Raw genomic sequence first — 57,671 nt, forward strand, 5'->3', positions numbered from 1 at the left:
TTTGTAAGATACCACCTTCGTAGTAGAAGAATCCATTATCATGGTTTTTAAAACCGGTATATAATTGACCATTTTCAATCCAACGCCAACCGACACCTTCAATGTTTAAATAGCCATTAGGGACTTCTTTACGAAGATAGAACGTATTGTCTGAACCAAAATCATAGGCTTGACCGTTAATCCATTGGTAACCTTGAACGGCACGTCCGTTGTTATCAACGTAGTAAGTTAAGCCATAAGCATGTTCCCATTGATTGTTTTGACGAACCCCGTTGACAAACCAATAATAGGAACCAGCATAGTAACGTAAACCAGTATAAGGTCGACCGTTTTCTAACCAGTTGTAGCCACCGTTAGCTGTAGAAACTTCAGGTGAGTAAACGTACCCAGTTCGAGTATCCTGTTGCATCCTTGTTGTTTGTACAGTGCTTTCGCTAGTGTCTGCAAAAACAGGTGTTGTTGTGATAGCTAATCCACTAAGAACAGCACCACCTACTAAGGCTGATACTAATGAAGCTTTGCTAAATCGTTGCATTTTCATTATGTGTACCTCCTTTGTATAATAATAAGTTTACCGCAAATTCGAATATTATGTTACTAATGTGTATCGAAAATGTTTCTAAAAAGTTACTGTTTTTTATTTAAAACAGGGACAAATAAGTCTGAAAACAAGGTTTATTAGAATTTTTATGACGGCAATAGTAGCTTAAATTACAAAATACAACTTGCATCTTAAAATTGATGGTGTTAAACTCTTTTTAAATTAAAAAATAATTAGAAATATGAAAAGAAGAGTAGTGATGATGATGTCTTTAACAGAGAGCCTCGTTGGTGAAATCAGGCAAGATATGTCATTGCGAAGATGAACTTGGATGATTTTCAAGGAGTTAACGCAACTTGAACGGGTGGCATCGTTATAACTGCCAATGAGGCACTGTGATAATCATAGTGTAAATAGGGATGGTAACGCGAATATTCGGCCCAAAGGCAAAAATGTCTTTGGGCCGAATATTTTTTATTATAAAGAAAATTTCGGGGGATAAATAATATGACAAGTGCAACAACAAACCAAGTTAAGTTTCCAAATCGTTATGATATTGTGGGCAGTTTTTTAAGAACAGATGCATTGAAAGCAGCACGACAACAATTTGAAGCTGGTGAAATTACTGAGGACCAATTAACTAAAGTACAACATGATGAAACTAAAAAAATTGTTGATAAGCAAGTCTCACTTGGATTAAAAGATATTACTGATGGTGAGTTTAATCGTTCTTGGTGGCATTTGGATTTTTTGTGGGGCCTAGAGGGAGTCGCAACATATGATTACCATGAAAGTTATAAGTTTAAGGATGGTCAAACACGAACTGATAATGTTGAACTGGTAGGTAAAGTTGCCTATAATCCTAATCACCCATTTTTTGATAGTTATGAATTTTTAGCATCAATTACACCAGCAGAAATTACCCCAAAGCAAACAATTCCATCACCAACGATGCTATTCCGGGACAATCGTAGTGATAACTGGTCAAAATATTATGATACTTATGATGAATATTTGACTGATTTGGCGACAGCTTATCATCAAACGATTCAACATTTTTATGATTTAGGTGCACGTTATGTGCAATTAGATGATACAACCTGGGCCTTTTTGATTAGTAAGTTACATGATAGCCAAGCAGATGCAGCGGAACATGAAAAATATGTCAAGATTGCACAAGATAGTGTGAAAGTCATTAATGATGCTTTGGCTGATTTACCTGATGATTTGACGGTTACAACGCATATTTGTCGGGGGAATTTCCAATCAACTTATTTGTTTGCAGGTGGTTATGATGATGTTGCTTCATATTTGGGCCAACTAAATTATGATGGCGTCTTTCTAGAATTCGATGATGATCGTTCAGGTTCATTTGATTCATTAGGTGAAATTTGGGCGGGCGATACGAACAAGCGGATTGTTTTGGGACTTATCACATCAAAAAAGCCTGAAATTGAAGATCAAGATGCTATCATTGCTCGTGTAAACGAAGCTGCGAAAATTGTGCCGTTAGAAAACCTGGCACTGTCAACACAATGTGGTTTTGCCTCAACTGAAGAAGGTAACAAATTAACGCAAGCCCAACAGTGGGATAAGTTAGATTTTGTCATTCAAACTGCTAATAAAATTTGGGGTTAACGTTACAATGTAAGCGCTTAAATAATTCTAGAAAAACTGTTATAATAAGTGTAACGATAAAATATTGGACAGACTAGTTTGGGGAAAGGATGAGTATGATGACGTTAACACCGCGAATATCAATTGCAACCATGATGACGGTTTTACCATTGAAAGGGGAAATTTTCTTTAAAAAAGATAAAGAAGGTTTTTTTACAACATCTGATCTAGGCCCCAAGCTACTTATAACGCTTAAAAGTCCTGCTGAAATTGCTCAAATGCTCAAAGAATTTAATTTTATGATTGATGAACATACAGTTGATGCAGATGATAATGAATTAATCCGTTATACTGATTTATCATTAGTAAACGCATAATTAAAATGCTAATTGATAGTTTTTTAACTATCAGTTAGCATTTTTATTTGAAAATAAGGAGGATATATTTTCATATCATGTTGTTCGGGTTATATTTATAATTAAGAGAAAATAATAGGAGTAATCAAATATGACGGGGATTCAACGACAAGAAGCAATTAAAGCAGCTTTAAGTAACCCAGATACAGTAATTAGTGCAAATCGATTTGCAAAGCAGCTCATGGTATCACGACAAACAATTGTGGGCGATATTGCACTATTACGTGCTAGGGGTGAACAAATTGTAGCCACACCGCAAGGGTATCGATATCAAACTAAGCAACGGCATAGTACTATAATTGTTGTACAACATAACGCACAACAAATTGAAGCGGAATTAACAGCCCTTGTTAATGCAGGCGTAACAATTGCCGATGTACAAGTTGATCATCCAGTTTATGGCCTATTGAAAGGTGAACTGGCAATTCAATCAATAACTGATGTGAAACAATTTGTTTATCATTTGAGTAAAACAAGTGGTGAACCCTTGTCTGCACTAACTGATGGGTTGCATATGCACCGCATTGAATACGAAGATGTTGCTAATTTGGAAAAAGCTAAGATTGCTTTAAAAGAACTTCATATCTTATACGAAGACTAGTTTAGGTTGACAAGACACCCCAATAGCCTTATGATATTAGACATTACAGGGGTGTCTTTACACCTGGTTAGGAGTAACTGACGATAAATTAGTCAGTAATGTGAAGTGTTGTGAGTCAAATACATAAATTGTTGACGGTGACAGGATTAGCCTGGTTGTTTGATGCTATGGATGTGGGATTATTATCGTTTATATTGGTGGCAATTCAGCAAGAATGGCATCTGTCTTCAGTTCAAGTTGGTTGGTTGGGATCTGTAAATTCGATTGGATTGGCTGTCGGCGCTGTGACTTTTGGTATTTTAGCTGATCAAAAGGGTCGAAAATTGATGCTGATGGCAACGTTATTGATTTTCTCAGTCGCTACTGGGTTATCAGCTTTTACAATGGGCTTTATTGGGTTTATTATTTTACGATTTTTTGTTGGTGTTGGACTAGGCGGTGAACTGCCTGTTGCCACGACGTTAGTTTCTGAACATGTTAGTAAGGAAAAGCGTGGTCGCATAATTGTTTTATTGGAAAGTTTTTGGGCGGTTGGCTGGTTAATTGCTAGTTTGTTAGCATACTTTGTGATGCCACAATTTGGTTGGCGAATAACCTTGATTATTTCGGCATTAACTGGATTTTACGTGTTGGTTTTACGTCGTCATTTACCAGAGGATATTAATAAAGGAACAACCAAAGGTAATCGGGAATCCGTTAGTGTTAAACTAAAAAAGTTATTCCATAAAGAATATCGTCATCAAACGATTATGCTATGGATTGTTTGGTTTATGATTATGTTTTCTTATTATGGCATCTTTTTGTGGCTACCAAGTGTGTTGATTGGTAAAGGATTTAGTACCGTTAATAGTTTTGGCTATGTTGTCATCATGACATTAGCACAATTACCAGGATACTTTACATCAGCATGGCTTGTCGAAAAATGGGGACGCAAACCAGTTATTGCCGTATTCTTATTGGGAACAGCTATTTTTGCAGCACTATTTGGATTTTCTACTAGTTTAACGATGATTATGATTTCAGGTATGTTATTATCATTCTTTAATCTAGGTGCTTGGGGTGCGATGTATGCTTATACGCCAGAATCTTATCCAGCAGCTATCCGTGCAACAGGGAATGGCTTTGCAGGAGGATTTGGTCGCTTGGGAGGTGTGTTAGGTCCGCTCTCAATTGGTTTCTTTATTGGTCATGGTTTGTCGTTTGCAAATATCTTTAGTATTTTCAGTTTGGCCTTAGTTATTGCAATTGTTGTCATCTTACTTTTAGGTAAAGAAACGCGTGGTCAAGAAATTGATTAATTAAATAAAATAAAGGTCTATCCTTGTTATATGACTAGGGATAGGCCTTTTTGGTCGTATCATGCATCTTTTTTTCTATATTTAAAATATTTAGTTGACCTTAACGTTACGTTACCCCTTATGATTGTTTTATCGTGAAAGGAATATTTTTTTAGTTATGACATATACAATTAAAACTGTTGCTAAATTATCAGGCGTTAGTACAAGGACATTAAGGTACTATGATGAAATTTCATTATTAAAACCAGCAATGATTAATTCATCGGGTTATCGCCTTTATGGGGATGAAGAGATTAATCGATTACAGCAAATTTTATATTATCGTGAATTGGATTTTAGTTTGGAAGAAATTAAACTCATTTTAGACGATCCAAAATTTGATGTTAAAAAAGCGCTACACATACAGTATCAACAGCTTTTGTCTCGTAGGGAACGCATTGAAAATTTATTGTTAAATATTAAGAAAACCATGCAGTATTATCAAGGAGAAATTGACATGACAGCTAGTGACAAATTTTCAGCATTTAAAGTACAACAAATTACACAGAATGAACAACAGTATGGGGATGAGATTCGTTCAAAATATGGTACTGATCAGGTAGATCAAGCTAATAAAAAATATTTACGATTAACACAAGCTGATATGGATGAAATGAAATTAGTTGAAAAACAGCTTTTTGAGCAATTAGCATTGTATGTTGTAACACCTGATTTGCAAGGGAAAATTGCACACGAAATATTTGAATTACACAAATTATGGCTGAGTTTTACGCTACCAGAATATTCTGCAGAGATGCATAAAGGTATCGTAACAATGTATGTTGAAGATGAACGCTTTAAAATGTATTACGATGAAAAAGAACCAGGTAGTGCAGAGGCTTTGTACCATATTATTCAACATTATGCATCGTGATAATGTTGGCATTGTTTCACGTGGAACAAGTATTATTAAGTAAAAAACCGTAAGTTGCCAAAAATGTTCTGGCAACTTACGGTTTTTATTTGATGCAAAATCTGACTTATTCAGTAGGATAAATCTTTCTAAGATTATTAATATCTTGTTCTGATAGCGCTGTAATACCCTGATCAACAGGATACATAACGGAATTTTTATTTTCTGTATGATTTAATCCAAGCGCGTGACCAACTTCATGAATAGCGGCTGATAATCGTGGGGGATATGCATTATTTAATGTTGCTTTACCATGATTATAATCAATATTTACAAAACCAGTTTGAGAATAAATTTCGGGTCCACCGACACCTAGTTCTTGGAAATTACTTTCATTTTGAGAAGGTTTATTGTAGACCCCCAATGTGAGCGTGTTTTTTGAATCACTTTGTTCTTGCGCCGTAATCTTTACAATACCAGTTTCATTATAGATATCCATGGCTTGTAAAAATATGTGTTGGGTTTGTTGTGGCACGTTATTATCAAACTTATAAGTGTAAACGTTAGATAGTTTTTTACCCCGAACAATTGATTCAATATCGTCATCAGTCTGGCTACCTTTGTCAGGCTGTGTTTCGCCTTGTTTTTTAGTAGCAATAGGTAGCTCATTTGACCATGATTTTAAATTGGTAATTAAACCACTTAATTCACTATTAATTTGTTGGCTAACCGTTGGCGTTGTTACCCAATTGTAGCCAACGAGGGCAACAATGATAAGTATGATGCCTTTAAAAAATTTCATTGTGGTTACCTTTCTGTACACCTAGACCATGGTGTAAACAACTTAAATTATAGTATATCAAATTAAGAGAAACCTTATAGATACTTTGGTGAGCTGATTGATAGAAAGATTTGACTAAGATATTTCAGTAAATTAATAAATAAAACAATAATGTTGACACGGTGTCACTTTTTGATATACTAGCACCATAGATAAGTGACACGGCGTCACCTTTTTTTAGAAAGCGGGGATAAATTATGGTTTCAAATACTTTTGAACATTTAGCAGATGATAAACAATTGCGAATTAGACAGGCATTGTTGCATGAATTTTCAACATATCCGCTAGCACAAGCCCAGGTAGCACGAATTGTTGCGGATGCTGGGATTGCACGAGGCGCTTTTTATAAGTATTTTAGTGATTTAACGGATGCGTATCACTATGTATTGAATATTGCATTATACGAAATTCATAAATCAATGCCGACTGTTCCAACTACTGATAATGTTGAAACCTATATTGAATCGATCAAACGTTTTGTTCAAGAAACTGATAAGACGGGATATCGTGATTTAATTGAATTACATTATCGCTATAATGAAGGATTTTTGGGTAATGAACCATCTAAGATGTTTTCTGGAGATAAGAGCGCTAACCAGTGGGCAATTACGCTTTTATACCACCAAACAATTAAAGATATTATCCTAGATCCAGGTACAATTTCAGAACGATTAGCACAATTACGATTTGTACTAACGAGAAATTAACAAGTAAAGGAAAAATTATGTTTCTAGCACTTAAAGAAATTAGAAAAGAAAAATTACGGTCAAGTTTAATCGTAGCTATGATTGTGTTGATTGGTTATCTTATCTTTATTTTGACAAGTTTAGCATTAGGATTAGCCAGACAAAATACAGATGCGATTAACTCATGGCATGTCAACCAGATTACCTTGAATGCTAATGCCAATGTAGATATGCGCCAGTCATTTTTAAGCGCTGATAATGTTGGTAAGCTAAGTAATCAAGAAGCTGTTATTGGTCAAACATCGGTTGTTGCAAAATCTAATCAACATAAACAATTATCCGCTGTATTTATTGGCTTAAAGGATACACAATTTGTTTATAAAAATATAAAACTTGAAAGTGGGCATAATGTGAACGGTGCTCATGAAATTGTTGTTGATACAGCATTTAAAACATCAGGTTATAAATTAGGTAGTCAATTAACCTTGAATGATGATAAACAAAAATATACGATTGTTGGCTTTACTGAAGGTGCAAAATTGAATATTGCACCAATTGTGTATGGTCAATTAAACACGTGGCAGCATTTACGTGGCATGACCTCAGGGCCAGTTGCATCGGCAGTTGTTTCTAAAAATGCGCATTATCAAAATAATAATACGGGTGTTAAAACTTACACCAAACAACAAGTTATTGATAAACTACCAGGTTATCAAGCCCAAACGGCAACATTTGTATTAATGATTGGCTTTTTAATGGTCATTTCATTGATTATTATTGCTGTATTTCTTTATATTTTGACGATGCAAAAAATACCAAATTACGCTGTTTTACGAGCACAAGGTGTCCCTAGCAAGGTTTTAGTTAAGGCAACCATTTCACAATCAATTTTACTAGTCATTTGTGGGCTAATGATAGCAACCGGGTTAACAGCCTTAACAGCAGTGATAATGCCAGCATCTGTACCGGTTGCCTTTGATATCCCTGTTCTCGGCGGTGTTGGTTTGGGATTATTGTTGATGGCCTTAATTGGTAGCTTAATACCAGTTAGGTCAGTCTTGAAAATTGACCCCGTTTCGGCGATTGGAGGTTAAATATGGATTCATTATCTGTTCAAAATGTTAATCAAATTTATGGTAACGGTACAGCAAAAGTGCATGTCTTGCATGATGTGAATTTTACTGCAGAACCGGGTACGCTCAACTTAATAATGGGGCCATCTGGCTCTGGTAAAAGTACCTTCTTGACAATTATTGGTGGGTTATTGACCCCAACAAGTGGTACTGTCTCAGTGAATGGTACGAATTATACAGATCTTTCTAAAAAAGAACGGGATCAAGTTAGGTTAGAATCAATTGGTTTTGTGTTACAAGCTTATCATTTATTACCTTATCTAACAGTTGCAGATCAGTTCAAATTAGTTGATAAAGTAAAGCCTGAAGCTAATCTTACTGAAGATGAATTAAATAACGTGTTAGAAATGTTAGATATAAAGGAATTGCTGGATAAATTTCCTGGTGAATTGTCAGGAGGACAGCAGCAACGAGTAGCTATTGCACGTGCGTTGTATCCAAATCCATCGATTATTTTAGCAGATGAACCGACAGCAGCACTGGATAGCTCACGTGTTGTTGTTGTTGCTAAACTTCTAAAGGATTTAGCAGTAAAACATCACAAGTCAGTCGTAGTTGTGACTCATGATTCACGATTGATGGCGGCTGCAAATCATTTATATGAAATGACGGATGGTTATTTGACACAGAAAAATTAAATACAGTATTTTTCCATTAAAAGCCTCAGAAAAAATTTTTGAGGCTTTTTAATTGGAATTGGATAACGATAATAATGTAATTTAAATAATAACATCAATAAAATGAGGAATTTATTAAGATTATTAAAAAATGGTTTACAAAACGCTAAATTAAAAATATTATAATAAAATAATATTTCAATGAGAAAGAGGGCGTTTATGGAATTTTTAGGGGCATTTTTAATTGTTATGGTTTTTATGTTTGTGGGTGAATGGGTGTCATCTTTAACTAAAGCTTATGTACCATCAATTTTTATTTCGGCAGTTTTATTTACTATTGGGTTTTGGACAATCCTACCTAAGGATATAGTTGCTAAGGCATCATTTGGTGGTGAATTTGTTGGGGTTTGTATTCCGATTTTATTAGTTCATTTAGGAACTATGATGAATATACGTCAGTTGTTAAACCAGTGGCGCGCAGTAACGATTGCTTTGTCCGGAACACTGGGAACGATTATTTTAACGTTGACAATTGGAACCGTCTTGTTTGATTGGCATACAGTGATTGCAGCAATCCCACCATTAACGGGTGGTTTAGTATCAGCATTACTTATGACGGATGGTCTGAAGGCAGCTGGGTTATCGTCCTTAGTTGCGTTACCGGTCTCAATGTTTATTATGCATAGTATGATTGGTTATCCACTAACATCAGTGATGTTGAAAAAAGAAGGTCGTCGCTTATTACGTGAATATCGTGGTAATCCACAAGTTACAGTTGCTGAGAAGGAAGCTGTTGATACGGAGCCAAAAGCATTATTTAAATTACCAGCAAAGTATAATACTAGTGCTTTTATGTTAGCTAAAGTTGGCGTAGTTGGGTTGCTATCAATTTGGTTAGCTGGTTTGATGAATGGTGCAATTAATGCAAACGTGATTGCACTTGTTCTGGGTGTTGTTGGACATCAAATTGGTTTTCTAGAAAAAGAAATTTTGAATAAGACTAAAGTATTTAATTGGTTGATGTATGGTTTGATGGCATATGTGTTGTCACAATTAAGTGTGACAACACCAGACATGTTGGGCACAATTCTAATTCAAATCGTGGTACTAATTATACTTGGTATTTTTGGAATGTTTGTTGCTTCATGGGTTTTGTCAAAGCCTATGAAAATGAGTAAAGAAATGGCATTTGCTTCTTCATTAACTGCATTATTTGGTTTTCCGGCTGATTATGTGTTAACAAATGAGGTTATTGGTCATTTAACGACTGATGAAAATGAGAGATCTTACTTAACAAGCTATATGATGCCGAAGATGTTGGTTGGTGGTTTTGCAACAGTATCAGTAGCATCAGTAATTATTGCGTCAGTATTTTTGAAGTTATTGTAATTTTTTTGGGGGAAAAATATGAAAGTCTTATATAAGAATGCAAATGTTTTTACAGGTAATAATACGGATTTTGAGGAAGGTATTAACTTTATTGTTGATACAGATTCTGGGGAGTTTATAACAGCTACGGATGTTGATCAAGAAGTTGATTTGGTAGGTAAGTATGTAATGCCTGGGATGATTAATGCGCACACACATATAGTGGCAGATCCATATGAAAAGATTTCAACACTGGGGGATAAAGATGTGACTGCTGCAACGTCAACATTTTTAGCATTAAAGAATTTGAATGCGTTGCTAACAGATGGTGTGACTTATATTCGTGATGTTGGTTCAGTATTTGATGTGGACATTGAATTGTCGGCACTAGAAGAATGCGGTGAGTTAGTTGCACCTGGTATTATTGCTTCTGGTTATCCGCTAACGATGACAGGTGGCCATTTTAGTAATGGTAGTTATGAAGTTGATGGTGTCGATGAAGTTAAGAAGTTTGCACGTTTGGTAATGAAAAAAGGTGCACGTAATGTGAAGATGATGGCGACTGGTGGTGTATCATTTAATGGGGAAACACCTTGGGATGTTCAGATGACAGAAGAAGAACTGCGCGCAGGTGTTATTGAGGCACATCATAAGGGGAGAACAGCTTGTGCACATGCGCAGGGAACGGAAGGCATTCAAAATGCATTACGAGCAGGTGTTGATTCAGTTGAACATGCTATTTTCTTAGACGATGAAACAATTCAAATGTTTTTGGATAAAGATATTTACATTGTGCCAACTTTGACAGCGCCATGGGCAATTAATCAAAATGCTGATGAATTACCTGATTTTATGGTAAAGAAGTCATTAGCTGTTGAAAAAGCACATCGTCAAAGTATTGGACAGGCCGCTAAAGCTGGTGTTAAATTAGCAATGGGTACGGATTCAGGAACTGCTTATAATAATTTCAATAAGAATTCATCAATTGAATTAGCAATGATGGTCGATACTGGTGCAACTAATTTGCAAGCTTTGCAAGCAGCAACGATTAATGGTGCTGATCTATTAAAGATTACCGATCATGCTGGATCCATTGAAGCTGGTAAATTAGCTGACTTTATTGTGTTGGATGACAATCCAATGCAAGATATTAAGGCCTTGCAAGCCGATAAGGTTGTATACAAAAAAGGACATGTTGTGGCTTAAAACTTGTGCCATTGATGTTTCAAATTTTATGCAAATAGGTATGTGTGAATCACAGCATTAGCGTTGTAAGTAGCTTATACTTTATGGTTTAATTAATGTATGAAACAATTATTGAGTAAAATAAAACAGATTGCTAAAGATCTTTGGGAAACAACAACAGAATCATTTTTAATTAGTCTGTTGATGGCTGCAATTGTGGATATGTTTAATTATTTAAAGAAAAAATTTTAAAAATGTCTGAGGACCGGTAAAGTACCACTTTAATGTGTGCTTTACCGGTCCTTTTTAGTATATTTCATTAAACGTGAGCTAAAGTATCGGTTAATAGTGCTTTTCCTTTAGCATAATTTGTATTACGTTCGCTTTTGGGCATCATGCTGCCACCAGTTGCCCAAACAATATGTGTAGCGTTTGGGGTATTAAATGCCGGCATATTTTTGATTGTTGGTGTAATACCGGTAAAACCAGCAGCTGCAGAAGGCTCAACGGTAATATGTTGCATGTCTTGTAACTGTGCAACATAGCGATAGATATCATTATCTGGGAATGTGACACTACCAAAGAGAAGCGTGCGCATAACTTTACCAGCTAAACGGGATGGTCGACCAACAGCAAGCCCATCAGCAGCCGTTAGACCATCTAAACCAATGTCATACACTGAAATACGATTATTGAGCTGGGTCATCATGCCAAGTGTGACAGAAGGCACATGGGTGGGTTCACAGAAAATGGCATGAACGTGAGGACCTAAGATGGTTTTTAGCCCGAATGTAACACCGCTGGGACTACCACCAACGCCTGCTGGTAAGTAAACAATAATGGGATGTTCCTGATCAACTTTAATTTGTTGTGCTTTAAGTTGCTTTTGTAGACGGACGGCCGCAACAGCATAACCTAAAAATAAGTCGTTGGAACCCTCATCATCTACAAAATGACAGTTTGGGTCTGATGCAGCAGCAGCCCGTGCTTTTGGCATGACTGCTGAGAAATTGGTGTTAAATTCTTTAACGGTTACATTGTTTGCACGTAATTTATCTTTCTTCCATTGGCGAGCATCATGAGACATGTAGACCGTCGTTTTAAATCCAAATGTGGTTGCAACGATACCGACACTTAATGCAAGATTACCAGTTGAAGCAACAATAACGCTGTAATCAGCGAATAATTTCCGGAATTTAGTAGAGGCGAGAATGCTATAGTCATACATGTAAGCTAAACTCCCATGTGCAATTGCGATTTCTTCGGCAAATTTTAGGACTTCATAGATGCCACCCCGGGATTTAATTGAACCTGAAATGGGTAAAGCGTTGTCAGCTTTTAAATATAGATGGCCAGCAAGTTCATGCGCCGGTTGGTTCCAAATTTTCTGCATATGATTTAATGAAATCAGGGGTGATTCAATGATGCCGTTTGTCGCAGCTGTCTCTGGGAAAACAGTTGCTAAGTATGGTGCAAAGCGATCTAAGCGGGCAACGGCATCAAAAATATCTGTTTTTGAAAAAGGCAATGTAGCTTTTTGAGCGTAGTCTGGATTGCGCCAAAAAGTGGGTTGTTGATTAATTAAATCTTCAATTTGGGGATTTTCTGTTATCAATGTTTCTAAACTCATGTGCTATCAATCCTTTCGCCTTTAAATTTAAAATTAGTATAACGCCAAGCATTAATTTCTAGTGTAATTGTGTAAGCTAACGTCACATACAAGATATTTATTTTTAGCTGTTTTATTTTAAATGATTATTGTAGAATTATGATAAAACTTAATAGAAAATGGAGGCAATTCGCATGACGAGTCGTCACATGGGGAATGTTTCACGTATTGTTGTAAAAATTGGTACAAGTTCTTTAATGCATCCTAACGGCAAAATTGATTTGCAAGCAATCGATCAATTGAGCTATACCTTAACAGGATTAGTTAACGAAGGTAAACAAGTTATTTTAGTGAGTTCAGGTGCTATTGGGGCTGGTATGGGGCAATTAGGACTAATAAACCGACCAGAAGAGATACCCAAACAACAAGCATTAGCTTCGATTGGGCAAAGCGAATTGATGACAGTATACCAACAACGCTTTGCTACTTACGGTCAAAAAATTAGTCAAGTATTGCTGACACATGATGTATTAGATTATCCGCAGAGTCGGGAATATGTTCATAATACAATTGAACAATTACTAGATTGGGGAATTATCCCAGTCGTTAATGAAAATGATACAGTGGCAGTTGATGAGTTGGATCATCGGACAACTTTTGGTGATAATGATCAATTATCTGCAATTGTTGCGGTACGCTCACATGCGGATTTGTTAATCATGTTATCGGATATTGACGGTTTTTATACTGGCAATCCACATCAAGATCCGCATGCTAAATTAATTAAGGAATTGCATCAAGTAACGGATGATTCATTAAAAAGAGCAGGTGGCGCTGGCACTGTATTTGGTACAGGTGGGATGGCCACAAAGTTAAAAGCAGCGGCTCATATTTTACGTCATAATCACATGATGGTTTTGGCAAATGGCGCTAATCCATCAATTATTTTTAATATTATGAATGGTGAAGAAATTGGCACACTATTTATTGCAGAAAACAATAGTGAGGAATTAGATGATGACAGAATTATTAAATGAAATTGGTCAGCAAGGGAAAGCAGCTGCTTTAGCGTTATCGCAATTGTCTACGACAATAAAAAATCAGGTTTTACTTGCAATGGCTGATGCTTTAGTAGAAAAAACACCAGAAATTTTGGCAGCTAATCATGAAGATTTAGCAAGTCAGACAGGTTTAGAGGATAAGTTTATTGATCGATTAACGCTAACTGCAGATCGACTTGCTGGTATTGCTGATGGCGTTAGAAAGGTAGCTGACTTACCAGAGCCAATTGGTAATGTTGAGCGTGGTTGGACAACGGAATCGGGACTACAAATTAGTCAGAAACGGGTACCGCTGGGCGTAGTTGGTATTATTTATGAAGCACGACCCAATGTGACGGCTGATTCAGCAGCTCTTTGCTTTAAGTCGGGGAATGCCGTAATTTTACGTGGTGGTAAGGAAGCATTACAGACTAATATTAAAATGGCAGCGGTTTTGCGTGCTGTTCTAGCTGAATTTGATTTGCCACAAGATGCGATTCAGATGATTACAGAGACGTCACATGAATTAGCACAACAATTTATGCGATTGAATCAATATGTTGACGTCTTAATTCCACGTGGCTCATCACGATTAATTCAGACAGTTGTACAGCATGCAACAGTTCCAGTTATTGAAACAGGTGCAGGCAATTGTCATATTTATGTTGATGAAACAGCTGATTTACAGATGGCTGAAGACATTATCCTTAATGCGAAAACGCAACGCCCATCTGTCTGCAATGCGACCGAAAAATTATTGGTTAATGCAGCAATTGCGGCGGATTTCTTGCCAAAAATTGCGCGAGCTCTCGCTGAAAAGCATGTTGAAATTCGAGGTGACGAGCAAACTTGTCAAATCTTGGGTGACCAAGCGAAGCCGGCTCAGGTTGCTGATTGGGATACTGAGTATAATGATTATATTATTGCAATTAAAGTTGTGAATAATTTAGAAGAAGCAGTTAACCATATTAATAAACATAATACAAAACATTCTGAAGCGATTATCACGACCAATTATGAACACAGTCAACAATTTACCCAACAAATTGATGCAGCGTGTGTTTACGTTAATGCGTCAACACGCTTTACAGATGGATTTGAATTTGGTTTTGGTGCTGAAATTGGTATTTCAACGCAAAAACTACACGCTCGTGGACCAATGGGCTTAAAAGAATTAACAACAACAAAATATGTCATCTTAGGTCAAGGACAAATTAGAGAATAAAAAATGAAGTTGGGATGACATCTATAGTCCCATAATGATGGACGTAGTTAGTGTTCTAAATTTTCTTCCTCTATTAAATGGATATTACTACAAGTGCATTGTCTCATTATGAAAACGGAACAAGATAATATTAATATCTTATAAAAGTATCAATGATTCTTAGAATAGGGTTACAAAATTTACTGGAATTATAAAATGTAATATTTACAAAATGTATACTTTTAAATCTTGAAATACTTTGGAACAAATTTTATTATAAAATTGGCAAATTGATTTTTGAATATTTATTGACATCCTGTTTTTTACTGAGGAGAGTTCAAATGTTTAATGAACTAGAAAAAGACAAGTAATTGACATGCAAGACTTGTCATTGGTAGAAGGGAAAAAGCATAGTAAGAAGCGTCATGTTAAAAAAATTTCATGGCATATTAATATTGGTGGAATAGTTTCATATTAATAGGATTATTTTATTTGTAAAGAGAGTTTTTGGTAAGCATGATGCAGGTAAAAAATAAAACGACATGGCTTGTGTCTTTAGTAATAGTTTATTTAGTAATTAGTGACGGATTAGATTTTTTTTTGAATGATTTGTTACATTTATTAAATAGTCTAACGGTGACAATTTTGATAAATGTTGTGTTTTCAATTTTTATTATACAAATTTATAAAAGACAGGTAACTAATGGGCTTAATATAAAACCTAAAATATTGCTCATAATTATTCCTGTAATTGGTTTGTTATCAATTGAATTGTATGATTTTTTAACAATGAGCATATTGAACGTAAATCCAGGAGTTTCTCAAAGTTCCTTTTTAGGAGAGGTGCCTTCTTGTTTATTGGTACCATTTGTGCTTGTATTTGCACCGATAACGGAGGAACTTATTTTTCAACAAATAATTCAAGGTCAATTGTTGACTAAAATATTTAAAAAGGAAAACCGATTTAGTAAGTGGATTCGCATTTTAATAGTAACTTTTCTGTTTAGTTTAGTTCATGGATTTTCTTGGGGATTAGGTGATTTGAAAACATTTGTAGTCACAGTTATTTATTATTTTGACCTAATTTTTTTAGCAATTATATATGAATATTCGGACAGAAATATAACAATAACAATATTTACTCACGTTTTAGCTAATGCGTTAGCTACTATGACTTTTTAGTAGTATATTAAAATGTGGAATTGGTAAAGCAACGATTGATGAAGGAATAATAAAATTTAAATGAAGCATTATTAATGTTAGCGATAATTAGTAGCTTAATTATTTAGAATAAGTCATTTTATTAACATTGGTATTGCGTTAATCGAACAAAAAAGTTTTAAAGTGTACTAAAATTCGTCAAGTAGATGGTTAAAATATTATAAAATTAAATCAGGCGTACTCGCTTTTATGAATGACTTCATTCCGGTGTTTATACGGAGTGAGGTCATTTTTTCCTAAGTGTCGTTCATAGTTAAAATAATCGTTTCTTGCAACAACTATTTAAACGCATCTTTTCTTGTTAAAACAACTTATTTTGAACATCAAGCAACTGAGCTCGTCATAAATTTGACTGCTTTTTGTATAGAATTTTTAGTTAGGAAAAGTTATCTTTAATAATTTCCTGATCTATTTTTCTTTTTGATTAATTAAAAAAAGTACCAATAACTAATCTGTAAGATTAGTTATTGGTACCAAATATTTTAAAAGTTATTTGTTTTATTCCCACTCAACAGTTGCAGGTGGCTTAGCTGTAATATCATAGACTACACGATTAACGTGGGCAGTCTCATTTACGATACGACGAGAGATCTCTTCTAAGACATCCCATGGTAGCTTAGCAAAGTCAGCTGTCATACCATCAACAGATGTGATGGCACGAATGGCGATGGTGTGATCGTAAGTACGTTCATCTCCCATAACACCAACTGAGCGAACGCCTGGCAAGACTGTGAAGTATTGCCATACCTCGCCGTCTAATCCTTGCTTAGCAATTTCATCACGCAAGATAGCATCAGATTCGCGAACGATTTCTAGCTTGTCAGCAGTGATTTCACCAAGAACACGGATTCCTAGACCAGGACCTGGGAATGGTTGGCGCCAAACAAGTTCGTGTGGCATACCAAGCTTTTCGCCAAGTGAACGAACTTCATCCTTAAACAATTTGTTCAAAGGTTCGATTAATTGGAATTGGATGTCATCAGGCAATCCACCAACGTTGTGGTGTGACTTGATGGTTTGGGCCGTGTCAGTACCTGATTCGATAACGTCAGTGTACAACGTTCCTTGAGCAAGGAAGTCAATACCATCAAGCTTAGCAGCTTCTTCATCAAAGACGCGGATAAATTCATTACCAATGATTTTACGCTTCTTTTCAGGGTCAGTTACACCAGCAAGCTTGTTCAAGAAACGGTCTTGAGCATCAACTTTAATGATGTTTAGACCGAACTTATCACCAAGTGCTGCCATAACTTCGTTTGCTTCGTTCTTACGAAGTAGACCGTGATCCACGAAGATTGATGTTAATTGGTCACCAATAGCTTTGTGCAATAGCACTCCAACAACTGATGAATCAACACCACCAGAAAGTCCAAGCAAAACACGTTTGTCTCCAACAGTTTCACGAATCTTTGCGATTTGCTCGTCAATGAAATCATCCATTGACCAGTCACGGTTAGCGTGAACGGCATTATCAATGAAGTTTTCTAAAATCTTCATACCATGAACGGTATGACGGACTTCAGTGTGGAATTGCACGCCATATAATTGACGTTCTTTATTTTCCATCGCAGCAATAGGGGTGCTATCAGATGTAGCAACTGCAGTAAAGCCTTCAGGAACAGCACCGACATAATCACCATGTGACATCAAAACAGTTTGAGTCTCAGGTGTGTCAGCGAATAAGGTGCTGTTTGTATCCAAAACCTTAATCTCAGTTTCACCATATTCAGATGTGTTGTTAGCAGGTAGTACTTTACCGCCAGGCAACATATGTGCCATAAGTTGCATACCATAGCAAACACCTAAGATTGGAATGTTTAGATTAAAAATTTCTGGATCAACAGAAAAGGCACCATCAGCGTAAACTGAATTAGGACCACCAGAAAAGACTAGACCTTTAGGTTGAAGTTCTTTAATTTCAGCTGCGGTGATAGTGTGTGGCTTTAGTTCGGAATAAACACCTAATTCACGAATGCGTCGTGAAATTAGTTGGTTATATTGAGAACCAAAGTCCAATACAAGAATACTATCGTGTGTATCTGTGTTGGCCATGATATCCTCCATTTAATTTATAATTCTATTATACGTAGTTTATGATAATTTTCAATGCATGTTTATGGTAATGTTCGTAGTTGCTGTAAATAAAATAATGATTGATAAACGGGTCATTTCACATATTAAACTAATTTTTGCTAATGATTTTATCATTCAATAAAACACTTTAAAATATGCTAAAAAATAGTCTTGCATTCTCTTGTTGAGACCGCTATAGTAATTTACATTATTATATTTTTAAGAACTCTTAAGTGAGTGGTTGGGTCGAGGGATTAATACTTGGAGGTATTCAAAAATGGTTTCACGTCGGATGATGATTATTGGTGGCGTAATAGTAGTTGCGATTGCAGGAATTGGTGTTGCATCAATGAACGGTGAAAAAGCAGCTAATAATGATAAATTTACAGCAGCCATGGTGTCAGATACGAATGGTGTTAACGATAAAGGTTTTAACCAAAGTGCATGGAATGGTTTACAAAAATGGGGTAAAGCAAATAACTTAACCCAGGGTAAGTCAGGTTATAACTATTTTCAACCTAAAACAGTTGCTGATTATAATACGCAATTAACACAAGCAGCGACAGCTAATTATGATTTGGTTGCAGCTATTGGTAATACGTTTAAAGATTCTGTCGAAACTGTTTCACAAAAGCAACCAAAAACAAAATTTGTTTTGGTTGATGAGCAAGCAAATAAGAAATATAAAAATGTTGCTTCAGTTAAGTTTCATTCTGAACAATCTTCATATTTAGTTGGTGTTGCTGCAGCTAAGAAAGCACAAGAAGTTGGCGACAAAACAGTTGGCTTTATTGGTGGTATGCGTAATTCAGTCATTGAATCGTTTTTAGCTGGTTACCAAGCCGGCGTGAAATCAGTTGATCCAAGTATTAAAGTAGATGCAACTTTTGCTGGCACTTTTTCAGATCCTGCTAAAGGACAAACGATAACAAAAGCTAAAATAGCAGAAGGTGAACATATTATTTTCCAAGCTGCTGGTGGCGTTGGTAATGGCGTTTTCCAAGCAGCAAAAGACCAAAGTTCTACGTTACCTGCAGGCTCAAAGGGTAAAGTTTGGGTAATTGGTGTTGATCTTGACCAAACTAATATGGGTGATTATAAGACCAAAGATGGTAAACAAGATAACTTGACGCTAACATCATCATTAACGGGGATTGGTCGTGGTTTGCAATTAATTACCAAGCAAGCACAAAATGATAAATTCCCTGGTGGTAAGACTGTTTATTATGGTCTAAAAGAAGGTGGTGTAGGTGTTGTGACAAAAAATTTGAACAGTGATGAAAAGAACGCTGTGAACAATGCTAAACAACAAATCATTGATGGTGACATCAAGGTTTCAGCAGTGCCAAACAAGTAAAAAATAAATTTAGTCGAAGTCATACGAGTACTTTTCGTAAGATTTCGGCTTTTTAATATGAAATAAAATTCATTTTTTAAGTTATTATCGAGTAAAAAATTTCGAAAAATGATTAATAGTTCAGTATAATGACTTATAAGATAAGTACGTTGCGTGATGTTGCACATAAGGAATATTAAAAATGAATTCAAAAAGAAATACAATGAGTGTTAGAAAAATTCGACAATTGCTTGGGGATGACAGTGAATATGATTGGATTGCCAATCAATTAACTCAAATTGCACAAATGTATCAAGTGTATGAATCAGCCCAGCATGAAATTTTAACGAAGTTAGAAAATTTAGATGCAGAATTTGAAGTTAACTATAATCATAATCCAATTCACCATATTGACGGTCGTATGAAAGATCCACAAAGTTTGGTGGGTAAAATTAAAAAGAAAAATTTGGCTCCCAACGTGGATGCTGTTAAAAATAATATTTTTGACATTGCTGGTTTGCGGGTTATTACAAATTATATTGATGACATTTATACAGTTGAAAAACTATTATCTCAACAAGATGATATAGAAGTTATTAAACGTAAAGACTATATTGAAAACCCTAAGGACAGTGGATACCGTAGCCTTCATTTGGTAGTTAAAGTACCAGTTTTTAAGGCGCGTGAAGTTGAATCAATCCCAGTAGAAATTCAAATCAGGACGATTGGTATGGATATGTGGGCAAGCTTGGAACACGAACTGCGTTACAAAATAGATGTTGACCGAGCAGAAGAATTTGCGGATAATTTAGTACATAATGCTAATGCATTATTTGCTATTGAACAAAATTTCCAAGATATTCATCATGAATTATAATCAAAAGAAAGAGCTATTGTAGAACGAAATATGGAAAATAAACAAAAAAATCAAGCACATGATCGTAAAAACAATCATGTTTCACGTGGAACAAATAAACAGAACAGTGCACCAGTAAAAGTTGAAGTTGGTGATCAGCTATTAATTACAATTAAGCGTTTAGGGATTAACGGTGAAGGAATTGGCTACTATAAACGTAAGATCACATTTATTCCAGGAGCGTTACCAGGGGAAGTTGTAGAAGTTGAAGTCACTAACTTTACGAATAAATTTATTGAAGCAAAAGTGCTTAAATTCAAAAAACAGTCTAAGCAACGTGTAACACCGGTTGATAATCAAGAGGTCGGTGGAGTTGAATTAGCACATCTATCATATGAAGGCCAACTGAAATTTAAACAAGACGTCATTCGTCAAGCTTTGGAAAAATATCGGCCTGCTGGTTATGCACATTATAAATTATTACCAACAATTGGTATGGATGATCCAACTGGTTACCGTAACAAAGCGCAGTTCCCTGTACGTGAGGTGAATGGTAAATTAGCGGTGGGAATGTACAAACGTCAGTCTCACAAGTTAATTGACTTGCCAGTTATGACAACACAACACCCAGCTACGTTAAAAGTTGTTCGTACAGTTCGTGATATTTTAACTGATATGCAATTATCAATTTATGATGAGCGTCGTAATCGCGGTTCGATTAAAACATTAATTGCACGTGTTTCAGAATCAACAGGAGATGTGCAATTAACGATTGTGACCAATGGTCGTTCATTACCTGATTCAGATGAATTGATCGCACGAATTCATGCTGAACTGCCTGAAGTTGTTTCAATTCATCAAAATATTAATCGTGGTGATTCTTCATTAATATGGGGAGATGACACACGTCAAATTTGGGGTGAAGACTATATTACAGAAGACATAAATGGTAAAACTTTTAAATTATCACCACGAGCCTTCCTACAATTAAATCCACGCCAAACGCAACGCTTGTACCAAGAAACAATTAAAGCATTGGATCTAACAAAAGCGGATAAGCTAATTGATGCCTACTCAGGTGTTGGAACAATTGGTATCTCATTGGCTGATCATGCAGGTGAAGTGCGCGGAATGGATACGATACCTGAATCAATTGATGATGCAACTGAAAATGTTATTGATAATGCAGTTGATAATGCAACTTACTACGTTGGTGCTGCCGAAGAATTAATACCACAGTGGGCTGATGAAGGTTGGATTGCAGATGCGTTGGTTGTTGACCCACCACGTACAGGGTTGGACGGTGCATTACGCCAAACAATATTAGCGACGAAGCCGGATAAATTTGTTTATGTTTCATGTAATGCTTCAACGCTGGCACGTGATTTAGTTGATTTGGCAAAGGTTTATCGTGTCGATTATATCCAATCAATTGATATGTTCCCACAGACAGCTCGTTGGGAAGGTATCGTCAAATTTACTAAGAAATAAATGTTGACGGTGATGCTATTATATTAGTATGTTGGTTATCGAACATAAAGATAAGATGAGAGAAACGACAATGCTAACATAGTGTAGTATTGTCGTTTTTTACATTAATTTATCAGGCTATAATAAAGGAGAAGATTATGAAACAACGTAAGGGATTATCAACACGCTCAGTTGTTGCAACTGGTATTGGAGCCGCTGTATTTTTAATTTTATTTAAATTCGTTGCTATTCCAACTGGCATTCCTAATACCCAAATCAACGTTGCCGAAGCTTGGTTGTCGTTACTTGCTGCTATTTTTGGCCCAATTGTTGGTGGACTGGTTGCTTTTATCGGTCATGCTTTGAATGATGCGATTTCTTATGGTTCTGTTTGGTGGACATGGGTCATTGCTGATGCACTATTTGGTGTTGTTTTAGGGTTGGCTGTAAAGAAAATGAACCTAATTAATGGTGATTTAACTACTAAAAAATTGGTTGGGTTTAACGTTTGGCAATTGGTTGCCAATTTGATTGCTTGGAGTGTCATTGCACCTTTAGGGGATGTATTGATTTATAGTGAACCTGCTAGCAAAGTGTTCTTACAAGGTTTTGTATCAACCGGTATTAATTTCGTATCAGTTGGTATTTTAGGAAGCTTATTGCTCGTTGCTTACAATAAAACACAGGTTAAGCAAGGCTCATTAAAAGAAAAAGATTAAGCGATTTTGAGTAGGGTAAACCTACTCATACATATAAAAATATAGTAGAGGTAGTTGGCTAATGACATTAGCAATTAAAATGAGCGATGTAACATTTAAATATGACTCACAATCAGAGCCAACTTTACATCACATTAATTTAAATATTGAACAAGGGGAGCGCGTGTTGTTATCTGGACCATCAGGTTCTGGTAAGACCACTTTAGGACAATTGCTTAATGGGTTAATTCCTCACGCCTATCAGGGAGAAATAACTGGTGACATTACCATTAATGGGCACAACATTAAAGATATGTCTATTTTTGAGCGCTCTTTTGATATTGGTACAGTCTTACAAGATACGGACACCCAATTCGTTGGATTAACGGTTGCTGAAGATGTTGCTTTTGCTTTGGAAAATGATAATGTGACACACAATGAGTTATTTTCTAAGGTACAACAATGGGCAAAAATCATGGAACTAGAGGAATTGTTACGCGTAGCACCGCAAGCATTATCTGGTGGACAGAAACAACGTGTCGCAATGGCAGGCGTTTTGATTGATGATAGTCCTATCTTATTATTTGATGAACCATTGGCGAGTTTAGATCCAGCAAGTGGGCATCGTATGTTAGCTTTGTTAGATGAATTACAAGAAAAATATCATTTGACGGTTATTATGATTGAGCATCGTTTAGAGGATGTCTTACAGCATCGTTTAGATCGTGTTGTTGTGTTAGATAGGGGTGTAGTCACCTTTGATGGGACACCTGATGAAATTTTAAAAACGCAAGCATTAGCGCAGTATGGATTAGCAATGCCGGGCTATCTGCAACTATTAAAATTAGCAGGTGTTTCATTTGATGGGCTCGTTAATATTACTAATCCGGCACAAATAACGGGACCAGATGTATACGACAAGTTACAGATATTAGAGAATAGCATAAGTCGGCAGAATCAAACGGGAAGTCCAACAGCAGAGTCAATTTTAACCATACAACAACTGACATTTAAATACGGTAAACAATCATTATTTGAAAATATTGATGTTACTTTATATGAGGGTGAATTAGTGGCTCTTGTTGGTAAAAATGGTTCAGGAAAATCTACACTAAGTAAATTAATTGCCGGATTTATAAAACCGACGGCAGGTACGATGACATTAGCAGGTGTTGGTGATTTATCAGGTTTACCAATTAAAGCACGAGCCGATTATATCGGCTATGTTTCACAGAATCCAAATGAAATGATTACACAGTCAATTATTTATGATGAGGTTGCGAGCGGTCTGCGTTTGCGTGGTATGTCTGAAGAAGAGCTTAAGCCACGTGTCTACGAGTTGCTTAAATTAGCAGGCTTGTATGGTATGCGTGAGTGGCCGATAACAGTATTAAGTTATGGTCAAAAAAAGCGTCTAACAATTATTGCAGTTTTGGCATTGGCTCCGAAAATATTAATTTTGGATGAACCAACAGCTGGGCAAGATTATGCGAATGCACAGGCTATTATGAGTTTTGTAAAGCACTTGAATAAACAATTTAATACGACAGTAATGGTAATCACACATGATATGTCTTTAATGTTATCGACGACTGATCGTGCATTAGTATTAGTAGATGGCCAACTGTTAGCTGATCTAACACCGGCAAGTTTATTAAATGATCCGCATTTAGTTGAACAGGCTGATTTATCAATAACAACGGTTTATGAGCTAGCACAGCAATATGGGTTGAGTAATCCAGCTGCGCTAACAGCATTAATTGGGAAAGGATAGGTTATGAATAATATATTTGGTTATCAGCCAGGAAAGTCTATTATTCATCAATTAAGTGGTGGTACTAAACTGCTGATATTTTTATTGCTTACGATTAGCGGTATGTTAAGTTTTGATGTTCGTTACTTAATTTTGTTGATGATAATTGCTGTTGTTGGGTTGCAGGTTGCAGGAATTCGTTGGAGAAACGTGTCAACTATTGTTAAATTTGTGGCTGTATTTGCGGCTATGAATTTATTGTTGATTTATCTATTTGCGCCACAGTACGGTGTGAAATTATTTCATACTCAGACTATTTTATTTGGGTCAGGTCGGTATGCATTAACATTAGAGCAATTATTCTATGAGTTCATCGTATTGGCAAAATACTTCTTCAGCTTACCATTAGCATTGATATTTTTACTAACAACTAATCCAAGTGAATTTGCAGCTGGATTGAATAAAATTGGTCTATCTTATCGTATTTCATATGCGGTTGCTTTGACATTGCGCTATATTCCAAGTGTGCAGCAAGAATTTGTAATGATTAGTCATGCGCAACAAGCTCGGGGCTTTGATATGTCATCTAATGTACCGCTAAGGCAACGTATTAAAGGTGTTTTTGGTATCCTGATGCCACTTGTTTTTTCATCACTATCAAAAATTGATGAGGTTAGTCGTTCGATGGATCTACGACGTTTTGGTAAAGAAAAAAAGCGTAGTTGGTATTATGAGCAAAAGTTTAAAAAACAAGATTGGTGGTTTTTATTAGGTATTGTCATACTTGTCATGATTGAAATACTATTAATCAAAGTAACAGGTAGTCGTTTTTGGTACCCATTTTCATAATTGCTAATATTAAATGTGAAATAAATGAGATTATTTTAATTTAATGATTGACTTTTCATAATACGCGTTTTACCATAATATGAGTAAACACGGTGAATGGGTAAGTAGTTTGTGATGAATACGCAAAGCGAGTTGTAGATAGTGTAAGGCAATCGATTCAGCAAATGAATTTTGGCCCGGGAGTGATTGGAATTATGAGTAGTTAATATAAGTGATTTCCGGTGTGCGCGATATAGCATGTAAGTAATTCATGACTTAGTGAGCAGTTTACAGTGATGTAAATTGAAACACGGGTGGTAACGCGATTTCAATCGTCCCGTCGTTCCATATTTTTATGGTGCGACGGGACTTTTTTATTTAGAGGAGCAATATGACAACGACAAATTTTGCGCCTTTGCAATTGCCAGATGGTGAAATTGCATTAGACGAGCAGACTAGAGCCACATATGGCGTAAATGATTATACACAAGAGATTACAACAAAGGTGATGCCGGATGCAGTGGTTTTTGCTACGACAATTGCAGATGTGCAAGCAACGGTCAAATTTGCCGCGACACATCAAATTGCGGTTGTGCCACAAGGAGCCAAAACATCAATTGTTAACAGTGCTGCCGCTTTAACAGGCAGTTTAGTTTTAAATTTATCACACATGAATAAGATTTTAGCAATTGATCCAAAAGACCAAGTTGCGGTTGTTCAACCAGGTGTATTAAATGGTGATTTAGATACACAAGTCCGTCAGGTTGGCTATTTTTATGCACCTGATCCAGGTTCAAAACCAATTAGTTCAATTGGTGGAAATATTGCGACCAATGCAGGCGGTATGTCTTCACTAAAATATGGGACAACAAAGCAATCTGTGTTAGGACTAAAGGTTGTTTTAGCAAACGGTGAATTACTCACTTTGGGTGGTAAAACATTTAAGAATAATGCAGCATATGATTTAACCGATTTAATGATTGGCTCAGAAGGTACTTTAGGCATTATTGTTGAAGCAACCGTGCGTTTATTACCAATTGCTTTGGGACAACCAGTTACAGGATTGGCAACATTTCCAACAATTCATGAGTTAATGCAAGCAGTTCAAGCGGTCCAGGCTAGTGGCGTTAATCCATCAATGTTAGAAATTTTAAATCGAGTATCTATTGAAGCACTTGATGAGTATGAAGGTAGCCATTTGGGAAGTCATGGGGAACAAGCATTGTTGATTTTCCAAATTGATGTGGCTGCAGCTGATGCTTTAAGCACAGTTGAACAAGTGTTACATACTTATGGTGCAACAAAGATTGATGTTACCGAAGATCAGCAACGAACCAGTGAAATTATTAAAATTCGTCAAGATATTTTTGCAGCCGGCGCTCAGTACGGTCGGTTAATTGTTGAAGATGTAGCGGTACCCTTGGGGCAATTAGCAAAGGTTGCAGATAAAGCAGAAACATTAGCAAGTAAGTATGATCAACGATTATTATTGTTAGGTCATGCGGGGGATGGTAATTTGCACCCAGATATTATCTTGGAAGATAAAGAAGGTGCTTTGCCAGAAAAAACGCAACGATTTATTGATGAACTTCTGGCATTTGTTATTCAGGTTGGGGGAACAATAAGTGCTGAGCATGGTATTGGTAGTTTGAAAAATGCATGGGTGCCAAATCAATTAGACGCAAATGTTAGAATTCTACAAAAACAAATTAAACAAGTATTCGATCCATTGGGCATTTTAAATCCAGGACGTAAAATATAAGAAATATAGGGGCTAAAATATGGGCGTGAATAAACGAGTAGCAGCAATTGAACCAAATGCCATCCGTGCATTTGATGATCAAACTAGTGGTGTAGCAGATATTTTAAAATTAACACTTGGGGAACCTGATTTTGCTGTTCCACAACATGTTAAGCAAGCGGCAATTGATAGTATTATAAGTGATGATTCACACTATGCACCATCTAAAGGAAGCATCGCATTACGAAAGGCAATTCGACATTTTATGATGGATCGGTATGATTTATCATATGACGTTGATTCTGAAATTGTTGTGACTTTAGGCGCAACTGAAGGGATTTATGACACATTGACGGCTTTTGTTAATGATGGTGATAAAGTATTATTACCGGCGCCTAATTTTTCGATGTATGATCCAACTATCGCTTTGGCAGGTGGTGAAGTAGTCTATGTTGATACGTCTAAATCTGATTTTTTGTTGACGCCGACACAACTACAAGCAGCCATTGATGAATATGGCGATAAATTGACAACGGTTTTGTTGAACTATCCAGCTAATCCAACTGGGGTAACATACACAGCAGAACAATTAGCTGCACTAGCAGAAGTTTTGCAAGACACAGATATTACAGTTATTGCTGATGAAATCTATGCTGAATTGACCTATGATGCACCACATTATTCAATTGCGAAATATTTACCAGCACAAACGGTTATCTTAAATGGTGTTTCAAAATCACATGCGATGACTGGTTATCGTATCGGGTTTATTGTTGGACCAAAGGAATTAATAGCACCAGTTGCAACGTTACACCAATTTACAGTGACGTCTGCTTCAAATCCTGCAATGGCTGCAGCGGCAGAAGCCTTGGGATCGGCACAAGGAAAGCTGGACTCTAAGGGGATGCGTGAAGCATATCGTGAGCGACGTGACTACTTGGTGCCGGCACTACGACAATTAGGTTTCGAAATACCGCAACCAACAGGCGCCTTTTACGTTTTTGCTAAGCTACCAGCTAATGTTAATCAAGATGATTATGAATTTGGCCTGGATTTGGCTAAACGTGGAAAAGTTGCCGTTATTCCTGGTTCAATTTTCAACATTGGTGGTGAAGGATACATTCGTATTAGCTATGCTTCATCTATGGCTGTTTTGCATGAAGCCGTAAAACGCATTGGCACATTTTTGGAGAATTATTAGTAACGGAGGGGTAGTAATATGGCACGTAAAGTGGGGATTATTGGATTAGGACACGTTGGTGCAGCGATTGCACATAGTCTATCAGCGCAAGGAGCAGTAGATGAATTTGTCTTTATTGATATTAATGAGGCGAAGGTAACCGCAGAAGCACTAGATTTTGAAGATGCAAAAGCTAATTTAGAATATAATGTCAATTATGTTGTTAATGATTGGGATGCTTTAGCTGATGCCGATGTCGTGATTTCTTCAGTGGGTAAAATTTCCTTACAAGGAACGGTAACAAATAAAGATCGTTTTGTTGAGTTGCAGTACACAAAACACCAAATTAAAGGCGTATCTGAAAAACTAGTGGCATCAGGCTTTAAGGGTGTTTTAGTAGTGATTACGAATCCAGTGGACGTTATCACGACCATGTATCAACATTTTACTGGTTTCCCAACAACACGTGTTATTGGGACAGGAACCCTGTTGGATACTGCTAGATTACATCGTGCTGTTGGACAAGTGTTGCAAGTACATCCAAAATCAGTTCATGGATATAATGTGGGTGAACATGGTAACTCACAATTTACGGCTTGGTCGACTGTCACGGTTAAGGAACAGCCAATTACAGCATATAATCTACCACTCTCAGAATTAGATGAAGCCGTTCGCTCTGGCGGATTTACGGTGTATGATGGTAAAAAATTTACCAGTTATGGTATCGCCAGCGCAGCTAGCAGATTAACAAAAGCTATTTTAACTGATAGTCATGAAGAATTACCTGTTTCTAATTATCGTGCAGAATATGGGGTATATGTTTCATATCCGATGATCGTTGGTCGGGCAGGTATCGTTGATGAAGTGAAATTAAGCTTATCAGATGAGGGACAAACAAAATTAGCAGCATCCGCAAAATTAATTCATGATCGATATGAGGCGGTTATTGCAGAATTAGATAATGAATAATTTGTATAAATATACATTTTAATAAAAGAGTTAAATGATTATTCAAAAAAGAGGCGTCAATCAATCGATTGACGCCTCTTTGTCTAAGGATTAAATAATTTAAAAATCAGCTTGTGAGGCATCTTGATGTGTCCCAGCAACACCTTCTAATTGATCAAGTGCTGACATTTCTTCATCTGTTAAGGTAAAGTCAAAGACATCAGCATTTTGTGCAATGCGATCGGCATGAGTAGATTTTGGTAGTGGTAGGAAGCCATGTTGTAATGACCAACGTACCAATACTTGCGCAACTGACTTATTATATTTTGTAGCAATATCATTAATTTGAGGTACTGCTAGCAAAGATCCTGTTCCCAAAGGTGAATAAGCTTCTGTTAAAATATTATGCTCATTGTTGAAGGCCACAATATCCTTTTCTAGGTCAGAAGGGTTAACAAATAGTTGGTTAACCATTGGTGCAATTGTTGCCGTCTTTAATAAAGCTTCAACGTGTTCAATTTGGAAGTTAGAAACACCAATGGCCCGAATTTTACCATCAGTGTAGGCATCTTCCATGTAGCGCCAAGCTTCGGCATTGGCTTTGTCCCAATTACGACGATTGATTAATGGATTTGGCCAGTGAATGAGGTACAAATCTAAGTAGTCTAATCCAAGTAGTTGCAATGACTTATCCAAAGCAATCTTTGCAGCTTCAAAACTGTGGCTGTCGTTCCACAATTTTGAGGTAACGAACAAGTCTTCACGTGGAATACCTGAATCTTTAATGGCACGACCAACTGAAGCCTCATTACCATAAGCAGCGGCAGTGTCAATGTGGCGATAACCAGCCTTTAATGCATCAAGCACACTTTGATAGGCAACATCCCCATCTGGCGTTTGCCAAGTACCAAATCCAACAACTGGGATTTTAACCCCATTAGTTAAGGTAAATGTATCGGTTAATGATGAAATGGTCATATACTTACACCTCTTATTAAATATATTTCAGTTAAATTTAGCTGATAATTCACTGTCCAGTATAACAAAAAATAACGATAAACTAAATTATATAGTTTATCTACTTGATATAGTTGGGTATAATATTAAAGATAATAACGTGAGAAAGGAAAGTAAAATGTCAAAAGTTACAAAGGAAGCAATTTTTGAAGCAACGCAGGCTGTGTTGATGGAAAAAGGTTACGAAAAGGCACGTCTTGCTGATGTTGCGCGCAAATTGACAATTACGCCAGCTGCGTTGTACAAACATTTTGCCAACCGTGATGCTTTATTTCAAGAAATGGATGAGGATTGGTTGTTGCACGTCGATGCACCAATCATAGAAGCTAGTGAGCGAGCTACAAAAGAGAATCGGGTGCAGGCATTGCATGACTGGTTGTGGTTGCTTTCAACGCGTCGTCAAGCCAGTTTTGCTGAAGCACCAGAAATGTTAGCTTTTTATAAATTTGAGCTGGGAAAGCACGATAGTTTAATCGAGCCTAGACTTAAAGAATTTGCCAAAGCTGTTGAAAAAATAATGGCGTGGGACACGTTCCGTCAACAACGTGGTCAAACGGTTATGCAGACATTTACCTATTTTTATCATCCTTTTTTTGCAGGGCGTTGGGATGACAATTTATTTAAAACAATTTTTGAAACGACGTGGCAAGAAATGCTACCGGTTATACAACAAAATTTAATGAAGCCGTCTGAAGAATAATAAAAAGCCAACTGGTAATTTAACTAGTTGGCTTTTTATTTATTCAGTTTCATTTTGATTGAATTTAAAAGCATTTAAGAAACGGTTGATACGTTCAGTCGGATTATTGAAAAATTCATCTGGTGTACCATCAAAATTGATTTTACCATCTTCCAAGAATAACATCCGATCAGCAGCATGACGCGCAAAATCCATATTATGGGTAACGATAATCATGGATTGGTTTTCGTGAGCTAAGTCGTTTAATACACGTAAAACTTGCGCCTCTAGTTCTGGATCCAAAGCAGAAGTGGGTTCGTCTAACAACAGATAATCAGGTGCCATGGCTAGTGCACGTGCAATCGCAACACGTTGCGTTTGACCGCCAGATAATTGATAAGGATAACGGTCAGCAGTGTTGTCTAAGTCAACTGCAGCCAGAAGTTCGTGTGCATGTTTAGTTGCCTGAGCTTTGGATTGCTTAAGGACATGAACGGGGGCCTCAATCATATTTCCCATGATTGTTAAATGGTCGAACATACGTGGTTGTTGAAAAACCATCCCTGTTTTACGGCGCACCCACAATAAAGTTTCAGTTGTTAGCGGCTGGCTTAAATCAATTGTGCGGTCATCAATCGTATATTTCCCACTATCGGGGCGCTCTAATAGGTTTAATGAACGTAACAAAGTTGATTTACCAGATCCTGATGGACCAACAATAACAGTTGTTTCATGCGGATTGAAGGTGACGTTGATATCTTGTAGCGCATGATGTTCAGTATAACGTTTATCAATATGTTCTAATTTAAGCATGTTTTTTACCTTTGTTCTTTCACAAAACGGTCAGCCCAACGTTGGATATAGCGTTGTGGGAATGACAGGATGGTAACAAATAGTGCGTAGATAACAGCAACTAATAGATACATTTGTAATGGTTCAAAATTAACAGCAGCTAGTTGTTGTGATAAGTAGAACATCTCAACAATTGTTACAACTGAAGCTAGTGACGTATCCTTCACTAATGCAACAAACGAGTTGGCTAATGTTGGAATAGAAATACGTGTTGCTTGTGGCAAAATGATGCGCAAAAATATTTGGCGATCAGTCATACCTAAAGCAGCAGCAGCTTCACGTTGTGTATCAGGGATGGATGAAATTGACGCACGAATAGCTTCGGACGCATAAGCACCTGTATTTAATGATAGAACCATCACGGCAGCTGACCAACCTGAAGGCGACAACCAACTAATACCTAATTTTGGTAAACCGTAGAAAACAACAAATAATTGCACAAGCATAGGGGTTGAACGGAAAATCCAAACATAAAATCCAAGAATAAATTTTAAAATGTGCCAACCAAGCTTACCAAATCCGGTAGCATGAGGGACATAAGATCGTAAAATAGCGACTGCAGCAGCAATCACAACGGCAATCACAAAAGAAATTAATGCTAATGGAATCGTATATTTAATACCAGCAACAATTAATTGTGGTGCATAAGTTGCAATAAATTGAAACATGAGTCATCCTTTCAAAAAATGAACACAAAAAAAGTGTTAAACAATCCTGATGAAATCAGGTGCCTAACACGTTTTTTACGATTATTAAAATGGTGTACACCAAGATAACCTACCGCAAAAACCGCGTTAGGCTCGCACAAGCAATATAGTTATTTGATGAAGCATGTAACATAATGATACTCCTTAAACGACAAATAAATAAACTAATAACTTACTTTATTCTAGGGGTCTAACTAATTAAATGCAAGTAAAATTTAATTAGTTGGCTAAATGTTGACAAAATGTTAGTAAACAGAGTATTATTTGCCTCAGTAACTAAGAGAGGTAATGTTTATGAATTTTAGGATGCGATGTTAAATTAACCGGTGAAATGACGTTAAATGAAAATAATTTAAACACCAGTTGAGGAAAAATAAAATGAATAAATATACAAAAATTGCAGCTGCTGCAGCTGTTACATTGACTGTAGCCAGTGTTGGCACATACGCAGCACTACCAAATGTTTCTGCTAAAGCAACACCAGCGTACCAAAAGAATTTGCATAAAAAAGGCACGTTAACGATTGGGCTGGAAGGAACATATTCACCCTATTCATATCGTGATAAGTCAGGTAAACTAACTGGCTTTGAGGTTGATTTGTCAAAGGCAGTTGCTAAAAAGTTAAATTTAAAGCCTGAATTCAGCCAAACAAAATTTGATTCATTAGTTGCTGGTTTGGGCGCAAACAAATATGATGTTGTTTATAATAACATGGGTAAGAATAAAGAACGTGAAAAGCACTATACGTTTGCAAGCCCATACCTATATACAAAAACAGTCATGATTACAAAACCTGATTCAGATATTAAATCAGCATCTGATTTAAAGGGTAAGCGATCAGCACAATCAGCTTCATCTAACTTTGGTCAAGCAGCTAAAAAAGCCGGAACAAAGATTGTTTCAGTTCCGGGGTTTGCAGAAGCTATCGATTTGATCAATTCTGGTAAAGCAGACGTAACGCTAAACTCACAAGATTCATGGGGAGTTTACAAAAAAGCACATCCTGAAACAAAATTGACGGCTAAGACGACTAAACTATTGGGTAATACATCTGCCTCACCAATGGTAAACAAGAAAGATAAAGCGTTAGCTAAAAAAATAACGAAGGCACAACAAGAATTGAAAAAAGATGGTACAATGTCGAAACTATCAGAGAAATATTTTGGATCTGATTTGACGAAAAAACCATAGAATAACGGTATAATATTAGTCTCAGGGGAATTTACCTTTGAGACTATTTTTAATTACCGAATTTGATGTTAATAGAGGTGTTTATTATGTTAATTGCTAAAAAAATTATTGTACGTGGTCGTGTACAGGGAGTTGGGTTTCGTTATTTCACAACAACGTTGGCTAAAGATATGGGCGTTGTAGGTGCTGTATGGAATAAGGACGATGGGTCAGTTCATATTGAAGCGCAAGCTGAAGAAAGTGTGATGGCAGATTTTGTGGCTAAAGTGGGCGAATCCCCCTCACCGTATGGCCGAGTTGACTCGGTAACTACGCAAGACATTGCAGTGCATGAAGATCAAAACAGTTTTCGTGAATTATAAATTGTTATCGTAGCCAGTAAGCAATGTTACATTGCATGACTGGTTTTTTTAATGTAAGCTGAGTTGTTAAGAGTTTTTAGGAGGCTTTGAAAAAATGGCTATTAAAACATGGTTGAAATTTGTTGAAGTGCAATCGTTGGTCGCGAGCGTGTTACCGTTAGTGCTAGGTAATCTATATGCAGTCATTACATATCGAGAGTTTAATGTTGGGTATGCAATTTTATTTGCAATTGTTGTCTTTTCATTACAAATGGTGGCAAATGTTTGGAATAATATTCAAGATTTTAAGTTAGCAACAAGTGATGAATGGAAAAATGGTGTGAATAACATTGTTGGTAATGGTGGTATTTCACAGCGTCAATCATGGTTAACGCTAGGCGTTTTAATTTTGATTGCGGCTGTTGGTGGCCTATGGTTAGCGTTCCAAACAGGATGGCCTTTATTTATCATGGGTATCATTGGATTTATTGTTACTTACTGGTACGCTGGGACGCCATTACCATTATCACGCACGCCATTTGGTGAATTAGCATCTGGTTTAACGATGGGTTATTTAATTTTCTTGAGCGCGACATATATTAATATTGCACCAACTTTTAATAGTGAGTTGGTTATCCATGCGATTATTGCTTCAGCGATTGCATGGTTTGCAATTGGTGATATTATGTTAGCTAATAATATTGGTGATTATGAAGAAGATGTTGCTGAGGGCCGGCATACGTTGGTTTGGCATTTGGGAAAGCCGCGGGCCATTAAAGCATTCGGTTGGATCTATATTGCAGGTTATGTGATGCTGATTATTGCAGTCTTGTTTGGTATTTTGCCTTGGTTAGCTTTAGTAGCATTATTATCATTGCCAATTGTAATGAAAAACGTACATGCTTTTCAAGCAAATCCAATTAAACCTAATTTTCCATTCGCAATTAAAAATGCCGTGGTTATTTCAATCACGTTGGCGATTGGTCTAGTATTAGCTTTGCTTTTTAATTAATAAAATTTAATTTTTAGGACTTGTTTCAGAGTGTCAACCTACCAAGATGTAACTGGTGAGGTTGACACTTTTTTTACGGTATTAGTTTTTAAACCCTGTGGAAAACTTGTGCATAAGTTTGTGGATAAAATTAATTTAAACTTAATTTGATTGTTACTTTATTCACAATTAAAGATAGTCATTATTAGTGCCAGAAAAGCTTGCAGGTGCGATTATCTGGTATAATTAGAAAAAATGAAAGTGAGGGTGCGAAGTGTTAGCATACTTAAAACGTTCCAAATTACTTTTTTGGACGCTTGAAATATTGGCTATTGCGTTATTGATTTTAGTTGTGACACAACTACGATTTATTTTAGAACCCATTAGTCAATTTATAGGGGCTGTTTTTGTGCCATTAATCATTTCGGGTTTTTTATATTATTTATTGAATCCAATTGTGGTATTTTTACAAAAGATTCCGTTGGGTAAAGTCAAGCATGTGAGCCGCAGTTGGGCGATTACAATTGTTATGTTATTGTTGGTTGGTATTTTAATTGCATTGTTATTAATGCTATTACCAACATTGGTGGATCAAATTACTGGATTGATACGTAATATTCCAGGATTAATTGATACTATTCAACAACTAGTTAATGAAATTAGTAAAATTAATATTGCAAAAGAGTATGGCATTAAACTAGATTTTAATAAAATACAAGATGAAGTGCAAAAATTTGGTCAAACCGTGGTAGCGGGGATGGCAACTAGCTTAAGTTCAGTAATCGGTAAATTAACCAATGTGACGATTACGGCAATTACAGTACCTGTTATGACGATTTATATGTTAAATGATGGTCATAAACTATCACCGTTTATTCAAAGAGTTTTTCCTAGCAAACAACAAGACCGTATTTCAGATGTTTTAAGTCGTTTAAATCAAACGATTGCCCAATATATTAGTGGACAAGCAATTGAAATGTTATTTGTTGGTTTCTTTACAACGATTGGTTATTTCATGATTGGTCAAAATTACGCATTGTTGTTAGGCGTGTTTGCAGGTGTAACCAATATTATTCCTTATGTTGGACCATATATTGGTTTGATTCCAGCTTTGTTTGTAGCAATTACTTATTCACCGTTACAAGCTTTATGGGTAATTATAGTTGTCCTAATTGTGCAACAGGTAGATAGTAATTTGATTTATCCCAAAATCATGGGAGCTTCATTGAACATACATCCGTTAACAATTATTATCTTATTATTAGCAGCTGGAAATATTGCAGGAATTGCAGGGATGATTTTAGCAGTACCTTTCTATGCCATTATTCGAACAATTACAGTTTATGCCTGGGAACTTTGGCGATTACATCAAAATAATGATGTCGTATCACAAGAAGATGAATCTGAAATTGATACAACAGTTTAAGGCATCATAAAAAATAATGAAATTGGCGCTTGTGTGTGGTATATTCCATATACGCAAGGCCTTTTTTATTTGGTATCAATTTTAATGAGGTAAAAGATTATGGCAGATGATTTACATTTAGGACAGATAATCGCAACTAATAACTTATATAAAGACTTAATTGGTGGAAAATTTGGTATTGAATTGGAAGCGCACCGAGTGTCTAAGGCGGGGCGTCTAAGTAGAATTGATCATTCGGCTAAACTTGGGTCAAGACGGATGCATCCATATTTACAAACGGATTATAGTGAAACGCAAGCAGAGTTGGTGACGGAACCCGTAGATTCATTTGAAACAGCGCGTGACCGTCTATTACAGCTACAGTGGGTTTTACGTCATCACATGGCGGATGATGAATCGATTTGGCCTTTAAGCATGCCACCAGAATTGAAACAAGACGATTTACAATGGTTAGATGAAAAATTTGAACGTACCTGGATGCAAGACTATCGTAATTGGTTGATGCATAAATATGGTTCAACTCATGAAATAATGACCGGATTACATTTAAATTATTCGTTACCACAGGATTTATTACAGCATCTATTTCAAGCAAGTGATGCGGCTGATTTTAATGTGTTTAAAGATCAAGTTTACTTTCATTTGGGACAACAAATAGTTGCACATCAATGGTTGTTCAACTATTTGTTTGGCGCAACGCCATTTAATTTAAATGATACTGATTCAAGAACGCCACAGTTTAGCCAACCAGTTCGTTCGTTACGGACCAGTGAATATGGTTTTGTTAATGATCGTGGTGAAAAATTAGCGTATGTTGGTGACTATGAAAAATACAAGCGGCAAATTGAAAAGCTATTAGCTGAAGGAAAATTATTTTCGGAACATGAAATTTATGGTCCTGTTCGATTTAAGAAAATAGCAGCCGATAATCCAAGCGTGGATTATTTGGAAATTCGTTTGGTGGACACAAATCCGTTTGATATTGCTGGTATATCAGAAAATGAATTGAATTTGATTCATTTATTATTAATTTATTTCATCATTAATGATGAAAAGTTGAGTGATGAGGTATTGCAAGGACAAGACGAAACGGCTAATGAAGTGTCATTACAAAAACCCACTGATGCTTTAACTAATAAAGATGCAGTACTTGTGATTATGCAAGAAATTTCGCGATTAGCCGATCATTTTGGGATGCGTTTTAATGATGGCTTGTCATTAATAACGGATCGCGTGTTAACACCAAGTAAAACACCAGCAGCCAAGATGTTGGCTGCAGCACCAGATGCAGCGACGATGCAGGTTTGGGCAACGCAATTAGGTAATGATCGTGCACGCTACTTTAAAGAGAATGAGCAAGCGTTATTTGCTGATTATTTTGGCATTAATCCATTGAGTGGTGTTGTTAAAGATGCTCTGACTGTTGGTGTACGAGTCATTGAATATGATAGCAATCACATTGTGCTAAGTGTGGGTGATCATGTTGAACGGGTGACTGAACCGGTTAATATAAATGAGCTTTTTCCAGAATTAATTATTAACTAACTTTAAATAAGTGATAAAATAGCAAATATTAGGTTAATGAAATGTTAATCGCTGGAGGAAGTTAAATATGAGAAGAGAACATCCCTTTGATTTTGAAAAATGGTATTCGTTTTTAGCTGATGCTACAGGTAAAGAAGTAGCTTGGGTGACAGATGAACATATGACAATGCATCCGGTTTATGATGAACAAATGTTGGCATTAGTGCAAGCATTTGAATGGTCTGATTTTTATGATCAAAATTATGATCGTACCTTACATCAAAAAGGATTAAATCAACTACGTGAAGAAGAAGTAGATATGATTGCGCGGACTAGTCTTGATTTTAGAGAATTGCGTGCTGTTGCTTCAATTGTTATCCATGGTGAACGTCGTCTTGAAGGTATGTGGGCAGCGATGCTGGAAAAAGGTATTTTGTATCGTTTATTGCAACGGTTGCAGAGTCAAACGCCAACAGATTTTCCAGGACCAAATTATTAGATGAAAATCTATTCTAAAATAACCGTCGGCTTAATAAGTTAAGACGGTTATTTTTTTGGCATTTAATATTAATTTTGGATGAATGCTTTCATAATGTATCATTCATTTTTATACTAATAAAAAATAATGTAGCGACTTATTTTTAAATGATTATTGTATGGAAAAATTAAATGAAATTTTGAAAATTATAAAATTTCTTATATACTAGTTAATATGAAATTTTTAAAATATCGTAAACATGATGTCGTTATGAAAAAGGGAGTGTGAAGATGTCACAACAAAAAGGATCCCCACAGAAACTAGACAGAGGGTTAACTGGTCGCCATGTTGAGATGATTGCCTTAGGTGGAACAATTGGAACAGGTTTGTTCCTGGGGGCAGGTCGTTCAATTAGTGCAGCTGGGCCAGCCATTTTAATTGTTTACGCAATTGTCGGGATGTTTATGTTTTGGATGATGCGAGCGTTAGGTGAGCTGTTGCTAACAGATCCTAACCGCGCAACATTCGTTGGTTTTATTGAAAAATACGTCGGACCTAAAGCCGGGTTTATCATTGGATGGACTTATTGGATTGGGTGGATTACGATTGCCATGGCTGAATTAACAGCGGTGGGAACTTATATGTCTTTTTGGTTTCCAAATATTCCAATTTGGATATGGGAGTTGATTATTTTAGCCATGTTGTACGGTATTAATATTATTGCCGTAGCAGCCTTTGGTGAAACTGAATTTTGGTTCTCAATGATTAAGATTATTGCCATTGTTGCTATGATTGCAACGGGTGTGATTATGATGGTGATGCACACCAAAACATCATCAGGAGTTACTTCAATTAGTAATTTATGGCAGCATGGCTTTATTGCTGATGGTGGTAGTCACTTATTGGCAGCCTTTCAAATGGTATTCTTTGCTTTCTTAGGTATTGAATTTGTGGGGATGACGGCTGCTGAAGCGCAAGATCCTTATAAAAATATTCCAAAAGCAATTAACTCAATTATCGTTCGTATTTTAATTTTCTATATTGGTGCTTTAATTGCCATTATGAGTATTCAACCATGGACAAATTATCATGCTGGTGAATCACCCTTTGTTCAAGTGTTCGCAGGAATTGGTATTACAGGAGCTGCCGGTATTATTAACTTTGTTGTTTTAACAGCAGCAGCATCATCATTAAATAGTGCTATTTTCACAACAGGTCGTATGTTATTCTCGTTATCAAAAGGTAAGGGATATGCTGGTAAAATAAATAAGCGGTATATTCCAAATAATGCGATTAATATTTCAGTATTACTGGTTGCATTAGCTGTTGTGTTGAATTTCTTCTTCCCAGCCAATGCGTTCGATTTGGTGACGTCAATTGCATCAGCTGCGTTTGTTGTGATGTATGCAGTCTTGGTTTACGCACACGTTAAGTACCGTAAAACGGATGATTTCAAAAAAGGAAAGCAATTGTTTAAGATGCCTGGGGCACCGGTTACGGATTATCTAACAATTGCATTCTTGATTGGTATTTTTTTGATTTTACTCTTTACGAAGGATACAATGCCAACAACGGTATTAGCAATTGTGTGGTTTGTCATTATGATTGTAATAAGTTTACGAATAAAAACTAAAAAATAGTGTATTATGAAGGATAGTTAGATAGGCAACTATCCTTTTTTATTATTTCTAATAGGAGGCTTACTAAAATGGCAGAAAAATTTATTGAACGGCCTTATACACGGACGTTTGCACAAACAGATTATATTAAACAACAATGGCAAGATGTCGCTTATATGGCTGGTGATCGTCATGATTTAGATATTTATTTACCAAATGAAGGCCAAGGACCATTCCCTGTTATTGTGGATGTATTTGGTGGTGGATTAGTATTTGGTGACAAAAGTTCGCACAAGCTTGATCCAGCATTAAAGTTATTAGATCAAGGATATGCAGTTGTAAGTATCTCATACACGTGGATTCAAGATGCAGCATTTCCAACACAAATTTATGAAGTTAAAGCAGCAATTCGTTTCTTACGGGCACACGCAACAGAGTATCAACTTGATATGGATCATGTCGCATTAATGGGTGAATCATCAGGTGCACATTTAGCTTTATTAGCAGGGGTAACGGCAACGGCAGATGAAATGTCTAATCGTGAGTTTGGTGAAAATGCGGATGAATCTGAACAAGTAAATGCAATTATTGCGCTTTACGGACCGTATGAATTTGACAAGTTTGTGCCACAGTTTAAAGAAAGTGGCGTTGTACCAAATTATTCTGAAACTGGAACAGCAGAGTCATTTGAAGGGCAGATGTTTAATAAACAAGCACCAAAAGATGTACCAGATAAGGTTAAGGAATACAACCCAGCAACATATTTCAGCGCAACAATGCCACCAATATTAGCATTTGTTGGTACTGCTGATGTGATTGTGCCATACCAACAAACAGTGAATATGATAGCAGCAGCACGTAATTTTGTGAGTGATGATCGTGCTGAAATTCATGTTATTGACGGTAAAGGTCATGGACCGGGTGCTTATATGACACCAGAAAACACAGCAATTAAAGCTGCTTTTCTAAAAAAATGGTTATAAATTGAGGTTAAAGAATGCTAGGTGCTTTTGGAAAAACATTTTTTCGCGCAACACCGCAACAGTTATTTATGCAATTAATGATTGACGTGATATGGTACTTGATTTTTAAACCAAGTGATTCATTTTCGTTGTGGGTGTACATTATCATTTTGCCAGGCTTTGATTTAGTATCAGCCATTGGTAGTTTTTGGAATTATGTGAAGGATAATAAGCAAAAATCAAATAAATAATGTTTCACGTGAAACATTTAATTAAAAGACTACTTATACAGAAAGTAGTCTTTTTTGCGTTCAATAATAAAAACGTAACGTTTAATATTTTTTGGTTGTAAGTGAATAAATCAATTTAAGATTAATTGATGTATGTAAGAAGGGTTAGAGTTTTGACTAAATTTAAATATTAAGACAATTTTTAGTGGACTTTTTAATCTGAGATTTGTCTTTTTATATAACCAGTTATTGAATATCAATAATTAATGTAATAGGCAATGTCAATGATGGAGGAAAATTTGTGTTAGAGATAATAATATTAGAAGATGGGCAGCAACAACTAACTTGGATATCTAATTTTATTAAACGATATACCAAATTTGAGGAATTAGCGGTGACTATTAAAACTGCTACACCTGACATTGAACGAATAAAGAATGTCATTCAAACAAGCTCACATCAAAATTTTTTGTTTTTTTTATATGTTACGAATGACGAAGGAATTAGATTAGGAAAATATATCAGGAAAAAATTACCAGCGGCTAATCTAGTATTTATTGCTGCATGTGAAGAACCGTTATCATCAATATTGAAACATCGGCTAGCACCGTTAGATTATATTTTTGATTTAACAAACGATGATTTGGTTGAAGAAGCAATCCGTAAAGATATTAATATCGCTTTAAAACGAACCGTTGATCATATGTACAATAATCCAGAGAAATTCGTGTATAAATTACAGAATTGTTATTATGATGTGCCGATGTCTGAAATACTGTATATCGCCTCTAAACCAAATTATGTTAATCGCGTTATTTTATATACAAAAAACGCAGCGATTGAATTAAATGATTCCTTATCCAATATTGAAAAAAGACATCCAACGTTATTTCGCTCTCATAAAGGGTTTATTGTTAATTTATCAGCTGTTAATTATGTTGATGTCCAAGCTAATCGAATTTACTTTCGTAGTCATGAAGACTTATTTTGCCCAATATCGGTGCGAAAGAAGCAACGCTTTAAAGAAATTTGGCGACAAGAGAAATTATAAATTAGCAACGAATACTAGTGAGAAATTAACGTTAAATTCTTTTTTATCTGAATTTGTAAATTAAATTTATTATTAGGAGTGTGGAAGGAGGAAATGTAGTATATCGGTACAGTCATGGTATATGAAAAAGTAAAATGATATTTTCAAATAAATATAGTCGATTAATACCATTGCATTTGTTGCTATTTATCGTTAGTTGTCGTGTTCCTGATTTAATTAAAACAGATCAATTTTTGTTGGAAGAAAGTTTTCGTACTTACGGGGCTTTGGCTATTGTTATTTATATGGAAGTTAGGACGTACCGGAAAATAAATAATAGTCTTGGGTAGATAGTGATTGAAACATTTTAAAATTGGGCAGTTAACATTTGTTTTTATGACTATGTATTGTTAGAAATTGTAATTGAAGTATTAAATAGTGGTAGAGAATTAGGAGATAAAAATGGAAAATCAATATCAAGTATTAACAATTGATGAAATGGCAACAATCGTTGGTGGTAAAGGTAAGAAGAAAAATTGGAGTAAGTGCTATGCAGGAACTATAGGAAGTGCAATGCTCGGTGCTACTGGAGGTCCAGTGACATATATTGGTGGGGCACTTGTTGGTTATGCAACATTTTGTCAATAAAATGATAGTAGTTTATACAAAGATTAATTAGAACTAGCGTTAAATACCATCGTTAGATTTTTAGCAAAAAGTTTAACGATGGTATTTGCTGTTAGTTAATTTCCAATTTATTTAAGGAGGATTAGATATGCATGAAGCAATTAAAATGTTGGATTCTTATGAAACAATGAATTCGCAAGAATTGATGGTAATTAGTGGTGGTTTAAATAAGGTTGCATATGATATTGGTCATAAGTTGGGAATCGTAGTTAATGTGTATTCGACGGTGTCAGGTATTCGACGAGGCGGAAATTTTAAACGACGTCATTAGTAAACAGGAGATGTGTTATGGATAAATTTGTATATGAGAATTATAAAGCAGTGAGTGAAGCCGAGTTAGTTAATATTTCTGGAGGAGCAAAACATCCTGTTAGGCAGTGGTTATGGCATAAAGCTGGGGATCCAGTTGTTAGTTTTGGAAAAGGGTTTTTAAAAGCATTTGGGTAATCCAACTCAGATATGTTATGAACATTTAAAATGTTGACTTTTATAAAATAAAAAATGAATTTAGTTAAAATTACTTATAAAGTAGTACTTTCATATTTTTTCATCATTCCGTTTAGCTTTTATTGTGCAGTTACTGTACCGTACGTTGGATTACTGACATCTTTTTTAGGAGGTATAATTTCGTTACTATTGATGTTTGGTAGTCAACAGGTATTTTTATTATTGAAACCAATGAATAAACCTTTTTTATGGCAAATGGTTCGGTTATTAGTTTTAGCTTTTTTAATACGATTAGTATTAGTGTGGATAATGGTGATGTTTGATTTTCAAAATACAGACAATGTAATTGGTAATGGATATATCACTCAGTTAGTTCATGCGGATATAGTAACAAAATTAATTTTATTAGTTTTGTTACTAATAGAGATGACGGGGGAAGAATTGTTATTAGCTAGCGTCATATTACCAATGCTTTCTTATTTAAAAAAATTGAATTACTCATGGATATTTAGTGTTTTTATTGGGAGTTTGTTATTTTCTTTAATGCATTTATACGCCTATGATTTTAATATTTGTTTTTGTGTTATTGCAGGACTATCGCATATACCAATGATTCAAGCATGGAAAGTTACGAATTCTTTACGTGGTGGTATATATATACATATTTTTTATAATATGATTTCGATATTTCCAGCTTTACTACTTTAGTTTTTTAATGGTTGGAGAATTTTGTGTGATTATGAAAAAAATAAATTACATACCACAAGTTGATGAGTCCGATTGTGGTGTTGCTGCATTAGCTATGATTTTATCAAATTATGGCACGAAACTATCATTAACTAAATTACGTAATATGGCAAAAACAAATACTGAAGGGACAACCGCTTTAGGAATTGTTTATACAGCTCAAAATTTAAACTTTACAGCAGTTTCTATACGTGCCGATTTAAATTTATTTAATAAAAAAGATATCCCTTATCCTTTTATAGCGCATGTAATTAAGAAAGAAAATATCCACATTACTATGTTGTTTATGGTGCCAAAGGTGATAAGTTATTAATTGCAGATCCAGATAGCACCGTGGGTAAAATAAAAATGACTAAAGCGCATTTTAACAAGGAATGGACCGGTGTGTCCATTTTTATTGCGCCTAATGTAAGTTACAAACCTGTCAAAGAAAAAAAGCAGTCTTTAGGTTCATTAGCATTCATAATTTTTCGTCAAAAACTGTTAATGATTAATATAATTGTTGCTGCTTTATTAGTTACTTTAGTCAGTGTTTTTGGAACATATTATTTACAAACAATTATTGACGTATACATTCCAAATAATATGAAGAACACTTTAGGTGTTGTATCGTTAGGATTGATTTTTGCATATGTTATTCAGCAATTATTGTCCTATGCGAGGGATTACCTGTTAATTGTATTAGGGCAGCGCCTTTCAATTGATATTATTTTATCGTATATAAAACATATTTTTGAATTACCAATGTCATTCTTTTCAACGCGCCGTACGGGTGAAATTGTTAGTCGTTTTACTGACGCCAATACGATTATTGAAGCATTAGCTAGTACTATGATATCAATTTTTTTAGATTTAGGAATTCTAGTGATCATTGGAACAGTTCTGGCTATTCAAAATACAACTTTATTTTTAATTTCTTTACTTGCTATTCCGGCGTATTTTTTAGTTATTTGGTTATTTATGCGCCCTTTTTCAAAGTTAAATAATAATCAAATGGAAGCTGGTTCAATGTTAAGTTCTTCAATTATTGAGGATGTTAATGGGATTGAGACGATTAAGGCTCTAAACAGTGAGGCAGTAGCTTATCGTAAGATTGATCATGAATTTATTGCATATTTAGAAAAAGCATTTTTGTATTCTAAAACAGAAGCCATTCAAAATGCTATAAAAGGATTATTGCACCTTGCTTTAAATGTGTTGATTTTGTGGGTCGGTGCTCAACTTGTGATGATTGATAAAATTAGTGTCGGTCAGCTTTTTACGTATAATGCACTATTAGGATTTTTTACTGACCCATTACAAAATATCATTAATTTACAAACAAAACTTCAGCAAGCATCGGTTGCTAATAACCGGTTAAATGAAATTTATTTGGTAAATTCTGAATTTAAAGATAGCAAACAAGGAATACACAGAATTCATCAAAATAGTTCTTTAATTGTTGAAAATGTTAGTTATAAGTATGGGTTTGGGTTGCCTGTTATTGATGATATTTCGTTGCTTATTAAGCCTGGGGAAAAAATAGCTTTAGTTGGGACTAGTGGCTCTGGTAAGTCAACTTTCGCTAAACTGTTAGTTAATTTTTTTGAGCCTGATAGTGGTCTAATATTACTAGATAAAACGAAATTAAATGACATTAATAAACATGATTTAAGAGCGTATATTAATTATCTACCTCACGAACCGTTTATTTTTTCAGGATCAATAATGGATAATCTTTTGTTGGGTGCTAAGCCTGGTACAACGCAAGAAGACATCATTAATGCGGTTGAAATTGCGCAAATTAAAGATGATATTGAAAAAATGCCACAAGGATTTTGGACTGAGATTTCAGAAAGTGGAAACATTTCAGGTGGACAAAAACAACGCATTGCTTTGGCTAGAGCTATATTAGTTGATTCACCTATTCTTGTTTTAGATGAATCAACGAGTAATTTGGATGTCCTAATGGAGAAAAAAATTATTGATAATCTATTGATATTAAAAGAAAAGACAATAATTTTTGTTGCCCATCGTTTAACAATATCACAACGTGTTAATCGTATTTTGACCATGCAAAATGGAAAGATTGTTGAAGACGGTTCACACAATACATTACTACAATCAGATGGCTATTATGCATCATTATTTAATGATTAAGGAGTTTGCATGGTTGAATATCAAGATTTGGAAAGTGGTGAATTTTATCAACGACGGTATCGGAATTTTCCAACTTTAATTATTTTTCCTACTCTATTGTTAATTGTTTTCATTGTACTATTTAGTTTTTTTCTGAAACGAGAAATTATTGCTAAATTTAGTGGTGCGATTATTCCAGAAAAAATCATAACGGATGTCCAATCGACCAGCGATAATATGATATGTACTAATCAATTAGAAGAAAATAAAGTAGTAAATAAAGGGGATATTTTAGTTACTTTTAAAAATGAGAATGAAAAGAGTGAAATCCAAAACGGTCATAAAAAAATAATCAGTCATAAAGAGCATCTACGGAGTCTTAATGTATATAAGCGAAGTATTATTGACGGTCGTAATCAATTTAATGGTGTCGATAAATTTGGATATGATCGTTTGTTTCATGGTTATATTTCTCAAATTAATAATTTAAATAATGAGTTTGAACAACAACAAATTGATAAAAAAATAGCTAATCAGCAACTTAATGAGCAAATAGATGTTTTAAGAAAAATACAACGTAACAATCAAAACAAAATATCAGATTTCAAATCTATAATGGATGCTGTTACAAAAAGCACAAAAATGGATGCTGACAATCAATATAAATTTATTTATGATGATTATTATGCGCAATTCAAAAGCACTCAAATAATGAGTGAAAAAGTACAGATTAAAGAGAACATGATTAGCAGTATCTTGCAAAAAATAGAACAACTCCAGGCAACTAATGATTCATACGATATTCAAATTGCAGGTATTTTGAAAAATAATTTTTTGTCAAAAAATAGTACATTAGATAAAATTACTAATCTTCAACAGCAACAATTAGCTACAATTCAAAAAGAAATTAATAAGCAACAGCAAATATTAGATGAATTGGAAGTTAAACAGTCAATGGCAAATCAGCATTATCAAGATACAGTCTTGAAGTCACCAAAGAAAGGTATACTACACTTAATTAACAATAAAAGTAGAATGACGTATCTACCTAAAGGAACAACGATTGCTCAAATTTATCCTCTACTCACTAGGAAAACAAAGTTGAATATTGAGTCTTATATTGCTGAAAAGGATATTACAGGTTTAAAAAAAGGACAGAAAATAAAATTTATAGTTAAGCAAAATGGTTCTAAAATATTGAAATTAAAGGGAACGGTTAAAACAATTAGTGACGTACCTACAGATGTTAAAGAGGGTTCGTTTTATAAATGTGTAGCTAATATCTTTGTTGATGGAAATGAAAGGAAACAAATTAAATACGGCCTAAATGGTGAAGTAATAATTATTAAAGGAACTAAAACATGGTTTAATTATTACAAAGACATTCTTTTAGGTAGAGATTTCTCAGATAAATAATTCATGTGTATTCTTAATTATTTATCTGAAATAAGATTTAGTGTTGATTTTAATACATGCTAAAAGTTAATACAAAATAGTCGAATAACAAGACCATTTTGTTATTGGTTGGAAATGACATATTTAATGACTCTCGTACAAATTTATTTATCCATCTATTATTGGGTATGATTTTAGGAGTTATTTATAGTTGTACTCCAAAAATATGGCATGGGTTTGGTTTACATAGTCTGCATGTATTTTGTATTTATGCATAAATATTTTAATTTAAGGAAAAATTAATGATTAAAAATAGTGGATATGTACTAGTAGTAATTGCGTGTTTAATAACATTGTCACCGTTACTCTATATGTTAGATAATATTTTTACATTCTTAATTGTTCAAAGTTATGGACCAATACTTTTGTTAGGATTAGGATTAGCATTTGTTTTTGGAAACCAGGATTGGCCTAATAATGTAGTACCTGTTGGTTCTATCAGTCTACTATTTTCTTTATTTGCTGATTTATTATCTATTTATCTACAACCACAAATAAATGCATTGGCACACTATAGTAGTACACAAAATTTGATCGTAAGTGTTAGTGAGCCGACACTATCAGGTATTATTATGATCCTTATATTTGATTTTTTTGTAACTTATGGTGTTTCATTTGTATTTGTTGCTAATAATTTTTTTGGATTCAAAAATAAAGTGGTAGGAAATTAAATGGTCTGCTATGTTGTATGTCTCTATCCTTTTAGCGTGAAAGTAAAAATTTCACGCTTTTATTTTGTCTTTTCACATACTTAAAATTAATAATTAATACTAAAATAATGATAATAATGGGTTATTAACGTCTTCTAATATTTGCTATCTCTAGCAAACATTGCGATACTGAAATATATATTTAATAAAGGAGATGAGTAAGTATGCGACAAATACTTGTTGATGTACACCTTCTGACAAAAAAATTTCAGCTTGAACAATTAAAAACATATTTTCAACGTGGAAATCTTAAAATGATTGGTCCTACCATAACTTACTATACGTTGTTATCATTGGTGCCAATTTTGATGAGTGTTGGTGCTGTGGCTAGTTTAGTAGGTATAGATGCGAATGAATTAGTTACACTATTATCACAACATCTGCCTAGTAACATCATGACGATTTTAGAACCAATTATTGAATCAGTGTTAAAAGGTGGTATAGGAATTCTATCGTTTTCAATTTTAACAACACTGTGGGCAGCTAGTTCGGTCCTTGCAATTATTCGTAAATCTTTTAATACAATATATGATGTTCCGGAACGAGTAAGTGGTTTATTTACGCGAGTATTTAGTTTTTTATGGTTATTGGTTATTCTAGTATCAGCTGGATTAATAATGATTGTTAGTGCCGTATTACCAGCAATTATTGCAGCCATACCAGGTATTCAGTGGCTTGAAATAATTACACAACAACGTTGGTTAATCACTTTAATTGGTCTTTGGTTAATCATTTGTGCACTAAATGAAACAATGCCTGCTAAAAGAGTCCCGTTTAAACCATTAATTATTGGTTCAGGAATTGAGGTTGTATTAATTATTTTTGTTAACTATTTTTTCGGTTGGTATGCACAGTTTACGGTGAAAAATGCCGGATTTTATCAATCTTTAGGGTCGTTATTGGTATTAATTGTTTATCTTAATTTAATTGGTACAATGTTAGTCGTTGGTCAAATTGTTATTGCTTGGTTAGACGGATTATTTTTAACAACTTTAAATCCAGTTGATGAAGTTCCTAAGGATGCAAAACGAATATCAGCTAAGCAATCATCAGTTAACCCTGGTAAAAAAATAATGCATCGGCATCAAAGACGACGCTAATATTATTCATAATGTTCCCAGTGAAGTTTGAACTTCTTGGGAATTTTTTTATAAGTCTTATCTAAGCATTTTCTAAACGCTGGCGTTATAATGATGGCGTATAAGATGTTGTTGTCTTTATTAAGGGGGATATTATGACATACAAAACCACATATCCATATACTGGGGAAGTTTTGCAAACGTATGATGATGCAACTGCAGCAGATTTAGAAAAAGCATTAACAGTAGGTCATGATTTATATAAATCATGGCGTCATACATCTGTAAAGGAACGTGCTGATATATTAGCCAAAATTGCGGATGCTATTATTGCGCATAAGCAAGAATTAGCGCAAGCAATGACTTACGATATGGGAAAGTTATTGACTGAGGCAGAAGGTGAAGTTGACCTATGCGCTAGTATTGTTTCGTATTACGCAGAAAAAGGTGAAGAATTCATGGCTGATACGCCATTGGAAACACCCGCGGGTAATGCACATTATATTAAGCAATCAACGGGTATTATTGTTGCCGTAGAACCATGGAATTTCCCGCTATATCAAGTTGTTCGTGTATTTGCACCGAACTTTATTGTTGGAAATCCTATTATTTTAAAGCATGCTTCAATTTGTCCAAAGTCTGCACAATTATTTGCAGATATCGTTTTAGAGGCTGGTGCACCTGAGGGAGCACTCAATAACTTGTTTATTGATTATGACTTGGTTTCGAAGGCCATTCATGATCCACGTGTAGCTGGTGTTTGTTTGACTGGTTCAGAACGTGGTGGAGCATCCGTTGCCAAGGAGGCCGGTGAAGCATTAAAGAAGTCAACTTTGGAACTTGGCGGTAACGATGCCTTTATCATTTTGGATGATGCTGATTGGGATGAAGTTAAAGCAGTCGCACCAGGAGCGCGTCTATATAATGCTGGTCAAGTCTGCACATCGTCAAAGCGATTTATTGTGATGGCTGATAAGTATGATGAGTTTGTTGATGTGTTAAAGGATAGTTTTTCAAAGGCTAAAGTAGGTGATCCAATGGATCCGGCTACTGATGTGGCACCTTTATCATCAAAGAGTGCTCAAGAAAAGTTGCAAAAGCAAGTGCAAACGGCGATTGATGGTGGTGCAACCTTGGTTTATCGTCAAGATCCTGTTGGTGGGGATGGTTTCTTCTTTGAACCAACAATTTTGACAGATATTACCAAGGATAATCCAATTTATAACCAAGAGATGTTTGGGCCTGTTGCTTCAGTATACAAGGTAAACTCGGAAGAGGAAGCAATTGCCTTGGCTAATGATTCAAGTTATGGTCTTGGTAACACGATCTTCTCAAGTGATATTGAGCATGCACAACGCGTAGCAGCTCAAATTGAGACTGGAATGTCATTTATTAATTCAGGTTGGGCATCATTGCCTGAATTACCATTTGGTGGTGTCAAGAACTCTGGTTATGGTCGCGAGTTGAGTGAATTAGGATTGAATGCCTTTGTCAATGAGCATTTAATTTTTGAACCAACTAAGTAAAATATACGAAAGAACATGCTCCGATAATTTTCAGAACATGTTCTTTTTTGTTTTAACTAGTTAGTGACCAAACCATAAATTAGAAAAGAAAGCACCGATACCAACACCGTCATTAACGTTGTTAACTTCAGAAATGGTCAAAATAATTCTAGTAAGAAATTTAGGTGTTTGATAGTTATGTTCTAATTGATATAAATTGATATTTGTTTTTAAGTCAATTAAGGCTTTATTGAGATTATGATTTTTTTGGCTATTAAATTTTTTGAAGAGTGCATCTAATTCTGGATCGGCTTTTGTTTCTGAAGAATTAGCATTTTGCTCAATTAAAGTGAGTAATTCAGTGATATGTTTTTTCATATTGCTATTTAACGGATATGGGCCAATCCATTTGCCCATGACTTATAAGAAATACGACCAACAGAACGCCATGCTTGATGCCAATCAGTTCGAACTTTGTTTCCGTTAGTATAAACACCATTACCCCAGTAATGCCAAGAGTTTTTCCCGCCAATAATATTAATTAATTCATCATCATCGATGATGGCGAATGAATATAATTTATGGTTCATAAATAAAAGTCCCTCCTTCGTATGATTGAAATTTAATACGATATAGATTATATCATTGCCTGTCAGATAGTAATTAATTACGATTAAACGTCGTATAAATGGATATTATCGTTAATAGACACCAATAATAAGACTAATGAAAATCTACTTTTACTAATTTAATTTTTGCTAAGCATAAATATTTTGAACGTTAAAAAGGTCCATCAATCTCACCATGTTGAATGGCAGATTAACGGACCTTAAATATGTTTAACTATTTCGTTGTAATCGCAATCGTATCAGCAGCTTTTTGAGCAGCCCATTGTTCATCAAATTGATCAAGTAATTCACGAACTTGGGTTGTATTAGTTGTGTCCATTAATGCCACACGTAAATCTGATGCGTATGAAAAATGACGTACATAAATTTTGAAGAAACGCTTTAGCTTTTGGAAGTGCATTGGTCCAAATTCAGATGTAAATTGATCATATAGATCCAATTGCATACGCAACAAGGCAAGTGTTTCATCCAATGTATGCTCTCGAGGTGTAATTTCAAAGGCAAATGGATTTTCAAAGATACCACGACCAATCATAATCCCATCAATACCAGGATGTTGGCGTACTAATTCAAGGCCGGCTTCACGATCTTTAATGTCCCCATTAATTTGAATTAATGTATGAGGTGCAATTTCATCACGTAGTTGAAGTAGACGATCAATATATTCATAGTGCGCAGGTACTTTTGACATTTCTTTACGCGTGCGCATGTGGACAGTTAGTAATGGAATATCTTGTTTTAGAAGGAATGGAATCCATTCATCAAAAGTATCAATTTGGTTAAATCCGAGACGTGTTTTAACCGAGACAGTTAATCCAGCCGCTTTAGATGCTGCAATGATGTTTTTGGCATCCTCAAAATGGCGAATTAAATCAGAACCGCCACCATTTTTAACAACAGTTGTAGCAGGGCAACCCATGTTTAAATCAAAAGCTTCATAACCACGTTCTTTTAAATCGTAACCAGCTGCTTCAAAATCTTCGGGACGATTACCCCATAACTGTGCAACAGGCATTTTTTCTGATTCTGCGACAGATAGTCGTCCTTGAACTGTGAACTTGGCCTTTGGATGGGTGATACTACGAGCATTTGTAAATTCAGTAAAGTAAACATCGGGGCCACCAGCTTTGGCAACAACGCGACGGAAAACTGAGTCTGTAACAGCTTCCATTGGTGCCATCGTAAAGAATGGTATTTTTTCTAGTCCTGGAACAGCCGGATGCTTCTGGGCATCATCTACCACTTTTTGCCAATAAGGCGATTTTGTTTGGACCATTTTAAGTTCCTTTCATCGTTAAATATGTATTTTTTCATGTACAAGATTATTTTTTAAAACCTTATCCATATTAGCGATATTTCACAAAATTTTCAAGATATTAACTTGTAAAAAGTACATAAGCAATAAAATTTAATGTGTTGCTAAGCTGTTAAACTGTAAATCAAAAACATAAGGTGTATAATAAGACTGTTTTGTCGATACATATTTGAAGGAGTTTGTATGAAAATCAAGAGAAATATGGTAGCAGGAATTGTGTTAACTTTAGTACTCGCTTTAGTTGCAAAACTCCTATCACCATTTTTACCAACGTTGGGTGCAGAAGCGTTGGCGATGCTAGCAGGAATTGTTTTAGGAAATACTGTATTTGCTAATCAACGTTGGGGTGCTGGTGTTACATGGGCTGAAAAATATCCAATTGAAATTGGGATTGCGTTATTAGGATTGAATGTCACGTTGCAAAATATGGAATCACTTGGATGGAGCGGTGTTATTTTTATTTTGTTACAAATGTTTTTGACGATTCTATTTGTTATGTGGATTGGTGGGCGTGTTTTTAAAGTATCACCACAATCAGCAATGATGATGGGTGCTGGAAATGCAGTGTGTGGCTCTAGTGCAATCGCGTCAGTCGCACCAGCTGTGGGCGCTACTGATGATCAACGACGTACATCAGTAGCAACGGTTTCGCTAGCAGGGGTTGTTTTGTTGTTTGTTTTGCCAGTAATTGGGCCAGCCATCTTACCAAATAATATGATGGTTAGTGCTTTAATTGGTGGAACAGTACAATCTGTTGGTCAAGTTGCTGGAACTGCATCTTTGGTTGGGGGTAGTGTTGTTACTTACGCCCCAATCTTTAAAATGCTACGTGTGATTATGTTATCAGTTGTTGTTATTTTTATGGCAAATCATGCATCAAAGCTTTCAACTCAAGCAGCAGCGACAACTTCAGCAAAAGCATCAAAGAAAGCTAAAATTAGTATTCCCTGGTTTGTAACGGTGTTTATTATTTTTATGTTAATCAATTCGTTTGTAACATTACCACATGTTTTAACTAATTCAGCAGAGCAAGTAACGAGTTTCTTTGGCGTTGTTAACTTAGCTGGAATTGGATTAAACCTAAAGTGGTCAACTATCAAGTCATCAGGAGCTAAGTTCTTGGGTTACGGGTTGGTAACAATTATTTTCCAAGTTGCAATTGCGATTGCATTAATTTACGTTTTAATGGGCTAAATCATTAAACTAATAGATTACCAGAGATTATCTTTGGTAATCTTTTTTTATGTTGAAAATCAGGAATAGGTTATCGCATTGATTAATTTATTGTTACAATAAGAAAATAGTAGGTATTCATATAGCGGGAATAGGGAACGAGAATGACATATTGATTATGATTGGGGAAGGAGTCAAAGCATGCTATTTACAGATTTAGAAAATTACGTTGTGTTTGACTTGGAAATGAATGGTAGTAATCAAATTATTGAAATTGGTGCACTTAAAATTACGGGGACTAAAAACATTGAGAAGTTCTCCGTAATTGTCAATAATCCACCTATTGGTAGTGCGATGAAATCATTTAAGTATATTACTAAAGCCATGGGAAGTAAGGGTGGCTGGATTACGTTAGACATGATTCATCATGGTATCTCAGAGGAACGGGCATTGAACCGGTTTATGCGATTTGTGGGTGATTATGCTGTTGTCGGCCATGCAATTGTTGATGGTGATGTGCAATTGATTAAAGAAGGATTGCAACATAATAATTTAGGCAAGTGGGATACCCGTGGTAAGTTATATGATACGCAGCAAATTCATGGTGCTATTACAGGTAATCCACAAGATATTTCATTAAAGGATTTGGCAGAGTTATATCAAGTTGATGTAGGTGAACAAAAACATCGCGCATTGCCAGATTCTAAAGAGACGTTGGCTATTTTTTTAGCCATGAAAAAAGCGTGGCGTTAATCGTTTAAATTAATTAGTCACTCATAAAAAATGAGGGGAATTCTTATTTAAAAACTATTGGGTTTTTCGTCTAGATTTGTTAATATAATGTTCTGCTATTTAATAAATTAGTAGGTATTAAATAAGAAACGTACCATTATTATTCAATAATAATGACAACGCGGAGGATACGATTATGTTAATGTACACTAGACCAGCTCAAATGAAGGATTTTCCAGAAATCTGGGCTGCATTCCAAGATGGCGTTGCATACTTGGGAGAGCAAGGCGCATCACAATGGCAAGGTGAAGGTGCACCAAACGAAGCTTTATTTAAAAGTGATATTGAAAATGGCTGGGGCATTGTTTTAATTTATGATGGTCAAGTTGCAGGTTATGGATCACTTGTTCCAGGCCCAGAAGATGAATATGAAATTTTACAAGGTGAATGGGTTGGCGAAGAGCCTGAGTATGTGGCCATTCACCGTGTTACAATTAATTCAAACATTCGTGGCAAAGGCGTAGGTAAAACTTTGACACGTGATTTAGTTAATTTAGCACGTGCACGGGGTTATCGAGATATCCGGATTGATACATTTCCAGAAAATGTCATCATGCAAAATGTCATTAAAAAAACAGCATTTACATATAGAGGAATGGTGCCATTTGAATATGGCGACCGATTAGGTTATCAATTATTAGTAGATTAGTTTTTTATGAGACTTTTTTCATAAAGTGATTGACAATGTCACAAAATGGGCTTAATATCTACAAGGTAAACTAAAAAAGGAAGTGTAGATTATGCAAAATCATTTGTCAGTAACACAAGCGTTTAGTCACTTTACGTATTTCGGTTAGTCATCCGAATTATGCGTAAAGTTATTTACGTTGAACATTTGGATGACGGTAAAGTATCCAAATGTGTGTGAAATCAAGGGTTAACCTGATATGCATTATCTGCATGTACACGTATTGGATACAATTTTGTTATCCGATACGTGTTTTTTATTATTTTCAGCTATTATTTAGTATTAAGGGCAAATTGACATTAATGTGATTGACACAAAAGGAGTGTGCGTATGGGAATGTGGCAAAGAATGTTTCAAAAAGAATCGTTAAATACTTATATGAGTAGCGATGGTAATTTTGAAAAGACATTAAATGCAAAAGATTTAATGGCATTAGGAATTGGTGCAGTTATCGGATCAGGAATTTTCGTTTTGCCTGGAACTGTTGCGGCAACAACAACTGGGCCAGCAATTATTTTTAGTTTTATTTTAGCAGCGTTGGTATCTAGTTTAGTTGCCATGGCATATTCTGAAATGTCTACGGCAATGCCTGTTGCTGGGTCAGCATATTCGTATGGCAATGTGATTTTTGGTGAAGTTATTGGCTGGGTTTTAGGTTGGGCCTTAATTTTGGAATACATGCTAAGTGTGTCAGCCGTTTCCACGGGTTGGTCAGCATATTTTGCAAACTTAATATCACCGTTAGTTAAAATTCCAACGGCGTTATCAGGAGCCTATGATCCAGCTAATGGTACGTATGTTAATATCGTTGCTGTTGTCATTGTATTATTAATTGGGTTGTTACTACGTGGTGGTTTACGACAATCAAAACGCGTTGAAAATGCATTGGTTGTATTAAAATTGGTCATCATCTTAGCATTTATCATTATTGGTATCTTCTTTATTAAAAGTAGTAATTATCATCCCCTTATCCCAGAACGTATTAATGGTGCGTTTGGTTGGCAGGGAATTATTACGGGTACTTCAATGGTGTTCTTTGCTTTCTTAGGTTTTGATGCATTATCAGCATCAGCAGCTGAAGTAAAAAATCCTAAGCGTAATATGCCAATCGGTATTATCGGTACTTTGATTGTTGCAGCTGTATTATATGGTGTTATGGGATTAGTCTTAACTGGTATGGTGCATTACTCAAAGTTAAATGTTGCTGATCCAGCAGCTTTTGCCCTACAACAGGTTGGTCAAAATTGGGCATCATTAATTATCACAATTGGTGCATTAATTGGAATGGCAACGATGATGTACACGATGACTTACGCAGCATCACGTTTGATTTATGCTGTTGGTCGTGATGGGCTTTTGCCTGGTGGCGTTGGTAAAGTGAATAAGCAAGGTAATCCTAATCGTGCGTTAACTGTTGCAACCGTTGTGATTGCAATCTTTAGTGGTTTAGTACCATTGGACAAGTTAGTTGATTTGGTTAATGTTGGGACATTGTTGGCATTCGTTGTTGTATCTATTGGTATTTTGCCACTACGCCATCGACAAGATGTTAACCATGACGGATACAAAATGCCTGGATACCCGGTTATGCCAATTGTTTCTGCTTTATTATCAGGATTTTTGATTACACAGTTACATGTTGAAACGTTAATTGCTGCAGGTATTTGGTTTATTATTGGTCTTGTTTTGTATATGACATACGGTATTCGTCATTCACGAATGAACAAATAGATAAACAGATAGCGTGAATTTTTAAAATTTAAAGGGCCTAATAGGTATTGACTTTGGTTTGTATCTATTAGGTCTTTTTATTTGACTATTTAACTGTAAGCGCTTACAATATTATTGGGTTGTTAATAACTAATACATGTATCTAATTTTGAGTGTAAATAGAAATAAGGTGAAGTTTTAAAGAACATAATCGATTAATAAAAACCCAGGAGGCCTCTGACGAAATATAAAGACATTACACCAGTTAATTTGGTTGAAGAGTATATTAGATTACTTATTAAGAATGGTGAGGATGGACAAGGGTTACCATCCCAAAGAGATATTGCAGAAAAGTTAGAAGTTAGTAGAACTACAGTCAAGTCAGCACTGTTACATTTACAAAATGAAGGACAAATC

At 35.4% G+C, this 57,671-nt stretch carries 57 protein-coding genes and 1 pseudogene (2 of these 58 cut by a window edge); 48 read left to right on the plus strand and 10 right to left on the minus strand.

The genetic code is table 11. The annotated features are described in order from the left end of the window. On the minus strand, positions 1–541 hold the 5' portion of the coding sequence (locus FFM55_RS00435) for a 1,4-beta-N-acetylmuramidase (RefSeq protein WP_137600351.1). Its footprint begins 149 nt before the window's first position; only the first 541 of its 690 coding nucleotides appear in the window; it begins with the start codon at positions 539–541; its stop codon lies beyond the left edge, outside the window. A gap of 507 nt (positions 542–1,048) precedes the next feature. Here FFM55_RS00435 and FFM55_RS00440 point away from each other — a divergent pair. The 5 genes from FFM55_RS00440 (at position 1,049) to FFM55_RS00460 (ending at position 5,386) form a co-directional block, all read left to right on the plus strand. Next, positions 1,049–2,179, plus strand: a complete 1,131-nt coding sequence (locus FFM55_RS00440; protein WP_137600352.1) for a vitamin B12 independent methionine synthase — start codon at positions 1,049–1,051, stop codon at positions 2,177–2,179. Positions 2,180–2,274: 95 nt separating this feature from the next. Further along, a complete protein-coding gene (locus FFM55_RS00445; RefSeq protein WP_042492204.1) occupies positions 2,275–2,535 on the plus strand; it encodes a hypothetical protein in 261 nt (86 codons plus the stop codon). A gap of 130 nt (positions 2,536–2,665) precedes the next feature. Further along, positions 2,666–3,175 carry a transcription repressor NadR gene (locus tag FFM55_RS00450; protein ID WP_042492203.1) on the plus strand — a complete coding sequence of 170 codons (510 nt, stop codon included), beginning with the start codon at positions 2,666–2,668 and terminating at the stop codon, positions 3,173–3,175. A gap of 110 nt (positions 3,176–3,285) precedes the next feature. Continuing rightward, a complete protein-coding gene (gene niaP / locus FFM55_RS00455) occupies positions 3,286–4,473 on the plus strand; it encodes a niacin permease NiaP (protein WP_507772743.1) in 1,188 nt (395 codons plus the stop codon). A gap of 157 nt (positions 4,474–4,630) precedes the next feature. Continuing rightward, a complete protein-coding gene (locus tag FFM55_RS00460) occupies positions 4,631–5,386 on the plus strand; it encodes a MerR family transcriptional regulator (protein WP_137600353.1) in 756 nt (251 codons plus the stop codon). A 106-nt stretch (positions 5,387–5,492) separates the two neighbouring features. Here the strand turns inward: FFM55_RS00460 and FFM55_RS00465 are convergent, their stop codons facing one another. Further along, positions 5,493–6,167, minus strand: coding sequence for a matrixin family metalloprotease (locus FFM55_RS00465; protein WP_042492199.1), 675 nt, complete (start codon positions 6,165–6,167; stop codon positions 5,493–5,495). Between the two features lie 236 nt (positions 6,168–6,403). On the opposite strand from FFM55_RS00465, the gene FFM55_RS00470 reads away from it, so the two are divergent. From FFM55_RS00470 to FFM55_RS10035, 6 genes are all read left to right on the plus strand, one after another. Then, positions 6,404–6,913: a TetR/AcrR family transcriptional regulator gene (locus FFM55_RS00470; RefSeq protein ID WP_042492198.1), complete on the plus strand. Its 510-nt coding sequence runs from the start codon at positions 6,404–6,406 to the stop codon at positions 6,911–6,913. 17 nt (positions 6,914–6,930) lie between these two features. Next, a complete protein-coding gene (locus FFM55_RS00475; RefSeq protein ID WP_042492197.1) occupies positions 6,931–7,986 on the plus strand; it encodes an ABC transporter permease in 1,056 nt (351 codons plus the stop codon). 2 nt (positions 7,987–7,988) lie between these two features. Then, positions 7,989–8,663, plus strand: coding sequence for an ABC transporter ATP-binding protein (locus FFM55_RS00480; RefSeq protein ID WP_137600354.1), 675 nt, complete (start codon positions 7,989–7,991; stop codon positions 8,661–8,663). Between the two features lie 198 nt (positions 8,664–8,861). Next, the gene (locus tag FFM55_RS00485) at positions 8,862–10,031 is read left to right on the plus strand and encodes a hypothetical protein (RefSeq protein WP_042492193.1); all 1,170 of its coding nucleotides are present in this window, start codon (positions 8,862–8,864) and stop codon (positions 10,029–10,031) included. An 18-nt stretch (positions 10,032–10,049) separates the two neighbouring features. Next, a complete protein-coding gene (locus FFM55_RS00490) occupies positions 10,050–11,216 on the plus strand; it encodes a metal-dependent hydrolase family protein (protein ID WP_042492191.1) in 1,167 nt (388 codons plus the stop codon). Positions 11,217–11,315: 99 nt separating this feature from the next. Next, a complete protein-coding gene (locus tag FFM55_RS10035; protein ID WP_257607277.1) occupies positions 11,316–11,447 on the plus strand; it encodes a hypothetical protein in 132 nt (43 codons plus the stop codon). A 67-nt stretch (positions 11,448–11,514) separates the two neighbouring features. Here the strand turns inward: FFM55_RS10035 and dsdA are convergent, their stop codons facing one another. Continuing rightward, positions 11,515–12,825, minus strand: coding sequence for a D-serine ammonia-lyase (gene dsdA / locus FFM55_RS00495; protein ID WP_137600355.1), 1,311 nt, complete (start codon positions 12,823–12,825; stop codon positions 11,515–11,517). Positions 12,826–12,998: 173 nt separating this feature from the next. Here dsdA and proB point away from each other — a divergent pair, with 173 nt between their 5' ends. The 3 genes from proB (at position 12,999) to FFM55_RS00510 (ending at position 16,230) form a co-directional block, all read left to right on the plus strand. Next, entirely contained in the window at positions 12,999–13,841 is an 843-nt protein-coding gene (gene proB, locus FFM55_RS00500; RefSeq protein ID WP_042492187.1) for a glutamate 5-kinase, read from the plus strand. Further along, positions 13,819–15,069 carry a glutamate-5-semialdehyde dehydrogenase gene (locus FFM55_RS00505; RefSeq protein WP_371862338.1) on the plus strand — a complete coding sequence of 417 codons (1,251 nt, stop codon included), beginning with the start codon at positions 13,819–13,821 and terminating at the stop codon, positions 15,067–15,069. Before proB ends, FFM55_RS00505 begins: the two co-directional genes overlap by 23 nt. Before the next feature lie 495 nt (positions 15,070–15,564). Continuing rightward, positions 15,565–16,230: a CPBP family intramembrane glutamic endopeptidase gene (locus FFM55_RS00510; protein WP_042492186.1), complete on the plus strand. Its 666-nt coding sequence runs from the start codon at positions 15,565–15,567 to the stop codon at positions 16,228–16,230. A 537-nt stretch (positions 16,231–16,767) separates the two neighbouring features. Here the strand turns inward: FFM55_RS00510 and guaA are convergent. Then, complete coding sequence (gene guaA / locus FFM55_RS00515; protein ID WP_042492184.1) at positions 16,768–18,321, minus strand: glutamine-hydrolyzing GMP synthase; 1,554 nt, start codon at positions 18,319–18,321, stop codon at positions 16,768–16,770. Positions 18,322–18,619: 298 nt separating this feature from the next. Between guaA and FFM55_RS00520 the strand changes: the two genes are divergently transcribed. The 9 genes from FFM55_RS00520 (at position 18,620) to FFM55_RS00560 (ending at position 29,173) form a co-directional block, all read left to right on the plus strand. After that, the gene (locus tag FFM55_RS00520) at positions 18,620–19,699 is read left to right on the plus strand and encodes a BMP family lipoprotein (RefSeq protein WP_042492182.1); all 1,080 of its coding nucleotides are present in this window, start codon (positions 18,620–18,622) and stop codon (positions 19,697–19,699) included. A 181-nt stretch (positions 19,700–19,880) separates the two neighbouring features. Further along, positions 19,881–20,555, plus strand: coding sequence for a GTP pyrophosphokinase (locus FFM55_RS00525; RefSeq protein WP_042492179.1), 675 nt, complete (start codon positions 19,881–19,883; stop codon positions 20,553–20,555). A gap of 30 nt (positions 20,556–20,585) precedes the next feature. Then, positions 20,586–22,025, plus strand: a complete 1,440-nt coding sequence (rlmD, locus tag FFM55_RS00530) for a 23S rRNA (uracil(1939)-C(5))-methyltransferase RlmD (RefSeq protein WP_137600356.1) — start codon at positions 20,586–20,588, stop codon at positions 22,023–22,025. Positions 22,026–22,162: 137 nt separating this feature from the next. Further along, on the plus strand, positions 22,163–22,723 hold the full coding sequence (locus FFM55_RS00535) for an ECF-type riboflavin transporter substrate-binding protein (RefSeq protein WP_042492176.1): 561 nt from the start codon (positions 22,163–22,165) through the stop codon (positions 22,721–22,723). A 61-nt stretch (positions 22,724–22,784) separates the two neighbouring features. Continuing rightward, positions 22,785–24,476: an ABC transporter ATP-binding protein gene (locus FFM55_RS00540; protein WP_042492173.1), complete on the plus strand. Its 1,692-nt coding sequence runs from the start codon at positions 22,785–22,787 to the stop codon at positions 24,474–24,476. 3 nt (positions 24,477–24,479) lie between these two features. Beyond that, entirely contained in the window at positions 24,480–25,304 is an 825-nt protein-coding gene (locus FFM55_RS00545; protein ID WP_042492171.1) for an energy-coupling factor transporter transmembrane component T family protein, read from the plus strand. A 370-nt stretch (positions 25,305–25,674) separates the two neighbouring features. Next, positions 25,675–27,045, plus strand: a complete 1,371-nt coding sequence (locus tag FFM55_RS00550) for an FAD-binding oxidoreductase (RefSeq protein WP_042492170.1) — start codon at positions 25,675–25,677, stop codon at positions 27,043–27,045. 19 nt (positions 27,046–27,064) lie between these two features. Next, positions 27,065–28,225 (plus strand): aminotransferase class I/II-fold pyridoxal phosphate-dependent enzyme, encoded by a 1,161-nt coding sequence (locus FFM55_RS00555; protein ID WP_042492169.1) that lies wholly within the window; start codon positions 27,065–27,067, stop codon positions 28,223–28,225. Positions 28,226–28,243: 18 nt separating this feature from the next. Next, positions 28,244–29,173: an L-lactate dehydrogenase gene (locus FFM55_RS00560; RefSeq protein WP_137600357.1), complete on the plus strand. Its 930-nt coding sequence runs from the start codon at positions 28,244–28,246 to the stop codon at positions 29,171–29,173. A 99-nt stretch (positions 29,174–29,272) separates the two neighbouring features. On the opposite strand, the gene FFM55_RS00565 is transcribed toward FFM55_RS00560, so the two are convergent. Continuing rightward, complete coding sequence (locus tag FFM55_RS00565) at positions 29,273–30,130, minus strand: aldo/keto reductase (protein WP_137600358.1); 858 nt, start codon at positions 30,128–30,130, stop codon at positions 29,273–29,275. Between the two features lie 157 nt (positions 30,131–30,287). On the opposite strand from FFM55_RS00565, the gene FFM55_RS00570 reads away from it, so the two are divergent. Then, positions 30,288–30,869, plus strand: coding sequence for a TetR/AcrR family transcriptional regulator (locus tag FFM55_RS00570; protein WP_042492165.1), 582 nt, complete (start codon positions 30,288–30,290; stop codon positions 30,867–30,869). A 39-nt stretch (positions 30,870–30,908) separates the two neighbouring features. Here FFM55_RS00570 and FFM55_RS00575 read toward each other — a convergent pair whose 3' ends face one another. Both FFM55_RS00575 and FFM55_RS00580 read right to left on the minus strand, forming a co-directional pair. Then, positions 30,909–31,661, minus strand: coding sequence for an amino acid ABC transporter ATP-binding protein (locus FFM55_RS00575; protein ID WP_042492164.1), 753 nt, complete (start codon positions 31,659–31,661; stop codon positions 30,909–30,911). Between the two features lie 5 nt (positions 31,662–31,666). Then, positions 31,667–32,368 (minus strand): amino acid ABC transporter permease, encoded by a 702-nt coding sequence (locus tag FFM55_RS00580; RefSeq protein ID WP_042492163.1) that lies wholly within the window; start codon positions 32,366–32,368, stop codon positions 31,667–31,669. A 417-nt stretch (positions 32,369–32,785) separates the two neighbouring features. Between FFM55_RS00580 and FFM55_RS00585 the strand changes: the two genes are divergently transcribed. From FFM55_RS00585 to FFM55_RS00670, 19 genes and pseudogenes are all read left to right on the plus strand, one after another. Continuing rightward, a complete protein-coding gene (locus tag FFM55_RS00585) occupies positions 32,786–33,598 on the plus strand; it encodes a transporter substrate-binding domain-containing protein (RefSeq protein WP_042492160.1) in 813 nt (270 codons plus the stop codon). Between the two features lie 86 nt (positions 33,599–33,684). Further along, complete coding sequence (locus FFM55_RS00590; RefSeq protein ID WP_052348376.1) at positions 33,685–33,960, plus strand: acylphosphatase; 276 nt, start codon at positions 33,685–33,687, stop codon at positions 33,958–33,960. 94 nt (positions 33,961–34,054) lie between these two features. Further along, on the plus strand, positions 34,055–34,951 hold the full coding sequence (locus FFM55_RS00595; protein WP_042492158.1) for a UbiA family prenyltransferase: 897 nt from the start codon (positions 34,055–34,057) through the stop codon (positions 34,949–34,951). A gap of 253 nt (positions 34,952–35,204) precedes the next feature. Then, positions 35,205–36,356, plus strand: a complete 1,152-nt coding sequence (locus tag FFM55_RS00600) for an AI-2E family transporter (protein WP_137600359.1) — start codon at positions 35,205–35,207, stop codon at positions 36,354–36,356. A gap of 99 nt (positions 36,357–36,455) precedes the next feature. Then, the gene (locus FFM55_RS00605; protein WP_042492155.1) at positions 36,456–37,901 is read left to right on the plus strand and encodes a glutamate--cysteine ligase; all 1,446 of its coding nucleotides are present in this window, start codon (positions 36,456–36,458) and stop codon (positions 37,899–37,901) included. A 67-nt stretch (positions 37,902–37,968) separates the two neighbouring features. After that, positions 37,969–38,379: a DUF6508 domain-containing protein gene (locus tag FFM55_RS00610; protein WP_042492153.1), complete on the plus strand. Its 411-nt coding sequence runs from the start codon at positions 37,969–37,971 to the stop codon at positions 38,377–38,379. 269 nt (positions 38,380–38,648) lie between these two features. After that, on the plus strand, positions 38,649–39,998 hold the full coding sequence (locus FFM55_RS00615) for an amino acid permease (RefSeq protein WP_042492151.1): 1,350 nt from the start codon (positions 38,649–38,651) through the stop codon (positions 39,996–39,998). Positions 39,999–40,066: 68 nt separating this feature from the next. After that, positions 40,067–40,960, plus strand: a complete 894-nt coding sequence (locus tag FFM55_RS00620) for an alpha/beta hydrolase (RefSeq protein WP_042492150.1) — start codon at positions 40,067–40,069, stop codon at positions 40,958–40,960. Between the two features lie 14 nt (positions 40,961–40,974). Then, positions 40,975–41,190, plus strand: coding sequence for a hypothetical protein (locus tag FFM55_RS00625; protein ID WP_042492148.1), 216 nt, complete (start codon positions 40,975–40,977; stop codon positions 41,188–41,190). A gap of 280 nt (positions 41,191–41,470) precedes the next feature. Next, positions 41,471–42,220 carry a LytR/AlgR family response regulator transcription factor gene (locus FFM55_RS00630; RefSeq protein WP_042492147.1) on the plus strand — a complete coding sequence of 250 codons (750 nt, stop codon included), beginning with the start codon at positions 41,471–41,473 and terminating at the stop codon, positions 42,218–42,220. Positions 42,221–42,661: 441 nt separating this feature from the next. After that, positions 42,662–42,847, plus strand: a complete 186-nt coding sequence (locus FFM55_RS00635; protein WP_042492141.1) for a Blp family class II bacteriocin — start codon at positions 42,662–42,664, stop codon at positions 42,845–42,847. A gap of 127 nt (positions 42,848–42,974) precedes the next feature. Continuing rightward, positions 42,975–43,157 (plus strand): hypothetical protein, encoded by a 183-nt coding sequence (locus FFM55_RS00640; RefSeq protein ID WP_137600360.1) that lies wholly within the window; start codon positions 42,975–42,977, stop codon positions 43,155–43,157. Between the two features lie 17 nt (positions 43,158–43,174). Beyond that, complete coding sequence (locus FFM55_RS09765; protein WP_155982496.1) at positions 43,175–43,333, plus strand: hypothetical protein; 159 nt, start codon at positions 43,175–43,177, stop codon at positions 43,331–43,333. 315 nt (positions 43,334–43,648) lie between these two features. Next, positions 43,649–44,041 (plus strand): CPBP family glutamic-type intramembrane protease, encoded by a 393-nt coding sequence (locus tag FFM55_RS09885; RefSeq protein WP_212741206.1) that lies wholly within the window; start codon positions 43,649–43,651, stop codon positions 44,039–44,041. Positions 44,042–44,072: 31 nt separating this feature from the next. Then, positions 44,073–46,219 (plus strand): annotated as a pseudogene (locus FFM55_RS00650) (peptide cleavage/export ABC transporter). 9 nt (positions 46,220–46,228) lie between these two features. Then, positions 46,229–47,614, plus strand: a complete 1,386-nt coding sequence (locus tag FFM55_RS00655; RefSeq protein ID WP_137600362.1) for a bacteriocin secretion accessory protein — start codon at positions 46,229–46,231, stop codon at positions 47,612–47,614. A gap of 281 nt (positions 47,615–47,895) precedes the next feature. Then, positions 47,896–48,324, plus strand: a complete 429-nt coding sequence (locus FFM55_RS00660) for a hypothetical protein (RefSeq protein ID WP_042492138.1) — start codon at positions 47,896–47,898, stop codon at positions 48,322–48,324. A gap of 203 nt (positions 48,325–48,527) precedes the next feature. Then, on the plus strand, positions 48,528–49,463 hold the full coding sequence (locus tag FFM55_RS00665) for a YihY/virulence factor BrkB family protein (protein WP_042492137.1): 936 nt from the start codon (positions 48,528–48,530) through the stop codon (positions 49,461–49,463). Positions 49,464–49,597: 134 nt separating this feature from the next. After that, complete coding sequence (locus tag FFM55_RS00670; protein WP_042492135.1) at positions 49,598–50,968, plus strand: NAD-dependent succinate-semialdehyde dehydrogenase; 1,371 nt, start codon at positions 49,598–49,600, stop codon at positions 50,966–50,968. Between the two features lie 60 nt (positions 50,969–51,028). On the opposite strand, the gene FFM55_RS00675 is transcribed toward FFM55_RS00670, so the two are convergent. The 3 genes from FFM55_RS00675 to FFM55_RS00685 form a co-directional block, all read right to left on the minus strand. After that, positions 51,029–51,364, minus strand: a complete 336-nt coding sequence (locus tag FFM55_RS00675) for a hypothetical protein (protein ID WP_170999637.1) — start codon at positions 51,362–51,364, stop codon at positions 51,029–51,031. Then, complete coding sequence (locus tag FFM55_RS00680) at positions 51,334–51,537, minus strand: leucocin A/sakacin P family class II bacteriocin (protein WP_042492130.1); 204 nt, start codon at positions 51,535–51,537, stop codon at positions 51,334–51,336. The genes FFM55_RS00675 and FFM55_RS00680 overlap by 31 nt, the downstream gene beginning before the upstream one ends. Before the next feature lie 253 nt (positions 51,538–51,790). Next, positions 51,791–52,852 carry a tRNA dihydrouridine synthase gene (locus tag FFM55_RS00685; RefSeq protein WP_137600363.1) on the minus strand — a complete coding sequence of 354 codons (1,062 nt, stop codon included), beginning with the start codon at positions 52,850–52,852 and terminating at the stop codon, positions 51,791–51,793. A gap of 222 nt (positions 52,853–53,074) precedes the next feature. On the opposite strand from FFM55_RS00685, the gene FFM55_RS00690 reads away from it, so the two are divergent. The 5 genes from FFM55_RS00690 to FFM55_RS00710 form a co-directional block, all read left to right on the plus strand. Then, entirely contained in the window at positions 53,075–54,085 is a 1,011-nt protein-coding gene (locus FFM55_RS00690) for a YeiH family protein (protein WP_042492127.1), read from the plus strand. A gap of 180 nt (positions 54,086–54,265) precedes the next feature. Beyond that, complete coding sequence (locus tag FFM55_RS00695; RefSeq protein WP_042492125.1) at positions 54,266–54,817, plus strand: 3'-5' exonuclease; 552 nt, start codon at positions 54,266–54,268, stop codon at positions 54,815–54,817. 175 nt (positions 54,818–54,992) lie between these two features. Beyond that, entirely contained in the window at positions 54,993–55,505 is a 513-nt protein-coding gene (locus FFM55_RS00700; RefSeq protein WP_052348372.1) for a GNAT family N-acetyltransferase, read from the plus strand. 369 nt (positions 55,506–55,874) lie between these two features. Then, positions 55,875–57,275: an APC family permease gene (locus FFM55_RS00705; RefSeq protein WP_042492124.1), complete on the plus strand. Its 1,401-nt coding sequence runs from the start codon at positions 55,875–55,877 to the stop codon at positions 57,273–57,275. A 249-nt stretch (positions 57,276–57,524) separates the two neighbouring features. After that, positions 57,525–57,671 carry the 5' portion of a GntR family transcriptional regulator gene (locus FFM55_RS00710; RefSeq protein ID WP_052348371.1) on the plus strand. 564 nt of this gene lie beyond the right edge of the window, so only the first 147 of its 711 coding nucleotides appear in the window; the start codon lies at positions 57,525–57,527; its stop codon lies off the right edge, out of view.

This window comes from Weissella sagaensis (assembly GCF_005405285.1).
GTDB classification, from domain to species: domain Bacteria; phylum Bacillota; class Bacilli; order Lactobacillales; family Lactobacillaceae; genus Weissella; species Weissella sagaensis.

Excerpts from the sequence above, each read along its gene's own strand:
- FFM55_RS00510 (WP_042492186.1), top strand. The coding sequence starts at position 15,565 with ATGATGCAGGTAAAAAATAAAACGACATGGCTTGTGTCTTTAGTAATA.
- proB (WP_042492187.1), top strand. The coding sequence starts at position 12,999 with ATGACGAGTCGTCACATGGGGAATGTTTCACGTATTGTTGTAAAAATT.
- FFM55_RS00660 (WP_042492138.1), top strand. The coding sequence starts at position 47,896 with ATGATTAAAAATAGTGGATATGTACTAGTAGTAATTGCGTGTTTAATA.
- FFM55_RS00525 (WP_042492179.1), top strand. The coding sequence starts at position 19,881 with ATGAATTCAAAAAGAAATACAATGAGTGTTAGAAAAATTCGACAATTG.
- FFM55_RS00540 (WP_042492173.1), top strand. The coding sequence starts at position 22,785 with ATGACATTAGCAATTAAAATGAGCGATGTAACATTTAAATATGACTCA.
- FFM55_RS00705 (WP_042492124.1), top strand. The coding sequence starts at position 55,875 with ATGGGAATGTGGCAAAGAATGTTTCAAAAAGAATCGTTAAATACTTAT.
- FFM55_RS00685 (WP_137600363.1), bottom strand. The coding sequence starts at position 52,852 with ATGGTCCAAACAAAATCGCCTTATTGGCAAAAAGTGGTAGATGATGCC.
- FFM55_RS00625 (WP_042492148.1), top strand. The coding sequence starts at position 40,975 with ATGCTAGGTGCTTTTGGAAAAACATTTTTTCGCGCAACACCGCAACAG.
- FFM55_RS00450 (WP_042492203.1), top strand. The coding sequence starts at position 2,666 with ATGACGGGGATTCAACGACAAGAAGCAATTAAAGCAGCTTTAAGTAAC.
- FFM55_RS00560 (WP_137600357.1), top strand. The coding sequence starts at position 28,244 with ATGGCACGTAAAGTGGGGATTATTGGATTAGGACACGTTGGTGCAGCG.
- FFM55_RS10035 (WP_257607277.1), top strand. The coding sequence starts at position 11,316 with ATGAAACAATTATTGAGTAAAATAAAACAGATTGCTAAAGATCTTTGG.
- guaA (WP_042492184.1), bottom strand. The coding sequence starts at position 18,321 with ATGGCCAACACAGATACACACGATAGTATTCTTGTATTGGACTTTGGT.
- FFM55_RS00485 (WP_042492193.1), top strand. The coding sequence starts at position 8,862 with ATGGAATTTTTAGGGGCATTTTTAATTGTTATGGTTTTTATGTTTGTG.
- FFM55_RS00700 (WP_052348372.1), top strand. The coding sequence starts at position 54,993 with ATGTTAATGTACACTAGACCAGCTCAAATGAAGGATTTTCCAGAAATC.
- FFM55_RS00465 (WP_042492199.1), bottom strand. The coding sequence starts at position 6,167 with ATGAAATTTTTTAAAGGCATCATACTTATCATTGTTGCCCTCGTTGGC.
- FFM55_RS00580 (WP_042492163.1), bottom strand. The coding sequence starts at position 32,368 with ATGTTTCAATTTATTGCAACTTATGCACCACAATTAATTGTTGCTGGT.
- FFM55_RS00680 (WP_042492130.1), bottom strand. The coding sequence starts at position 51,537 with ATGAACCATAAATTATATTCATTCGCCATCATCGATGATGATGAATTA.
- FFM55_RS00520 (WP_042492182.1), top strand. The coding sequence starts at position 18,620 with ATGGTTTCACGTCGGATGATGATTATTGGTGGCGTAATAGTAGTTGCG.
- FFM55_RS00695 (WP_042492125.1), top strand. The coding sequence starts at position 54,266 with ATGCTATTTACAGATTTAGAAAATTACGTTGTGTTTGACTTGGAAATG.
- FFM55_RS00605 (WP_042492155.1), top strand. The coding sequence starts at position 36,456 with ATGGCAGATGATTTACATTTAGGACAGATAATCGCAACTAATAACTTA.
- FFM55_RS00570 (WP_042492165.1), top strand. The coding sequence starts at position 30,288 with ATGTCAAAAGTTACAAAGGAAGCAATTTTTGAAGCAACGCAGGCTGTG.
- FFM55_RS00555 (WP_042492169.1), top strand. The coding sequence starts at position 27,065 with ATGGGCGTGAATAAACGAGTAGCAGCAATTGAACCAAATGCCATCCGT.
- FFM55_RS00545 (WP_042492171.1), top strand. The coding sequence starts at position 24,480 with ATGAATAATATATTTGGTTATCAGCCAGGAAAGTCTATTATTCATCAA.
- FFM55_RS00585 (WP_042492160.1), top strand. The coding sequence starts at position 32,786 with ATGAATAAATATACAAAAATTGCAGCTGCTGCAGCTGTTACATTGACT.
- FFM55_RS00595 (WP_042492158.1), top strand. The coding sequence starts at position 34,055 with ATGGCTATTAAAACATGGTTGAAATTTGTTGAAGTGCAATCGTTGGTC.
- FFM55_RS00620 (WP_042492150.1), top strand. The coding sequence starts at position 40,067 with ATGGCAGAAAAATTTATTGAACGGCCTTATACACGGACGTTTGCACAA.
- dsdA (WP_137600355.1), bottom strand. The coding sequence starts at position 12,825 with ATGAGTTTAGAAACATTGATAACAGAAAATCCCCAAATTGAAGATTTA.
- FFM55_RS00670 (WP_042492135.1), top strand. The coding sequence starts at position 49,598 with ATGACATACAAAACCACATATCCATATACTGGGGAAGTTTTGCAAACG.
- FFM55_RS00565 (WP_137600358.1), bottom strand. The coding sequence starts at position 30,130 with ATGACCATTTCATCATTAACCGATACATTTACCTTAACTAATGGGGTT.
- FFM55_RS00575 (WP_042492164.1), bottom strand. The coding sequence starts at position 31,661 with ATGCTTAAATTAGAACATATTGATAAACGTTATACTGAACATCATGCG.
- FFM55_RS00590 (WP_052348376.1), top strand. The coding sequence starts at position 33,685 with ATGTTAATTGCTAAAAAAATTATTGTACGTGGTCGTGTACAGGGAGTT.
- FFM55_RS00445 (WP_042492204.1), top strand. The coding sequence starts at position 2,275 with ATGATGACGTTAACACCGCGAATATCAATTGCAACCATGATGACGGTT.
- FFM55_RS00475 (WP_042492197.1), top strand. The coding sequence starts at position 6,931 with ATGTTTCTAGCACTTAAAGAAATTAGAAAAGAAAAATTACGGTCAAGT.
- rlmD (WP_137600356.1), top strand. The coding sequence starts at position 20,586 with ATGGAAAATAAACAAAAAAATCAAGCACATGATCGTAAAAACAATCAT.
- FFM55_RS00665 (WP_042492137.1), top strand. The coding sequence starts at position 48,528 with ATGCGACAAATACTTGTTGATGTACACCTTCTGACAAAAAAATTTCAG.
- FFM55_RS00505 (WP_371862338.1), top strand. The coding sequence starts at position 13,819 with ATGATGACAGAATTATTAAATGAAATTGGTCAGCAAGGGAAAGCAGCT.
- FFM55_RS00550 (WP_042492170.1), top strand. The coding sequence starts at position 25,675 with ATGACAACGACAAATTTTGCGCCTTTGCAATTGCCAGATGGTGAAATT.
- FFM55_RS00535 (WP_042492176.1), top strand. The coding sequence starts at position 22,163 with ATGAAACAACGTAAGGGATTATCAACACGCTCAGTTGTTGCAACTGGT.
- FFM55_RS00640 (WP_137600360.1), top strand. The coding sequence starts at position 42,975 with ATGCATGAAGCAATTAAAATGTTGGATTCTTATGAAACAATGAATTCG.
- FFM55_RS00490 (WP_042492191.1), top strand. The coding sequence starts at position 10,050 with ATGAAAGTCTTATATAAGAATGCAAATGTTTTTACAGGTAATAATACG.
- FFM55_RS00615 (WP_042492151.1), top strand. The coding sequence starts at position 38,649 with ATGTCACAACAAAAAGGATCCCCACAGAAACTAGACAGAGGGTTAACT.
- FFM55_RS09765 (WP_155982496.1), top strand. The coding sequence starts at position 43,175 with ATGGATAAATTTGTATATGAGAATTATAAAGCAGTGAGTGAAGCCGAG.
- FFM55_RS00440 (WP_137600352.1), top strand. The coding sequence starts at position 1,049 with ATGACAAGTGCAACAACAAACCAAGTTAAGTTTCCAAATCGTTATGAT.
- FFM55_RS09885 (WP_212741206.1), top strand. The coding sequence starts at position 43,649 with ATGTTTGATTTTCAAAATACAGACAATGTAATTGGTAATGGATATATC.
- FFM55_RS00675 (WP_170999637.1), bottom strand. The coding sequence starts at position 51,364 with ATGGGCAAATGGATTGGCCCATATCCGTTAAATAGCAATATGAAAAAA.
- FFM55_RS00460 (WP_137600353.1), top strand. The coding sequence starts at position 4,631 with ATGACATATACAATTAAAACTGTTGCTAAATTATCAGGCGTTAGTACA.
- FFM55_RS00635 (WP_042492141.1), top strand. The coding sequence starts at position 42,662 with ATGGAAAATCAATATCAAGTATTAACAATTGATGAAATGGCAACAATC.
- FFM55_RS00655 (WP_137600362.1), top strand. The coding sequence starts at position 46,229 with ATGGTTGAATATCAAGATTTGGAAAGTGGTGAATTTTATCAACGACGG.
- FFM55_RS00610 (WP_042492153.1), top strand. The coding sequence starts at position 37,969 with ATGAGAAGAGAACATCCCTTTGATTTTGAAAAATGGTATTCGTTTTTA.
- FFM55_RS00480 (WP_137600354.1), top strand. The coding sequence starts at position 7,989 with ATGGATTCATTATCTGTTCAAAATGTTAATCAAATTTATGGTAACGGT.
- FFM55_RS00470 (WP_042492198.1), top strand. The coding sequence starts at position 6,404 with ATGGTTTCAAATACTTTTGAACATTTAGCAGATGATAAACAATTGCGA.
- FFM55_RS00690 (WP_042492127.1), top strand. The coding sequence starts at position 53,075 with ATGAAAATCAAGAGAAATATGGTAGCAGGAATTGTGTTAACTTTAGTA.